Source organism: Nonomuraea sp. NPDC049655, from assembly GCF_044465465.1.
GTDB lineage: Bacteria > Actinomycetota > Actinomycetes > Streptosporangiales > Streptosporangiaceae > Nonomuraea.
Genome location: NZ_JBITLS010000012.1, coordinates 165,447 through 222,317, shown reverse-complemented (window position 1 = coordinate 222,317; position 56,871 = coordinate 165,447). Strand labels below are relative to the sequence as shown.

The 56,871-nt window shown below is 67.7% G+C and carries 52 protein-coding genes, 1 pseudogene and 2 CRISPR repeat arrays (2 of these 55 running past the window's edge); of the genes and pseudogenes, 36 read left to right on the top strand and 17 right to left on the bottom strand.

The genetic code is table 11. The features are described 5' to 3' along the window. On the bottom strand, positions 1-184 hold the beginning of the coding sequence (locus ACIBQ6_RS34900) for an ArsR/SmtB family transcription factor (protein WP_397217135.1). 200 nt of this gene lie to the left of the window's left edge; 184 of the gene's 384 nt are visible here — the first part of the coding sequence; it begins with the start codon at positions 182-184; its stop codon lies off the left edge, out of view. Between the two features lie 511 nt (positions 185-695). On the opposite strand from ACIBQ6_RS34900, the gene ACIBQ6_RS34895 reads away from it, so the two are divergent. Then, positions 696-1,220 carry a hypothetical protein gene (locus ACIBQ6_RS34895; protein ID WP_397217133.1) on the top strand — a complete coding sequence of 175 codons (525 nt, stop codon included), beginning with the start codon at positions 696-698 and terminating at the stop codon, positions 1,218-1,220. A gap of 404 nt (positions 1,221-1,624) precedes the next feature. On the opposite strand, the gene ACIBQ6_RS34890 is transcribed toward ACIBQ6_RS34895, so the two are convergent. Further along, positions 1,625-2,767, bottom strand: a complete 1,143-nt coding sequence (locus ACIBQ6_RS34890) for a hypothetical protein (protein ID WP_397217131.1) — start codon at positions 2,765-2,767, stop codon at positions 1,625-1,627. 500 nt (positions 2,768-3,267) lie between these two features. Between ACIBQ6_RS34890 and ACIBQ6_RS34885 the strand changes: the two genes are divergently transcribed. The 6 genes from ACIBQ6_RS34885 (at position 3,268) to ACIBQ6_RS34860 (ending at position 9,048) form a co-directional block, all read left to right on the top strand. Further along, the gene (locus tag ACIBQ6_RS34885) at positions 3,268-3,453 is read left to right on the top strand and encodes a hypothetical protein (protein WP_397217129.1); all 186 of its coding nucleotides are present in this window, start codon (positions 3,268-3,270) and stop codon (positions 3,451-3,453) included. Positions 3,454-4,210: 757 nt separating this feature from the next. Next, positions 4,211-4,996: an urease subunit gamma gene (locus ACIBQ6_RS34880; protein ID WP_397217127.1), complete on the top strand. Its 786-nt coding sequence runs from the start codon at positions 4,211-4,213 to the stop codon at positions 4,994-4,996. Further along, positions 4,996-6,771, top strand: a complete 1,776-nt coding sequence (locus tag ACIBQ6_RS34875; RefSeq protein ID WP_397217125.1) for an urease subunit alpha — start codon at positions 4,996-4,998, stop codon at positions 6,769-6,771. The genes ACIBQ6_RS34880 and ACIBQ6_RS34875 overlap by 1 nt, the downstream gene beginning before the upstream one ends. Positions 6,772-6,806: 35 nt before the next feature. After that, entirely contained in the window at positions 6,807-7,481 is a 675-nt protein-coding gene (locus tag ACIBQ6_RS34870) for an urease accessory protein UreF (RefSeq protein ID WP_397217123.1), read from the top strand. A 41-nt stretch (positions 7,482-7,522) separates the two neighbouring features. Next, entirely contained in the window at positions 7,523-8,200 is a 678-nt protein-coding gene (ureG, locus tag ACIBQ6_RS34865; protein WP_397161572.1) for an urease accessory protein UreG, read from the top strand. After that, complete coding sequence (locus ACIBQ6_RS34860) at positions 8,197-9,048, top strand: urease accessory protein UreD (protein WP_397217121.1); 852 nt, start codon at positions 8,197-8,199, stop codon at positions 9,046-9,048. Before ureG ends, ACIBQ6_RS34860 begins: the two co-directional genes overlap by 4 nt. A 352-nt stretch (positions 9,049-9,400) precedes the next feature. Here ACIBQ6_RS34860 and ACIBQ6_RS34855 read toward each other — a convergent pair whose 3' ends face one another. From ACIBQ6_RS34855 to ACIBQ6_RS34800, 12 genes and pseudogenes are all read right to left on the bottom strand, one after another. Further along, entirely contained in the window at positions 9,401-10,558 is a 1,158-nt protein-coding gene (locus ACIBQ6_RS34855) for a hypothetical protein (RefSeq protein WP_397217119.1), read from the bottom strand. 22 nt (positions 10,559-10,580) lie between these two features. Further along, entirely contained in the window at positions 10,581-11,036 is a 456-nt protein-coding gene (locus ACIBQ6_RS34850; RefSeq protein ID WP_358302871.1) for an NUDIX domain-containing protein, read from the bottom strand. Positions 11,037-11,047: 11 nt separating this feature from the next. Beyond that, positions 11,048-11,665 (bottom strand): hypothetical protein, encoded by a 618-nt coding sequence (locus ACIBQ6_RS34845; RefSeq protein WP_397217117.1) that lies wholly within the window; start codon positions 11,663-11,665, stop codon positions 11,048-11,050. Beyond that, positions 11,662-12,981 carry a condensation domain-containing protein gene (locus ACIBQ6_RS34840; RefSeq protein WP_397217115.1) on the bottom strand — a complete coding sequence of 440 codons (1,320 nt, stop codon included), beginning with the start codon at positions 12,979-12,981 and terminating at the stop codon, positions 11,662-11,664. Before ACIBQ6_RS34840 ends, ACIBQ6_RS34845 begins: the two co-directional genes overlap by 4 nt. After that, positions 12,971-14,014, bottom strand: a complete 1,044-nt coding sequence (locus ACIBQ6_RS34835) for a glycosyltransferase family 4 protein (protein ID WP_397217113.1) — start codon at positions 14,012-14,014, stop codon at positions 12,971-12,973. Before ACIBQ6_RS34835 ends, ACIBQ6_RS34840 begins: the two co-directional genes overlap by 11 nt. A gap of 17 nt (positions 14,015-14,031) precedes the next feature. Next, positions 14,032-14,823: an ABC-2 family transporter protein gene (locus ACIBQ6_RS34830; RefSeq protein WP_358302859.1), complete on the bottom strand. Its 792-nt coding sequence runs from the start codon at positions 14,821-14,823 to the stop codon at positions 14,032-14,034. 13 nt (positions 14,824-14,836) lie between these two features. After that, positions 14,837-15,595 carry an ABC-2 family transporter protein gene (locus ACIBQ6_RS34825; RefSeq protein WP_358302857.1) on the bottom strand — a complete coding sequence of 253 codons (759 nt, stop codon included), beginning with the start codon at positions 15,593-15,595 and terminating at the stop codon, positions 14,837-14,839. Between the two features lie 3 nt (positions 15,596-15,598). Beyond that, positions 15,599-16,573 (bottom strand): ATP-binding cassette domain-containing protein, encoded by a 975-nt coding sequence (locus tag ACIBQ6_RS34820; RefSeq protein ID WP_397217111.1) that lies wholly within the window; start codon positions 16,571-16,573, stop codon positions 15,599-15,601. After that, positions 16,561-17,670 carry an aminotransferase class I/II-fold pyridoxal phosphate-dependent enzyme gene (locus ACIBQ6_RS34815; RefSeq protein ID WP_397217109.1) on the bottom strand — a complete coding sequence of 370 codons (1,110 nt, stop codon included), beginning with the start codon at positions 17,668-17,670 and terminating at the stop codon, positions 16,561-16,563. The genes ACIBQ6_RS34820 and ACIBQ6_RS34815 overlap by 13 nt, the downstream gene beginning before the upstream one ends. Next, entirely contained in the window at positions 17,670-18,395 is a 726-nt protein-coding gene (locus ACIBQ6_RS34810; protein WP_397217107.1) for a glycosyltransferase family 25 protein, read from the bottom strand. Before ACIBQ6_RS34810 ends, ACIBQ6_RS34815 begins: the two co-directional genes overlap by 1 nt. After that, entirely contained in the window at positions 18,385-20,097 is a 1,713-nt protein-coding gene (locus ACIBQ6_RS34805) for an amino acid adenylation domain-containing protein (RefSeq protein ID WP_397217344.1), read from the bottom strand. The genes ACIBQ6_RS34810 and ACIBQ6_RS34805 overlap by 11 nt, the downstream gene beginning before the upstream one ends. Positions 20,098-20,103: 6 nt before the next feature. Beyond that, a pseudogene (locus tag ACIBQ6_RS34800) lies at positions 20,104-20,229 on the bottom strand (MbtH family NRPS accessory protein); the annotation flags it as partial. Positions 20,230-20,354: 125 nt separating this feature from the next. Here ACIBQ6_RS34800 and ACIBQ6_RS34795 point away from each other — a divergent pair. The 8 genes from ACIBQ6_RS34795 to ACIBQ6_RS34760 all read left to right on the top strand — a co-directional run bounded on the left by ACIBQ6_RS34795 (position 20,355) and on the right by ACIBQ6_RS34760 (position 27,821). Then, on the top strand, positions 20,355-20,948 hold the full coding sequence (locus tag ACIBQ6_RS34795; RefSeq protein ID WP_397217106.1) for a hypothetical protein: 594 nt from the start codon (positions 20,355-20,357) through the stop codon (positions 20,946-20,948). Continuing rightward, positions 20,905-22,137 carry an amidohydrolase family protein gene (locus tag ACIBQ6_RS34790; protein ID WP_397217105.1) on the top strand — a complete coding sequence of 411 codons (1,233 nt, stop codon included), beginning with the start codon at positions 20,905-20,907 and terminating at the stop codon, positions 22,135-22,137. The genes ACIBQ6_RS34795 and ACIBQ6_RS34790 overlap by 44 nt, the downstream gene beginning before the upstream one ends. Next, the gene (locus ACIBQ6_RS34785; protein WP_397217104.1) at positions 22,127-23,458 is read left to right on the top strand and encodes a condensation domain-containing protein; all 1,332 of its coding nucleotides are present in this window, start codon (positions 22,127-22,129) and stop codon (positions 23,456-23,458) included. The genes ACIBQ6_RS34790 and ACIBQ6_RS34785 overlap by 11 nt, the downstream gene beginning before the upstream one ends. Further along, positions 23,455-24,564, top strand: a complete 1,110-nt coding sequence (locus ACIBQ6_RS34780) for a hypothetical protein (protein WP_397217103.1) — start codon at positions 23,455-23,457, stop codon at positions 24,562-24,564. The genes ACIBQ6_RS34785 and ACIBQ6_RS34780 overlap by 4 nt, the downstream gene beginning before the upstream one ends. Further along, on the top strand, positions 24,554-25,432 hold the full coding sequence (locus ACIBQ6_RS34775; RefSeq protein WP_397217102.1) for an NAD(P)-dependent oxidoreductase: 879 nt from the start codon (positions 24,554-24,556) through the stop codon (positions 25,430-25,432). Before ACIBQ6_RS34780 ends, ACIBQ6_RS34775 begins: the two co-directional genes overlap by 11 nt. Further along, positions 25,429-26,427, top strand: a complete 999-nt coding sequence (gene galE, locus ACIBQ6_RS34770; protein WP_397217101.1) for a UDP-glucose 4-epimerase GalE — start codon at positions 25,429-25,431, stop codon at positions 26,425-26,427. The genes ACIBQ6_RS34775 and galE overlap by 4 nt, the downstream gene beginning before the upstream one ends. Beyond that, positions 26,424-26,753: a cupin domain-containing protein gene (locus tag ACIBQ6_RS34765; RefSeq protein ID WP_358302829.1), complete on the top strand. Its 330-nt coding sequence runs from the start codon at positions 26,424-26,426 to the stop codon at positions 26,751-26,753. Before galE ends, ACIBQ6_RS34765 begins: the two co-directional genes overlap by 4 nt. A gap of 690 nt (positions 26,754-27,443) precedes the next feature. Continuing rightward, positions 27,444-27,821, top strand: coding sequence for a hypothetical protein (locus ACIBQ6_RS34760; protein WP_397217100.1), 378 nt, complete (start codon positions 27,444-27,446; stop codon positions 27,819-27,821). 591 nt (positions 27,822-28,412) lie between these two features. Next, positions 28,413-30,763: direct repeats of the CRISPR family, unit length 37 nt; unit sequence GTGGCGGTGGTCCTCCGGGATCGCCGAGAGTCGCAAC. Between the two features lie 90 nt (positions 30,764-30,853). Here ACIBQ6_RS34760 and ACIBQ6_RS34755 read toward each other — a convergent pair. Both ACIBQ6_RS34755 and ACIBQ6_RS34750 read right to left on the bottom strand, forming a co-directional pair. After that, on the bottom strand, positions 30,854-31,753 hold the full coding sequence (locus tag ACIBQ6_RS34755) for a phosphotransferase family protein (RefSeq protein WP_397217099.1): 900 nt from the start codon (positions 31,751-31,753) through the stop codon (positions 30,854-30,856). Next, positions 31,750-33,102 carry a hypothetical protein gene (locus ACIBQ6_RS34750; RefSeq protein WP_397217098.1) on the bottom strand — a complete coding sequence of 451 codons (1,353 nt, stop codon included), beginning with the start codon at positions 33,100-33,102 and terminating at the stop codon, positions 31,750-31,752. Before ACIBQ6_RS34750 ends, ACIBQ6_RS34755 begins: the two co-directional genes overlap by 4 nt. 175 nt (positions 33,103-33,277) lie before the next feature. On the opposite strand from ACIBQ6_RS34750, the gene ACIBQ6_RS34745 reads away from it, so the two are divergent. From ACIBQ6_RS34745 to ACIBQ6_RS34715, 7 genes are all read left to right on the top strand, one after another. Further along, positions 33,278-33,616, top strand: coding sequence for a hypothetical protein (locus ACIBQ6_RS34745; protein ID WP_397217097.1), 339 nt, complete (start codon positions 33,278-33,280; stop codon positions 33,614-33,616). A gap of 37 nt (positions 33,617-33,653) precedes the next feature. After that, positions 33,654-33,995, top strand: a complete 342-nt coding sequence (locus ACIBQ6_RS34740) for a hypothetical protein (protein WP_397217096.1) — start codon at positions 33,654-33,656, stop codon at positions 33,993-33,995. Between the two features lie 11 nt (positions 33,996-34,006). Further along, entirely contained in the window at positions 34,007-34,594 is a 588-nt protein-coding gene (locus ACIBQ6_RS34735) for a nucleoside-diphosphate kinase (RefSeq protein ID WP_397217095.1), read from the top strand. A 596-nt stretch (positions 34,595-35,190) separates the two neighbouring features. Continuing rightward, on the top strand, positions 35,191-35,640 hold the full coding sequence (locus ACIBQ6_RS34730; protein WP_397217094.1) for a GntR family transcriptional regulator: 450 nt from the start codon (positions 35,191-35,193) through the stop codon (positions 35,638-35,640). A gap of 3 nt (positions 35,641-35,643) precedes the next feature. Continuing rightward, positions 35,644-36,558, top strand: a complete 915-nt coding sequence (locus ACIBQ6_RS34725) for a phosphotransferase enzyme family protein (protein WP_397217093.1) — start codon at positions 35,644-35,646, stop codon at positions 36,556-36,558. 173 nt (positions 36,559-36,731) lie between these two features. Beyond that, on the top strand, positions 36,732-38,189 hold the full coding sequence (locus ACIBQ6_RS34720) for a S1 family peptidase (RefSeq protein ID WP_397217092.1): 1,458 nt from the start codon (positions 36,732-36,734) through the stop codon (positions 38,187-38,189). Between the two features lie 77 nt (positions 38,190-38,266). Then, entirely contained in the window at positions 38,267-38,776 is a 510-nt protein-coding gene (locus tag ACIBQ6_RS34715; RefSeq protein WP_397217091.1) for a hypothetical protein, read from the top strand. Between the two features lie 93 nt (positions 38,777-38,869). Here ACIBQ6_RS34715 and ACIBQ6_RS34710 read toward each other — a convergent pair whose 3' ends face one another. After that, on the bottom strand, positions 38,870-40,255 hold the full coding sequence (locus tag ACIBQ6_RS34710; RefSeq protein WP_397217090.1) for a hypothetical protein: 1,386 nt from the start codon (positions 40,253-40,255) through the stop codon (positions 38,870-38,872). A 293-nt stretch (positions 40,256-40,548) separates the two neighbouring features. On the opposite strand from ACIBQ6_RS34710, the gene ACIBQ6_RS34705 reads away from it, so the two are divergent. The 14 genes from ACIBQ6_RS34705 to cas5c form a co-directional block, all read left to right on the top strand. After that, positions 40,549-40,716, top strand: coding sequence for a hypothetical protein (locus ACIBQ6_RS34705; RefSeq protein ID WP_397217089.1), 168 nt, complete (start codon positions 40,549-40,551; stop codon positions 40,714-40,716). Positions 40,717-40,805: 89 nt separating this feature from the next. Beyond that, positions 40,806-41,021 carry a hypothetical protein gene (locus ACIBQ6_RS34700; protein WP_397217088.1) on the top strand — a complete coding sequence of 72 codons (216 nt, stop codon included), beginning with the start codon at positions 40,806-40,808 and terminating at the stop codon, positions 41,019-41,021. Next, positions 41,018-41,317 (top strand): WhiB family transcriptional regulator, encoded by a 300-nt coding sequence (locus ACIBQ6_RS34695; RefSeq protein ID WP_397217087.1) that lies wholly within the window; start codon positions 41,018-41,020, stop codon positions 41,315-41,317. The genes ACIBQ6_RS34700 and ACIBQ6_RS34695 overlap by 4 nt, the downstream gene beginning before the upstream one ends. Positions 41,318-41,495: 178 nt before the next feature. Then, positions 41,496-41,660: a hypothetical protein gene (locus ACIBQ6_RS34690; RefSeq protein ID WP_397217086.1), complete on the top strand. Its 165-nt coding sequence runs from the start codon at positions 41,496-41,498 to the stop codon at positions 41,658-41,660. After that, positions 41,657-41,878 carry a hypothetical protein gene (locus ACIBQ6_RS34685; RefSeq protein ID WP_397217085.1) on the top strand — a complete coding sequence of 74 codons (222 nt, stop codon included), beginning with the start codon at positions 41,657-41,659 and terminating at the stop codon, positions 41,876-41,878. The genes ACIBQ6_RS34690 and ACIBQ6_RS34685 overlap by 4 nt, the downstream gene beginning before the upstream one ends. Beyond that, on the top strand, positions 41,875-42,975 hold the full coding sequence (locus tag ACIBQ6_RS34680) for a DUF2637 domain-containing protein (RefSeq protein WP_397217084.1): 1,101 nt from the start codon (positions 41,875-41,877) through the stop codon (positions 42,973-42,975). The genes ACIBQ6_RS34685 and ACIBQ6_RS34680 overlap by 4 nt, the downstream gene beginning before the upstream one ends. Then, positions 42,972-45,191 carry a cell division protein FtsK gene (locus tag ACIBQ6_RS34675; protein WP_397217083.1) on the top strand — a complete coding sequence of 740 codons (2,220 nt, stop codon included), beginning with the start codon at positions 42,972-42,974 and terminating at the stop codon, positions 45,189-45,191. Before ACIBQ6_RS34680 ends, ACIBQ6_RS34675 begins: the two co-directional genes overlap by 4 nt. Positions 45,192-45,333: 142 nt before the next feature. After that, positions 45,334-45,555, top strand: coding sequence for a hypothetical protein (locus tag ACIBQ6_RS34670; protein WP_397217082.1), 222 nt, complete (start codon positions 45,334-45,336; stop codon positions 45,553-45,555). A gap of 100 nt (positions 45,556-45,655) precedes the next feature. Then, positions 45,656-46,579, top strand: a complete 924-nt coding sequence (locus ACIBQ6_RS34665) for a bifunctional DNA primase/polymerase (protein WP_397217081.1) — start codon at positions 45,656-45,658, stop codon at positions 46,577-46,579. Beyond that, positions 46,576-47,913 carry a hypothetical protein gene (locus ACIBQ6_RS34660; protein WP_397217079.1) on the top strand — a complete coding sequence of 446 codons (1,338 nt, stop codon included), beginning with the start codon at positions 46,576-46,578 and terminating at the stop codon, positions 47,911-47,913. The genes ACIBQ6_RS34665 and ACIBQ6_RS34660 overlap by 4 nt, the downstream gene beginning before the upstream one ends. A gap of 209 nt (positions 47,914-48,122) precedes the next feature. Then, positions 48,123-48,320 carry a helix-turn-helix transcriptional regulator gene (locus ACIBQ6_RS34655; protein WP_397034421.1) on the top strand — a complete coding sequence of 66 codons (198 nt, stop codon included), beginning with the start codon at positions 48,123-48,125 and terminating at the stop codon, positions 48,318-48,320. Beyond that, positions 48,320-49,729: a tyrosine-type recombinase/integrase gene (locus ACIBQ6_RS34650; protein WP_397217077.1), complete on the top strand. Its 1,410-nt coding sequence runs from the start codon at positions 48,320-48,322 to the stop codon at positions 49,727-49,729. The genes ACIBQ6_RS34655 and ACIBQ6_RS34650 overlap by 1 nt, the downstream gene beginning before the upstream one ends. A gap of 378 nt (positions 49,730-50,107) precedes the next feature. Continuing rightward, positions 50,108-53,545: a CRISPR direct-repeat array (repeat unit 37 nt; unit sequence GTGGCGGTGGCCCTCACGGGCCGCCGAGAGTCGCAAC). A gap of 885 nt (positions 53,546-54,430) precedes the next feature. Next, entirely contained in the window at positions 54,431-56,635 is a 2,205-nt protein-coding gene (gene cas3, locus ACIBQ6_RS34645; RefSeq protein WP_397217075.1) for a CRISPR-associated helicase Cas3', read from the top strand. Continuing rightward, on the top strand, positions 56,632-56,871 hold the start of the coding sequence (cas5c, locus tag ACIBQ6_RS34640) for a type I-C CRISPR-associated protein Cas5c (RefSeq protein ID WP_397217073.1). Its footprint extends 456 nt past the window's final position; 240 of the gene's 696 nt are visible here — the first part of the coding sequence; the start codon lies at positions 56,632-56,634; its stop codon lies off the right edge, out of view. Before cas3 ends, cas5c begins: the two co-directional genes overlap by 4 nt.

The following is a 56,871-nucleotide window of genomic DNA, read 5'->3' as shown; positions in this document are numbered from 1 at the left end:
CCGCCAGGTCGCACACGCACAGCTCGCCGTCCAGCAGCGCGACCAGCAGCTTCAGCCGGTTGGGGTCAGACAGCAGGCCGAAGATGTCCGCCGTGTCGGCCAGGTCCTCGGCGGCGGGCATGCGCTCGCACACCGCGGACACCCGGTCGGCATCCACCACCTTGACGGCACAACCGTCCACCATCAACACATTCTCAGCTGAAGAACTGTTCATATGTGTATTCTGTCTCCTATGCGGCGAATGTCAACAACGCGTGAGCGGGGCAACAGCCGCATCCAGGGCAGCCCGTCGTTCAGCGCGGACAGGCCAGCTGGGCAGCAATTCGCCGAGCGGCTTCACCACTCACAATCGCCGGCCCGCTCGACGTCCCCAGCCTGGCCTGGACGAAGTCGGACAGGACCACATCGACGGTTGCGTCCGCGGGAGTGGTGTACGAGCCGGCCCTGTTGACAGCATCACCCCGGTCGGCTGAGCCCGGCCCTCCGACAGGGAAGGAGTGGCGGTTGGTGGCCGTCCGGTCGGGATGGTCCGCGGCCGGAGTGCAGCCGGTGCCGGTGCTGTCTGCAGATCAAGAACATCTGCGGGAGTCGTCCTGGACCGAGTGCGGCGGCTCGGCCACCATCAGAACATGACCGGAAGCGGATCAGCGGGGGCGGGCGGCGGGGGAGCGGGCTCGCGCCTGAACTGGACGGCAGTGAGCGCTCTGGCGGGTTCGATCGCAGCCGTGGTCGCGCTCTTCGCTTACCTGATGCCGCCCAAGGCCCCGTCCGGCACAGTGGATTCCAGTCCGTCCCCGACTTCATCCCCACCGGGTCAGGTCGTCACCCCGCACTCGCCATCGCCGGTGGACTCATCGCCTGAGTCCAGCACGTCCCAAACGCCGAGTCACACGCAAGCCGTCCAGGATCCCCCTCCGGCGCCGCTGAAGGTCCGGTCCGTCGGCTGCGAGGAGACGGCGGCGGCCCTGACCGCCTACCGCAGGGATGCCGGAACCAGCCGCAGCGGTCAGGCGGCCGCAGCTCAGCAGACGTACAGCGACTTGATGGGCGCAGCGCTCAACGCGCAGGGCGCGGTGGGGGCGAAGATCAGGCGGCTGGCCGCGGAGTTCCAGGAACTGAGCTTCCGCCTGACGGGCATGACCGGCGGTGACCCCAATCAGGTGATCGCGGACATCAATACGGACGTCGCGGAGTTCAACAGGTTGTGCGCCTCCGGTTGATCGCACGACAGGGGCCGCTCTACCGCAAAGGCACACAGACATGGAGGTTCAGCCCTCAAGAGCGACCGTTGGCACCTTGACGGAGGGCTCGGTCGCTTCCTGCAGGTCTGCAGGCATCGCTTGAGACCCACCGAGAGACCCAAGGCGGGGTTACGCGCGTATTCAGCGTGATCAATGGCTGCCGTTAGCCGGTAGCGGGCTGCCGGACGCTCTCGCATCACACGAGGCTTCTCACTGCAGCGAATCGGCTGCACGCGCAGGCAACCTTCTCCGTCGTACGGATGGAAAGGTCATTTTTCTTGATTTCGAGACGTTCGCCTTCGGCCCCCCGCAAGCGGGATCTCAGCACGGCGGTCGGAGGGTCCCCCGTGAAGGGTCGCAGGCCACCACCAGCGGAAGAGTGGTCAGTGAATGGCAGTGAGGTCGACGACCACGAATTTGTCGCCGCGGATGAAGAGGGCGATGTTGCTGCCGGCCGGGGCGCGGTAGCGGGTTCGGGTGTCGATGCCGCGGATCTCGGCGGACACGCCTGACCGCACGTCGTGGACGATCGCACGATCGGGCAGTTGGGCGGACAGGAACCGGTCCTGCTGGAGAGGCTGTGGCGCGACTCCCGTCACGTCCATCTCGTGCCGTGCTCGCCCGTCCCGGCCTTGGACCTGCGCCGCCGCGGATCGGCCGGGGTGTGTGACGCAGAGGGTGATGCCGCAGGCCACAGGGCTGCCTGGCTGCAAGGCGGTCCGGGCGCGCTTCTCGCCGGTCTCGATGTTCATGACGGACTGGAAGGGGGCTTCGTCGCCGCCGAACGTTCCAGGTGATCCGACCCAGGGCCAGTTCAGGATGTGCTGTCCCTGCGTGCCGTCTACGCGCTGAGGTTGCCCGCCGTTGACGTCGACGGTGAAGACGCCCTCGTTCCCGGCTGACCAGGCGAGGCGGTCAGGGGTGATGGCGATCCCGGTGACGAAGCCGGCCGATGAGGCGGGCGGCAGGGGAGCGGAGGTGACGAGCTGCGGCTTGCCGCCGGTCGTCGGGACGGTCCAGATGTCGGCGGTTCGCTTGTCGGCGGTGCCGCGTGCGGTCCACCAGGCGACCCGGCCTTGGCCTGCGGTGAAGCCGTCGGGGAAGAGGGTGGTGCCGGCGGGGAGGGTGATGTCGGCGAGTTTGGCCACCTCGCCGCTGTTCACGTCGTAGGTGTAGAGGCCGTTCGCCTTCTCGAAGCCGGCTTCGGCAGTCAGGAGAATCTTGGTGGTGTCCACCATCAGTCGCGGCCGGACTTTTCTCCCGTCGGATAATTTGGCCGGCACTTCGTGCACTGCTGCGGGCCACAGTTTCTCGATGGGCTCGGGTGCCGAGGCTCGTGCTGAGCTGACGGATGCGGTTCCGCTGCCGCCTGGGAAGGTTTCCGGCTTGGACAGAACCTGGGTTGTGACTGTGACGATTGCCGCAACGGCTACACCGCTCGCGACCGCTGCGGTAAGCGTGGTGCGGCCGGAACGCTTGGAACGACGGTTGGGTTGAACCTGCGCGTAGTCCGATGTATCGGCCATTTGGCGTCCTTGATGAGCGGCTGAGTTTACGAGGCGGGTGCAGACAGGATCGCTGCATGATGATTCGTACAAGAGTGCACGATCAGGGGCCCGGTCGAGAGGACGTGGGCAAATCCTCAGATGCTGGCGGGGGTCCATGCTTAGGCGAGTATTTGGGCGGACGCTTGGGTCGATAACGGCAAGGCGATGAGAAGCTCGCGAGGAGGGGGCCGCTGGGGGACGCTACCAGCGCTACCTGCATTTCCGCTAATGAGCAGAATGGCGTGGTGCGCTCACTCAGTTGCCGGAGTCCACCCGTCGAGCAGGAGTTGCGAGAGCGGTACGATCGCGATTCAAGTCGACGTGCAAGTGGAAGTAGCGCATGTTCAACGTGTACCTCCGCCTTGTCGCCGATGACGCTGACCCCGAATCGGTGACCCGGGCGCTCGGTGACGGCGGGGGGCGACCGGGGCGCGCACCCGTTGCGCGACCTTGCCCGCGGCCAGGGCTGGGAGACGACGTTGATCGTGGTGCAGGAGTTCCGCGACGCTGAGGAGCCCCGGGAGAAGGGCACCTCGATGACGCGGACACAATCCGCCGGCTGGCGGCGGCGCGGGCCGGCGTTGAAGTCGATCAATACCTCATGCTTCCGCCAGAGCGAGCTTGATCGCCACGCGGACATCGCTGCCGAGTGGCGGACGTGGTGAAGCCCTGAGCCAAGGTCACGGAACGCGTGACCACGACCCGGCGACATCGGCGCCCGGCAGAGCCGCGTCGGCGGCGGTCGGCACGCTGGTCGCGCGGGTTCGGGGATGGTGCGGCGGGTCGTGTGGCGGGTCGTGTGGCGGCGCAGGTAGAGGCGGTTGGCGTCGGCGGGGTATGTCTCGTCCGCTCGGCTTGTGCTCCTGATGACCTCACTCCTGGCCGGCGGGAAAATAGAAATCGACATCGCTGATACTTCGAGCCCGCGCATGGGCTGGCTGTCCCGCGCGAACTGACCGGCAGCCGGTGGCATTGTCGGTCCTGCCAAGCCCGATGCGACGGCATCGCTTTCCTTTCGCCGTCCGTGCCGGTCTCGTCGATCACTGCGTCGGCTCCACCCTGACGGTGGCGCTCGCTCGGGCGGGCTCGTGTTCGGTCGCGGTGCGAACGCGGTGTGGTGGCCGGGACGGAACTGGTCATGTCGGTCAGCAGGGCGAGGCGCCGGTGTGGCTTCGGCGCGAGGCACCCTTCCCCTCCAGGCCATATCGCGCAGAGTGTCGAATTGGTTACGCTCGGCACGCAACCGGGCGGTGACCATAGAACCCCTTCACGGCGCCTGTTTCGGGCGCATACGCGAAAGGGGCAACCACTCGGCGCAAGAGCGGACAGCGATATGGGCCCAGCATCGGCCATACCGGTCGATCCGCACCGTCGGCCCCGAAGGCAAGGGCCTGGGGGCAGAAGTGAAACCGAGGTGAGAGGGTGCACCTGACCCTGCATGAACAAGAACGGCTGATGATCCACGTGGCCGCGGACGTGGCCCACAAGCGCAGAGGGCGAGTGAAGCTCAACTACCCGGAGGCGGTTGCCATCCTGACCTCCTGGGTCCTCGAAGAGGCGCGCGCCGGCAGAACCGTCGCGGACCTCATGGCCAAGCAGCAGCCGCCGGTGCTCATGCCGCACGAAGTCATGCCAGGCGTCGCCGAGATGATCGCCGACCTCCAGATCGAGGCCACCTTCCCAGACGGCACCAAAATGGTCACCCTCCGCGAGCCGATCCCGTTGGCGACCACTCTGCCGTGCCCATCCGACCCGGACCCGTCGCCGTGCGGGGCTCTGCCGCAGCCGTGCCCACCCGACCCCGAGCCCCCGCCGTGCCCACCCGACCCCGAGCCCCCGCCGTGCCCACCCGACCCCGGGCCGTCGGCCCGCGTGGCCGGGCCAGGCAGGCAGGGCCCTCCCGGCGCGATCGACTTCTCCTCCCAGGGATGTGTGAGCTTCAACGACGGCCGCCCGATCACGACCGTACGGGTCACCAACACCGACGACCGTCACATCCAGGTCGGCTCCCACTACCACTTCTACGAGGTCAACTCCCGCCTCGACATCCACCCCGACCGTGACGCCGCCTACGGCAAACGGCTGAACATCCCCGCCGGCGGCTCGGTGCGCTTCGCCCCCAACATGCCCCAGGACGTGGAGCTGGTGCCCATCGAGGGCCGGCGCCATGTCGCGGGCCTGAACGGCAAGGTCGGAGGCAACCTCTGATGTCCGAGCCCCTCACGCGCGAACAGTACGCCGACCGGTTCGGCCCGACGACGGGGGATTGTGTCCGCCTGGCCGACACCGATCTGTGGATCGAGATCACCGAGGACTGGGCCGGCGGTCCTGGCCGCAGCGGCAACGAGATCCTCTTCGGCGGTGGCAAGGTGGTCCGGGAGTCGATGGGGCAGTCACTCGCGCCACGCGACAGCGCGACCCCCGGTGCCCCGAAACCGCCCGACACCGTCATTACCGGTGCTCTCATCCTGGACCACTGGGGCGTGATCAAGGCCGACGTCGCCATTCGCGACGGCCGCATCGCCGCGCTGGGCAAGGCCTACAACGACGAGACCATGGATCGGCTGCACGACGGGCATCCCGTCGCGAGCGACTTCCTGGTCGGCCCCGAGACCGAGGTCATCTCGGGCAACGGCAAGATCCTCACTGCGGGCGGCGTTGACACCCACGTGCACTTCATCTGCCCGGAGCAGATCCGGGAGGCGCTCGCCTCCGGCGTCACCACGCTGATCGGCGGCGGGACCGGCCCCGCCGACGGCACGACCGCCACCACCGTCACGCCCGGCGCCTGGCACCTCGACCGGATGTTCAAGGCGCTGGACGCCTTCCCGGTCAACATCGGGCTGCTCGGCAAGGGCAGCACGATGTCCACCGAGTCCCTTCACAACCAGGTCAAGGCCGGCATCCTCGGCTTCAAGATCCACGAAGACTGGGGTGCCACCCCGGCGGTCCTGCGACGCTGCCTGGAGGTGTGCCGGGCGACCGGCGTACAGCTGGCCCTGCACGCCGACACCCTGAACGAGGCAGGCACCGTAGAGGACACCATCGCGGCCATCGGCGATCAACCGCTCCACGTCTTCCACATCGAGGGCGCCGGCGGCGGCCACGCCCCCGACATGATCAGAATGGCGGGACTGCCCAACGTGCTGCCCGCCTCCACGAACCCCACCCGCCCCTACACGCACAACACGGTCCCCGAGCACCTGGACATGGTGCTGATCGCCCACCACCTCAACCCGCAGGTGCCCGAGGACCGGGCCTTCGCCGAGTCGCGCATCCGGCCCGCCACGATGGCCGCCGAAGACCTCCTGCACGACCTGGGCGCCATTTCGATCATGTCGTCCGACGCCCAGGCGATGGGACGCATCGGAGAGATGATCACGAGAACCTGGCAGACCGCGCACGTGATGAAGCAGCGGCGCGGACCGCTGGACGGCGACCGGGGCGGCGCCGACGAGACCGACAACCACCGCGCCCGCCGCTACGTCGCCAAATACACCATCAACCCGGCCGTCGCGCACGGCATCGACCACGAGATCGGCTCGGTCGAGGTGGGCAAGCTGGCCGACCTGGTGCTGTGGGAGCCGAAGTTCTTCGGCGTCAAGCCGCACCGGGTGATCAAGGGCGGCCAGATCGCGTACGCACAGGTCGGCGACGCCAACGGCGCCATCACCACCCCACAGCCGATCCTGCCCCGCCCGATGTGGGGCGCGACGGGCCGAGCCCCCGGCGCCAACTCCGTCAACTTCGTCAGCGAACAGGCGATCGCGGCCGGCCTGCCCGGCCGGGTCGAGGTGGACAAGTCGTTCACGCCCATCCGCAACACCCGCGGGGTGTTCAAGCAGGACATGCGCCGAAACGACGCCACCCCCGTCATCGACGTCGACCCCAACGGCTATGAGGTACGGATCGACGGCCGGCGCATCGACTACCACGAGCCCCCCACCGAACTGCCGATGGCGCAGCTCTACTTCCTGTTCTGACCCGTCATCTCACTCAAGGAAGGTGAGTCACGCCGATGAGCCGTGCCACGCTGCTCGTCCTGGCCGACGGCCGGTTCCCGGCCGGCGGGCACGCTCATTCCGGCGGCGCCGAGGCGGCCGTCGCCGCCGGACGCGTGCGTGACGCGGCCGACCTGGAGACGTTCTGCCGAGGCAGGCTGCACACCAGCGGGCTGACCGCGGCCGGGCTCGCGGCCGCGGCCGCCGCCGGGTTGGACCCGCTGCTGCTGGAGGAGGCCGCCGACGCCCGCACGCCTTCTCCGGCCCTGCGGCAGGTAGCGCGCACGCTCGGACGGCAACTGCTGCGCGCCGCCCGAGCCGTCTGGCCCTGCGCCGAGCTCGACGCCCTGGCCGCTGCCCGTCCGCGCGGCGCCCATCAGCCCGTGGTGCTCGGAGTGGCCGCCCGCGCCGCAGGGCTGAGCCCGTACGACGCCGCCTGCGCGGCGGCCTATGAGAGCGTCAGCGGCCCGGCCGCCGCGACCGTCCGCCTGCTGAGCCTGGACCCCTTCGACGCCACGGCTGTCCTGGCCCGGCTCGCCGCCGACCTCGACCACGTCGCGCGGCGGGCCGCCGAGGCGGCGGGCCGCGTCCACGCCGACGGTGTCGCGGCGCTGCCGGCCGCCTCGGCGCCGCTGCTCGACATCACCGCCGAACAGCACGTGACCCGCTCGGCCCGCCTGTTCGCCTCCTGACCTACCTGTACGAACGCCTGTCGTCCGACCACGGGAGCGCCATGCACCTCCACCATGACCACGACGTCTCCGCAGGCCAGGGCCATGACCCCGGCGGCCGCCACGGCGCGCTGCGCATCGGCCTGGGCGGCCCGGTGGGCTCCGGCAAGACCGCGACCGTCGCCGCCCTGTGCCGCGCACTGCGCCAGGAACTGTCCATCGCTGTCGTCACCAACGACATCTACACCCGCGAGGACGCCGAGTTCCTGCTGCGTGAGGCCGTACTGCCCGCCGAGCGCATCAAGGCGGTCCAGACCGGCGCCTGCCCGCACACCGCCATCCGTGACGACATCTCTGCCAACCTCCAAGCCGTCGAGGACCTCGAAGAACTGCTCGGCCCGCTCGACCTGATCCTCATCGAGTCGGGCGGCGACAACCTCACCGCGACCTTCTCCAAGGGCCTGGTCGACGCGCAGATCTTCGTCATCGACGTCGCCGGCGGTGACGACATCCCCCGCAAGGGCGGGCCCGGCCTGACCACCTCCGACCTGCTCGTCATCAACAAGACCGACCTCGCACCGTACGTCGGCGCCGACCTGGAGGCCATGGCACGCGACGCCAGGACGCAGCGCGGCGAGCTGCCTGTGGCCTTCACCGCCCTGAAGACCGAAGACGGCGTCCGGCCCGTGGTGGACTGGGTCCTGCATCGCCTGGCGGCCCGCGTCCCGGGCCCCGCATGACCCTCGCGTCCCACGCCGCGCCGGGCGCTCCGGGCGTGCGAGGTGTGGCGGGCGTGCCGGGCGTGCGAGGTGTGGCGGCCGTGCCGGCTGTGCCGGGCGTGCGCGCCACCGCCCGCGTCACGGCGACCCGCGCCGGGAAGGGCACCGTACTGTCCGCCCTGGCCGGTGACGGCCCGTTCCACCTGCGCCGCCTTCACTCGCACGGTGACCAGGCACGGGTGTGCGTGCTCGGCGCCATGAACGCCCCTCTCGGCGGCGACCGGCTGCGCGTCGAGGGTACCGCCGAACCCGGCGCCCACCTTCACGTCACCACCGCCTCAGCCGCGATCGCCCTGCGCGGCCCCACCCCCGAGCCCGCCACCTACGACGTGCACCTGAGCGTGGCCGACGGTGCCAGCCTGCACTGGCTGCCCCAGCCGCTGATCTCCGCCGCCGGCAGCAACCTGCTCCAGACCTGCACCATCGACCTGGCCGCCACCGCGCGCCTCGTCCTGCGCGAGGAACAGGTCCTCGGGCGCTTCGGCGAGCCTCCGGGCCGGCTGGCCATCCGCCTCATCGTCCACCGCGATGGACACCTCCTGCTGGACCAGCAGACCGCCTACGGCCCGGGCGCCCCCGGCTGGGACGGTCCGGCGGTCCTGGCCAGTCACCGCGCCGCCGGCCAGATCCTCATCGTCGACCCCGACCTGGAACGCCGACCGCCCCAGGTCCGGCTGTTCGGCGACGACCCCGCAGCGGGTCAAGCCGTACTGACCCCGCTGGCCGGCCCCGCCGGCCTGATCACCGCCCTGGCCCCGGACAGCCTGCACCTGCGCCGCCTCCTGGACGCGGCCCACCCCACCGAGTGACCACCCCACGATCTCGCCGCCGCCTTCCCCCGAGCGACCGCGATCCACGACAGCCCTACAGCGCCGAAGCCCCTGACCATTGTTTCCACTGGTCAAGAACGCTTCGCTGCTGGTCGATCTGGCGCCTCCAGCCTGGCCCGAAACCGGTCGCCGCGTACGCGGTGCTGGACGCCGGTGGTGCCCTCGGTGCAGGTGGAGGCCGCTGTCTTCTCGTCGAGCTTTGTGGCGGTACACCCGGTCGTCGTGGTGGCCGAGGAAGACATGGGGGTGCTGATCAGGAAAGCGGTCACCACGATGAGGCTGGATGTGACGGTCGCTATTCTGCGCATTCTCTTCTCCTGGATGATGATTCTTATAAGACTCTCCCGGCCCCCCGCCAGGTCAGCGAATGCCAGGAGCAGATGGAGGCGGCTACGTCTGCCAGAGAATGGCGGTGGCCGATGAGGTGTGATTCCGCATCAGCCGCACCGTTGACGCAGATCAGGGGCACGTGTTCGCGGGTGTGCCTTCCATGGCCGATGGCGGGGTCGTTGCCGTGGTCGGCAGTGAGGACCAGGTGGTCACCTGGGCGAAGGGTGGCGAGGATCGGCCCTAGGTAGTGGTCAACCGTGCGTAGGACCTCGCCTGCGAGGTCCGGATCCTGGCCGTGGCCTGCGAGGTCGAGTTGGAAGATGTTGCAGATGAGTAAGCCGTTGACTCGTTCTCGTGCTACGTCCGCCAGTTGCTCCAGCGCCGTCGATGTGTCGGTTGCCCGGATGACGGTGGCCCCCGGGGCCGCGATCAGGTCAGCCGCCTTGCCGAGGAGCACCACCTCGTGGCCTGACCGCACCATCTCGGTAGCCAGGGTCGCCTCGGCGAGGTTCCCGGTGAGGTGCGTCGAGCGGTAATGCTCGTTGTGGATGCCGAGGGCTGAGATGCTCGTGCCGACCAGGACGAGGCCATCTTCGGCTTGCCGCACATCGATGGACGCCCGGATGGCCTCGCCGGTCAGCGGTCGGCCGGACATCACGATCACGCGCGGGTTGCTGACCGCCGAGCGGACCATGCGGCCGACCGTGAGGAGCCTGCCGGGGCTGGTCTCGCCGGCCGCGGCCAGGACGTTGACGTTGCTGCCGGGGTTGCTCTCGACGTTGTCGAAGATGTGGATCGACCGGTCCACGATCAGGTAGCCGTCCCGCACCTCGACTTCGTGGTGCGGCGCGCACGCTGCCACGATGGCCGGCATCTGTGCGGCGACTGTGGCAGGGCGGGCGTTCGGGTGGCAGCCGAGCAGTTCCAGGTGCCCGAGTGCGGTGTCGGCGCCTGGGTAGTGCGGGGTGATCCAGCCGGTTGACAGCGGTAGGCCGCGATACTCCGTCGGGCCGTAGCCCAGCTTGGGTAAGCCGAGCGCGTCCAGTGTGTCGACCCGGGGGCCGGTTTCACGCAGTACGCTCCGCAGGGTGTTCGCGTCGGGATCCAGGGACCAGCCGTCAGCGCTGTCCACGGTTCCGACGCCGAGGCCGTCGACCACCAGCAGGATGGTCTGTGGCGCCTCAGCGGAACACATTGCGGCGGCCCTCCCGCAGGTCGTCGACCACGTCCTGGTGCTGTGAATTGAACATCGGGGGCAATTCTCCGAGCGGCACCCAGCGGACTTCCAGGCTCTCGATGTTGTCCGCCTGGGCGACGCCGCCGGCCGGGCTCGCGACGAAGGCGGCGGTCACGACCTGGGCCCGATCCCCGCTGGGGTACTCGTCGAAGTATTTGGAGTAGACGCCGAGCAATTCGCCGATCTCGATGTCGATCCCGGTCTCCTCTTTGGTCTCCCGTGCTGCGGTCTCCATGAGGGACTCCCCCAGGTCCATGAATCCGCCGGGCAAGCCCCATCGCCCGTCCGGCCGCTTCTGCAGCAGCAGTCGCCCTTCGTCGAGAACGCAGGCGACCGCACAGGTGAGGATGACCGGGTCGGTCCCCACTCGCGCGCGCAGCCATGTGAGGTAACTGTCCATTTGAACGCCTTTCAGAAGGTCGACATCCGGCGCGCCAGTCGTTCTGGCCCGTTCATGGCAAGGAAGAGCCGATGTATCCCCGGCGCCAGGAACTCCTCCCACGACCGTCCCTTGGCCACCTCGCGCAGGATGTCGGTGGTGTGGGTGACGAATGGGGGACGCACCTCGTGTACGGGCCGCGCCAGCAGTTCTCCGAAGGTGGCGTTCCTGGCCTGGTCGAAGTCGCCGCAGGCCGGAGTCGGCGCCGGAAAGACCAGGTCGTACTCATCGGCGGGGAACGCGCAGTTGAAGGCAGCATGGTGCAGTTCGGGGCGAGGGATCACCCGCGTCCGCACCCGGTCGGCGAGCGAACTCGCGCGGATGGCCGCCTGCCAGATGCTCGCGCGTTCCTCGGCGGAGAAGGGATTGCGGGCCGGCGCCCAGTTCTTCGTGCACATCTGGTAGAACTCCTCATGCGTCGCCCACTTCTCCGCGTGCGACAGATGGAGCTCGGCATGCACCGGACTCTCGAGGTGTTCGAGGATCCCCACCGTCACCGCCGGCCACCGTTGGAGAATCGTCTCCAGCGTCGCGAGGTGCGCCCGGGTGAGCAGGGTGTACCGGCCGAAGGTCACGGCGCGGCTGGTCAAGACTCGCTCCCTGCGAGGGTTCTGGCCAGTTCAGCGCAGGTGGCGTCGGGGGAGCGCGCGAGTAGCCCGACGGCGGCGACGAAGGCGCTGAGAAAGGCGTGCGCCTCGGCCTCTGGCCACACCTCAGCCTCCCACTGCATGTACACGTGTGGGATGGGCGCGTTGCCGTTGGCCCATAAGCCCACGCCCGGACGCAGTGCGGGCGTGCAGGCCTCGTCGACGCGGGCCAGCTCTGCCCCGTTGAGCGGCAGTGGATCCTCCTCCCACCAGTCCGAGTCGAAGTAGAGCCACGGGCGCCGGCCCGCGACCTTGTCTCGCTCCGGCTGGAGGTGCTGGACCAGCAATGGCAGCGGGATGAGGTGGTCAAGCGTGTCGAAGACCGTTTGCTGGGTGGCTCGCAGCAGGCCCTCGGCACTCGCCGCGGGGTCGATCCGGCTGCGGAAGACCGCGAGGTTGGAGAACCAGCCAACCGCCCTGCCCCGATCGTCGGACGGGAGGGAGACGGGACCCACGACTCCGACCACTGACTGCCGGCCGACAGCGAAGACAGCGAGCTTGAGGCAGGCAAGCATCCCGGTGTGAAGGCTGACACCGTTCCTGGCACACAGGGCGCGCAGCTCCCCAACGCCGGGCAGGTCCATCCGCGCGCCGGCGAGCTCGGCGGGTATGGACGATGGCTCCGCCATGCCGGCCAGTCGGACCTCGGGGATCGCCTCCAACGGATCCAGGCGGGTGCGCCAGAACGCGAGGTGAGCCTCCAGCAGAGGTCCATCCAAGGCGGCCCGCTCCTGCTCCGCCCAGGTGGCGAAGCCAGGCACGAGATCATGGAAGGGTTCGTCGCCCGCCAGGCGGGCGTTGTAGGCGGTGGCGAGGTCGGCCAAGACCCGGTCGAAGGACTGCCCGTCGCAGATGAGGTGCTCCACCGTGACGATCAGCCGCCATGCGCCGGGCGTCCGCCGTACGAGGGTGACTCTGAGCTTGTAGTCGTGCTCCAGGTCGAAGAGCGCGTTGGTGGCCTGCCTGGTGAGGTCTTCGAGGCAACCGGACTCGGCGATCAGCAGGAGGTCCGCGCGGGGCTCGACGGGCAGGAGCAGCCCGTACGGTTCAGCTCCGTAGGAGGCCGTGCGAAAGGCCGTCCGCAAGGCTTCATGCCGGGCGATGACATCGCGGATCGCCTGCCGCATGGCGGTTTCGGACAGTTCGCCCTCGCCGTCGAAGACGGCGGAGATGTGGTGCGGTTCCCTGGAGGAGAACATCGCATCCCGTTTCAGCCGCCGGACCTGGTTGTAGGAGAGCGGTACGCGCTCAGCTCCCATGCGAGGACTCCAGTCGTCGGTAAAGCTGTTCGTGTCGATCGACCATCAGTGACAGGGAGAACCTGGACTCCGCATCGCGGCGGCAGTCCAGGGCCGAGATCTCATCGGCCCGGTCGATGAAGACGGCCATTTGCGCCGGATCGTCGGCCAGGTATCCGTTGACGCCGTGCTTGACGATCTCGGCGGTCGCGCCGCGTCTGAGCGCGACCACGGGAGTGCCGCAGGCGAGGGATTCGATCGCGGTGAGCCCGAAAGGCTCTTCCCAGTTGGTGGGCACAATGGTGCACGCGGCGTGCTTGTAGAGTTCGACCTTCTCCGCGAAGCCGACCTCGCCCACAAGTTCGACGTCGGGCCCGAGCAGGGGCGTGACGACGTCTTCGAAGTAGGCGCGCTCTGCCTCCGATTCGACGGCCTTCGTGGCGACCACCAGCTTCCGGCCCGCCTTGCGTGTCGCCTCGATCGCGAGGTGGAGTCCCTTGGCGGCGTCCATCCGGCCGATGTAGAACGTGTAGTCGTCCTTCTCCTCGGAGAAGGAGAAGCGATCCAGCGGGAGTCCGTGATGGATCATGTCGGCGTACCGCAGCTCGGGGCTCACAAGCTGCTGCGCCCGGCTGATGGCCACGAGGTTGATTCGCCGGTGGATGGCAGTGTAGATCGGGCGATACCACCGCGAGGCGGGTGGCCCGTGCACGGTGTGGACCACTGGGCGGATCGTGTTGGCGTAGGCGCCGATCGCAGGGCCGAGGGGATCGCTGTGGTCGTGGACGACGTCGAACTCCTCGATGTCCTGGTACGCCGTCAGGACGTGCATGAGCTCGAAGAGGCCGTTCTGCGCCGCGTTGTCCCATCCGGGCGCCCGGTCGTGGTAACTGCGCAGCTTCGCTGTAGTGATCGAGTCACCGGAGGCGTAGAGGGTCACGTCGTGCCCCCTCGCCACCAGTTCCTCCACGAGCAGGCTCACCAGCGATTCGACCGCGCCGTAGGCGACAGGCGGGGTTCTGAGCCAGACGGGTGAGATCATCGCGATCTTCATGAGGTCCTTTCCACGGGTCATCCACCGTTGCTGCGGTAGCGCCTGAGCTGCAGATTCCAGAATCTGATCGCCGCGCAGAACAGCGCGGCCCCGACTGCGGGCGCGAGGTGGCCGAGCCAGGAGGGGATGGGCAGTGCGTTCGGCTTGTCGAGCAGCACGACGCCAGGCACGAAGGAGATGAAGGCGATCGGGACGGCGCTCATGAAAAGGATCTTGCCGAAGGCGTCGAAGTGGCTTACGGGATAGCCGCCGACCGTTGTGATCATCTGGTCGAGGCTGGTCCGCAGTTGCCGGGAGTTGACCTCGGAGAAGGCCAGGGACGCCAGCACGATCTGGATGGAGGATTCCACCAGCGCGCCTCCCACGACGGCGGCGATCAGGAAGAGCAGCGACCCCGCCGACCAGTCAATCTTCGTCTGCCCGCTCGCCCAGGCGAGTACGGCGACGCCGAGCCCGAGCTCGGCCAGGGAATCGATGCTCACCTGGGAGGTCGCCACCTGGACCAGCGGGCTGGCGGGTCGCCGCAGGTAGCTGTCGAAGCTGCCACTGCGCACCAGTTGCTCCAGGTTGGAGACGGCTCCGAGGAAAGGGATCCACAGGCCGTGCGCGGCCAGCCGCAGCCCGAACAGGAAGGACAGCTCCTCGAACCTCCATCCCTCGACCACGTTGAGCCGGGCGCCGAGTATCCAGATCAGCGCGAAGGAAGCAGCGTTGTAGAGCACACCCGAGACAAGGGCCAGGAGGAAATTCCCCCGATACTGCATGCCGCTGCGCAGGGCGGCACCCGCCAGCGTCCACCAGATGTTCAACGACCGTCGCATCTCAGCCGCCCTGGCTCACGACTCTGTGCTGGGCCCTGCGCCAGACGACTGCGATGGCCGCGGCCAGGACAGCACACCAAATGGCCTGTACGCCGATCGCGCGTACGGCCGGCCAGCCGTCGAGCATTCCCGCATAGACCGCGGCTGGGGTGTAACCGACGGCTCCGAACGGGAGTAGTTCGACGACCTCCCGCAGACCCGCCGGAAACAGTGGCAGTGGGATGAACGTCCCGGCAAGCAGGGCGTTCACCAGGCTGAAGGTCCAGACGACGCCGCTCGTCTGGTGCAGCCAGAAGCCGGCGACGCCGAGCAGCCCGTACATGCCCACGCTTACCGCGTAGGACAGGAGTGCGCCTGCCGCGAAGAGGACGCCGGCTGTCGGAGAGGCGGGAGCCCGCAGGCCGGCCAGGAGGACCGTGAGCGGGATCATCCCGATCAGGGCAGTGGCCCGCGCCGCCGTGGAGCCCATCTGGTGGCTGAGGACCTGCGCGGGGAAGCCCACCGGCCGCATGAGCTCTGTCGTGATCGTCCCCTCCCGGATGCGGTCGGTGATGTACCAGGGGATCGTCGACTGATTGAGCCACATGAGCATGTTGACGACGCAGAGGTAGGTGAATATCCGGCTGTCGTCGACGGCTCCGGACCAGATCTCGATCAGCACGTAGATCTGCAGCAGCGGCAGGAGGGAGCGGGCCCAGATGTCGAGCCGGTGCTGAGAATGGGATCGCGCCCAGGCGCCGGCGAGCGTCCATGTCTTCATCGGTCACCCGTCCGCGCGGCTGTAGAAGCGGGCGAGCACGTCTTCGAGTTCGGTGTCGGTGATCGTGATGTCGGCGATCTTGTAATGCCGGTTGATCTCGTCGATCAGGTCCGAGGTGGCCACCGTCGTGGGATCGAATCTGACCTCCACCACAGGTCCGTCCTGGCGGACGCCCACTTCTGCGCGCCGCAGAGTGACAGCGGACTCGTCGGCCAGGCGTACCGTGAGGATTCGGTGCGGCGCATAGCGGGTCTTCAGTTCATGCAGGTCGCCGTCGTAGGCGACGACGCCCTCGTCGAGGAGGACGACCCGCTCGGCCAGGTTCTCGATGTCGTCGATGTCGTGCGAGGTCAGGATCACCGTCACCTTCTTGGTCCGGTTGATCTCGGCGACGAAGGCGCGGATCTGGCGCTTGGCCACGATGTCGAGGCCCACGGTCGGCTCGTCGAGGAAGAGGATCGACGGCTCGTGGATCAGCGCGGCGGCGAACTCGCCCCGCATGCGCTGCCCGAGAGAGAGCGAGCGCACCGGCGTCCGCAGGAACGAGTCCATGTCGAGCAGTTCCACGAGCCGCGCGAGATTGTCGGCGTAGACCTCGGTGGGGATCTCGTACAGCCGTTTAATGATCTTGAAGGAGTCGATGAGCGGCAGGTCCCACCACAGGGCCGAGCGCTGCCCGAAGACCGCGCCGATTCGCGGCACGTACGCCCTGCGGTGTCGCCAGGGAGTCAGTCCCGCCACCTCGACCATGCCCGACGTGGGAGTCAGCACACCAGTGAGGGCCTTCATGATGGTGGACTTGCCGGCGCCGTTCCCGCCGAGCAGCGCAAGCAGCTCCCCCTCGTGCACGGAGAAGGAGACGTCGTCGACCGCGCGGGTTACGGTGTACTCCCTGTTCAGCAGGCGCTTGAGGAAACCCTCCTGTCGTTTTGGCCGTCTGAACTCCTTGACGAGGCTGTCGACCGTCACGAATGCCATGGGGAAAGCCCTTCGATGAGCCGGGTGAGAGCGAGCTGGAGCGTGTCCGGCGTGCTGGCGAACGTCATCCGCGCGAAGGCGGCGGGAGCGCCGAACTCGGCACCCGGCAGGAGTGCGACCCGGCAGGCGTCCTGAACAACCTCGGCTGCGTCGCCCTCCAGCCGCAGGGCCGAGAAGTCCAGCCAGGCGAAGTAAGTGGCCGCGGGCTCCAGGAAACGCACTGCGGGCAGGTTCTCTCTGAACTGCCGCGACACCATGCGCCTATTGCCGCCGAGCACGTCGAGGGTTGTTCGCAGCCAGGGGCTGTCCTCGCGGTAGGCGCACGACAGGGCCGTCTGGGCCAGCGCGCTGGGACTCGGCAGCCGTCCCGCCAACTCGGCCCAGAGTCGTGGGATGAGGCTCTCGCCCAGGGAGAAGGCGAAGGCGCCGCCCAGTCCGGAGAGGTTGTGTGACTTGGTGGCGCCGGACAGTGTGATGAGGCGGTCGTGGGAGACGCCTTCGACGGAGCTCAGCGGGACGAAGGCCCCGTCGTGGGATAGCCGGGAGTGCAGTTCGTTGGCGACGATCAGCAGGTCGTGCTCGGCCGCCACCGCGACGAGGTCGCGTAATTGCTCGCGGGAGAACTGATGCCCGGTCGGATTGTGCGGATTGCAGATGAGCACCGCCTTGGTGCGTGGTCCTATCCGGCTCCGTAACTTCTCAGGGTCGAAGCCCTCTGAAGGGTGCAACTCCACTGGTACGGCACGCCCGCCCGCTGCGGTGACCGAGTCGGGAAGGTGGTGGTAGGAGGGTGCGAAGTAGAGCACCTCGTCACCCGCCTCCAGCACCCGATCGAAGATCACATACATCGCGGCTGCGGTGCTGGCGAAGATTCGGATCCGCTCTACCGGCACGTCGACCCGATGGGTTCGGCGGTAGTAGTCGCCGATGTCCTGGGCGACACCGCTGGTTGAATAGGGCTGCGGGTAGACCAGCGGATGCCGCAACCGTTCTTGTAACGCGGTCACGATCGCCGGGTCGGGTGCGAAGTCCATGTCGGCGATGGTCAGAGGGATGACGCCCGGTGCGGCCGTGCTCCATCTGCGTGAGAAGTCCACTAGCGCTCCGCAGCCGAGGACGCCTCGGTGTCGCTGTCGGAGAGGTCCGCGGACAGGTCTTCGAGCAGCGGGGGGGCGAAGGCCAAGGCATCGATGGCCTTGGGGAATCGGGCTCTGACGTCGGCTCGCGGGTGGTCCATGTACATCGCCGGCAGGAACTCGTCCACCGGGATGACGGCCTTCTCCACGTGAGCGTCGACGAGCGCGCTCGCCGCCTGCCGGTCGAGGAGGTAGCCCCACGTGCAGTAGCTGAAGCCTGGCCGGACGAATCCCGGCCAGGCGGCGCGGTCGGCCTCCATGGGGCAGCGGGCCAGATAGGTCAGGCCGATCCGCTCGTGCTGGGAGATCGCCTCGATGCCCGCCAGAAGCCGGGAGAGGAATCCGTCCACGAGGATCGCGTCGTCTTCGAGGATCAGGAAGACGGAGGCGTCGGACGCCAGCCCGCGTTCCCAGCAGGCCAGGTGGCTGAGCGTGCAGCCGACCTCGCCGTACTTGAGCGTACGGTTCCACCAGGGGTTGTGGGATTCGATCTGCCAAGGGAACAGTTCGACACCCAGCGCTTCGAGGCGTCCGCGATCGAGGTCGGCCCCGTCGAACGGGCCGTCCCAGTCGGAGGTGAACTCGGCCGCCAGTTCGGCCGGGAGCTGCCTGGTCATCCGCTCGCGGCGGTCGGGCCTGCGCTTGAGGTTGACCACGTAGGTGCCGAGCCGTTCCTCAGCCGACATGCTCTCCGCCTTCCTCCACATAGGCGGCGAGATCGCGGACCGTGCGGTTGTCGAAGATCGCGCGCATCGAGACGTGCCGCCCAGCGAGCGGGGTGAGCCAGACCGCCAGCTTTGTGGCGACGAGGGAGTGCCCGCCGAGGGCGAAGAAGTCGTCCAGCACGCCGACTCGCTCCAGGCCCAGGAGCTCCGCCCAGATGGCGGCGATCTTCTCCTCCATGGGCGTGGCAGGAAGGGCGCTGTCCAGAGGAGCGGACGGGTCGGGGAGCGCGTCCCGGTCGATCTTGCCGGACAGGGTGAGCGGCATCTCCGCCAGGAAGCTCACCGCGCTGGGCACCATGTGGCTCGGCAGTGTCGCTCCGACGTGCACCTTCAGCTCCTCGCCGGTCACCTCGCCGGCGGTGACCACGTAGGCGACCAGCGCGTCATGCCGTGCCACCACGATCGCGCGCCTGACCGCGGGATGCTCCAGCAGCCGGATCTCCACCTCGCCCGGCTCGACTCGGAAGCCTCTGACCTTGATCTGGCCATCCACGCGACCGACGAACTCCAACGCGCCGTCCTCGCGGGTCCTGGCCAGGTCGCCGGTGCGGTACATGTACGTGCCGGGCGGTCCGTACGGGTCGGGCACGAAGCGCTGCGCGGTGAGCCCGGGGTTGTTGAGATAGCCGTGCGCCAGCCCTGCTCCGGCGATGCAGAGCTCGCCTTCTGCGCCGGTCGGGACCTTCGCCAGCGTCTCATCGAGCACGTAGACCCGGGTGTCGGTGAGCGGGAACCCGATCGGCGGTCTGCCTCCTGCCTCGGCCGGGCTCAGCGTGGCGGCCGTGGCGATGATCGTCGCCTCGGTGGGGCCGTAGGTGTTGATCAGCTCGACGTCCCGGCCGACGCTGTCGTACCACGTGGTCAGGGCGGCGCCACGGAGCGGGTCGGCGCCGAGGATGACCAGCCTCAGGCGCTCTGGCCAGGAGACGCCGATCAAGCCCTGCCAATAGGAAGTGGGCAGGTCCAGCACCGTCAGGTCGATCCCGGCGGCGAGCAGATCAGGCAGGTCCTGCCCCTGGGGCGGCAGGACGAGCGTGGCGCCCGAGGTGAGGCAGGGGAAGATCTCTTCGGCGTGCGCGTCGAAGCTGACCGAGGCGTGCTGGTACATCCGGTCGCCCGGGCGCGGGGCGAACCGCTCGCGCATCCAGGTGATCCGGGAGACCAGCGAGCGGTGTTCCACGGCGACGCCCTTCGGCCGGCCGGTGGAGCCTGAGGTGTAGATGACGTACGCGAAGGCGGCCGGGTCGGGCAGGGGGAGCTGCTCGGGCGGGGAACCGGCGGAGCGGCGGATGTCATCGGCGGTGAGCAGGATGCGCGCGCCCGAGTCGGTCCGCATGTAGCTTCTGCGCTCGGCCGGGTAGCCGGGATCGATCGGCACGTACGCGCCGCCGGCCTTGAGCACGCCCAGGATGGCGACGACCAGTTCCAGCGAGCGGTCGATCTCAAGTGCCACCGGGATGTCCGGCCCCACTCCGCGCGCCTTGAGCGTCACGGCCAGACTGTCGGCGCGGGCACTCAGCTCCGCGTAGGAGACCTCCTCGTCACCGATGGAGACGGCGATCAGGTCAGGCGTCGACCCTACCTGGTCTTCGAAGAGTGAGATGACGGTCTCTCCGGGGGCGGATTGCGGAGTGGGACGCGTCATCGTCCAGAGGGCGTCCACGTGAGCCAGGCACTCCTCAGCCGGGCCGGTCACGCCTGACGGACGCCAGCCTGGGGGTGGGGCCGTATTGGCCGCCCATAAGGCGTGACGCCCCTCGTCATTGCGGACGACGACGAACTGGCCTACAGCCATCGGATTCCCTTCCGTGCCCACCTCACGCAGAGGCGAATACTGAATTCCACATAATGTGTACAGCATTACAGCGTGATATGGTACCGCCCGTTTGATCTTGGTAGTCCCACGAATGGAGTGCCAGCGTGGCATTGTCTGACGTAGCTTTACCCCACGCCGTGGAACGGCCGATCGCCACGTTGGGGCCGGCGGGCACCGACTCCGAGCGCGAAGCCCGGCGGCACTTTTCGCAGGTCGTCCTACAGCCGTCCTTTCCCCACGCCATGGATTACGCGCTCGCGAACGAGACCCTGGCGCTCATCCCCGCGGGATACGTGGATCGCGAGGGCGGCGGCATGGGAGACACCTGGGTCGACCTGCACTTCCGCTACGAGCCGCAGCTACGGCTCGCGCATGTGTGGCACGGGAAGATTCGCCCGTTGTGCATCGCCGTCAACCGCGAGCGTGCCACCGAGGCCGGACCGCACGTCGTGGCTTTACATTCGGCCACCTGGAGATTCGCCCGCGAACACCTGCCCGCCCACGCGACCCGGTTCGTCCGCTCCAAGCCAGAGGCTGTCCAATTGGCCGGCGAAGGCACTGTGCACGCCTGCGTGGGCTCTGTCGATGTGGTCGAGCGATTCCCCAGCCTGCGAATCGTCCGCGTGTTCCAGCCCACCATGGTCTGGTGCCTCTATGCACCCGCTGATCTGGGGGAGCGCGATGCCGTACAGAGCTGACTTCGGTGCCCGTTACGCCCTCGCGGCCGCCCGGACGATTGTCGGCGCAGGGGGGCAGGTCCTCCCTGACAGCGCCGTCATCGTGAACGAGGGGATGATCGAATGGGTGGGGCCGCGCGATGGGCTCCCGCTGCTCCCCGTGGTGGACCTTCCCGGCGGGACCCTGATGCCCGGATTCGTGGACGCACACGTCCACCTCGCCCTCGACGCCGGTAGTCACCCCATCGGCACGATGGAGGAACGGTCAGGAGCCGAGCTTGCCGCCCTCATGGTGCGCAACGCGGGCACACTGCTGATGAGCGGGGTGACCACCGCTCGGGACCTGGGCGCTCCAGCGAGCCTGGCCACCGAGGTGAAGAAGCTGCTGGCCACGGGCAAGGCGCCGGGGCCTCGCCTCGCCGTCGCCGGTCGGCCGTTGACCAGTCCGGGAGGGCACTGCGCAGTGATGGGCGCCACCTGCACGAGTGCTGCGGACCTCTCCCGTGCCATCCAGGCCATGGCCGCCGAGGGCGTCGACTGGATCAAGATCATGGTAACCGGCGGCTTCATGACCGTCGGCTCCGATCCCAACCGGCCCCAGTTCACCGCCGACCTGGTGGCCCACGCCGTCACCGAGGCCGGGCGGCTCGGCCTCCCCGTGGCAGCGCACGCCCACTCTCCGGAGGGGATCGAGATCGCGGCGGCGGCCGGCGTCCGGACGGTGGAGCACTGCACCTGGTTCGAACAGGGCGCGCTCCGCTTCGTCGAGGCGAGCGCCGCGCTGCTGGCAGGGAACGGCGCCGCGGTGTGCCCGACCCTCAGCCCCAACTCCTGCCGCGAAGACGGCAAGGTCCCGTGGAGCGCGCGGAAGGCGCACCTCACCGCGATGCGCGCGCTCGGCGTGGCGCTGATCACCGGGACCGACGCCGGCATACGGAACACGCCATTCGACTCCTACGCGGCGAGCCTGCTTCCTCTCCTGGACCTCGGGATGAGCCCGCTCGACATCATCGAGACGGCCACCTCGGTCACGGCCGAGGCCATCGGCCTCGGCGCCACCGTCGGCACGATCGAGCCGGGCAAAGCCGCCGATCTTGTGCTCGTTGCCGGTAACCCCCTGGGCGACCTTACCCGCCTCGCCGCGATCGTCCTGGTCGTCGCGCGCGGCCGCGCCTATCCCTTGATCGAGGAGGGACCTCATGGCGTCTGACCGGATCGTGTTGTCGTACAACCAGATCCGGCGTCTCGAACGGGACGCCACCGTGTTCGCGGGGCGCGAGCGGGAGGCACACCATGTCGCTACTGCCTTCGATTTCGAAGGGCCCGTCTCGGCCTTGGCATTGCGGCGTGCCGTACAGGGGGTGATCCGACGGCACTCCGCGCTGCGGACGACCTTCCATCGTGAGGTGGACGGCGAGCCGTATGGGCGGGTGCTGCCCGCCGAGGCGCCGGACGAGGTGCTGCGGGAGATACAGCTCGCCGACAGTGCCCTCGGGCTCGACGAGCTGACGAAGGCCGAGATGGACAGGCTCTTCGACTTGGAGGGCGACTACAAGCTGCGCGGGCTGCTGGTGTGGTCGGGGGAGACGAGCGCCCGCTTCGTCCTGACTGCTGAGCACCTCGTGTGCGACGGGCAGTCCTTCGACCGCGTCCTGGCGGAGATCTCCGCCGCCTATAACACCGGCCGGCCGGCCGGTGAGTCCGCTCCTGACTTCTTCACCTGGGCAGAACGCGAACGGATGGATCTGGCCGGAGCCGGGTTGGAGGCGCGGCTGGCATTCTGGCGTAGGCGGCTGGACCCGCTGGAGGCCGTGCCTGAGATCAGGCTCGCCGGGATGCGCGAGCCCGCCCGCGGCCGCGAACGGGCGGCGTGCCTGACACTCCCTGTAACCCCCGAAGTCGTCGACGACCTGCGCCGCTGTTGCGCGGCCAACGCGGCCAGCCTGCATATCGGCGTGCTCACTGCCCTGCAGCTGGCGGTGTTCGCCACCACCGGCCGGACCGTGGTGGGTGTAGTGGGCCCGGTGTCCCTGCCGACCCAAGAGGCGGACAGCGCCATCGGCTGGTTCTCCAACCTGGGTGTCTTCCGGACCCGGATCGACTCGGGGAGCACCTCCCGGGATCTCCTCGCCGCCGCCCGTGACACCGTCTTCGACACGATCGATCACCTCATCCCGCTACCGCTGCTCGTTGCGCACTTGCAGCCGGGGCGCGAGGCGGGGTTGCGCTGGCGTCCGTGGCTTTACCTCGACACGAACTGGTGGGCGGAAGACCCGCTCCCGTTGGACGGCCTGGAGGTCTCGCGAGTCGACGACACCTTCGTCCCGTCGCTCCGGCCAGGCGTGGGGGTATGGGCAAATGTGAACGGACCCGCCCCGCACCTGTTCATGCAGTGGGAAGACGAGGCATGGACAGAGGACGGCGCCGCCGCGTTCCTCCAGGCCTTCGCGGACTGCCTGCGGCTGATCGCCCGCTTGCCCCTCGCGACCTGCGCCGAGATCACAGCACTCGTCATGGAGGGGAGAAAGTGAGCACCGACTGGTTCGCCCACTCATGTTTCGTGCCCGCGACAGCCAGACGGACGGTGAGCCGGGAACTGGATCACTACCGTGCCGAGGCCCGGCAGCTCCTGCTGGACATCCCGGGATCCCCACGCAACCTGTACATCTCCGGGTCGCTGGCCCGCCGGGAGCCCGCGGTGACCGGTGGCGGCGCCTGCACGCTTGGCTCGGACGTCGACCTCGTCCTGGTCACCGAGAGCCGGGCTGAGGGGTTGCTCATCGAGGCCAAGCTGAAGGACGCGCTGCAAGCGGGCTTTCCCCTGATCGACACCTCGGTCTTCACTGTCCAACTCGACCGGCTTCCGTCGGTGCGCGGCATGTTCGGCCATGACCTGCTCGCTGCGCTCGCCGACCCGATCGTCGAGCAGCTGGCTGTCCCCGCCATAGGCGGGCGATCGGCACCGCCGCAGGAGATGTTCGAGGTATTCGTCCACGCGATGAGCAACGCCTTCTTCGCCGGGCTCCTGCAGAACGACTCCCGCGACATCGCTACCAAGCTCGCCCTCGAAGGGCTCAGGTGCGCGCTCTCGCCGGCTCTGACCGGCCCGGTAGCCTACGGCGACATCCGTCGACACGGCGAACTGCTCTCGCCAATCGTGGACCGGGATACGATCGACGCGCTGATCAAAGCCAGGGAACTCGGGCTCAAGCCGGATCTGCCGGGCGGACACCGTCGACTCGTTGCGTGCGCGGCGGCCTATTTCCTCGGACCTTCAGCCAGACTGGACACGGCCGGGCTGCTCGGAGCGATCGAGGCACGGATCGACGAGTTCGACGGGCTGATGAACAGCTACCAGATGTCCATGCCACTCGCGCATGTGATCGCGGAGACCGGCGACGCAACAGCCATCAGTCTGCTGTCCCGGATCTGGCAGCGCGCGAGCAGGAGGGACATCGCCGAGGAAGAGGCGTCGCTGCGGGCCGCGGATCGCCTCGCCAGCCTGTCGGCACAGGCCCCGGCCAGGATCACGGAAGATCTCTTCACTCTCAGGCGCGACTACTACCGGCTGCTGAGCGCGCACAACTTCGGCGTGCGCCACTGCGCAGACTATGTGGTGATCCGCCATGCGGGCTGAACCGACCGTGGCCATCCTCGGCGCGGGCGTCATGGCGAGCAGCACGATCCACCACCTGCACCTGACCGGTTTCGAGCTCCGGCTGTTCAACCGCACCCCCGCCCGGCTCGACGCGGTGGCCCCATCGAGCGCGATGCGGGCGGAGACCCCACGCGAGGCCGCGCACGGCGCTGACATGATCATCTCCATGGTGGCCGACGACGAAGCCAGCGCCGCCGTATGGCTTGGCGAGGACGGCGCGCTGACCGGCGCCCGCCCCAGCGCGGTCGTGGTGGAATGCTCCACCCTTTCACCGGCATGGGTGAGGCAGTGGGCGGAGGCCGCGCGGGAACAGGACCTGCGCCCCCTCGACGCGCCGGTGACCGGCAGCCGCCCGCGTGCGGCCGAAGGCACCCTGGTCATGTTCGCCAGCGGATCGCGAACCGCGCTGCGCGAGGCCGAGCCCATGTTGAGGGCGATGACGGAGCAGATCTACGACTTCGGCGAGAACATCGGCACGGCCACCGCCTTCAAGCTTGTCAACAACATGCTGGCCGGTTCGATGCTGGTGGCCTTCGCCGAGGCATTCACCCTGGCCGGCCGGCTGGGTCTCGACCTCGGCCAGGTCCTGGAGATCCAGGCGAGGTACGGCTGGGCGACCGGCATCGCCGGCGGCAAGGGCAGGAACATGCTGCTCGACACCCACGACGACGTCGAGTGCAAGCTGGAGCTATTGGCCAAGGACCTGTCGTATGCGCTGGCTACGACCGAACTAGACCTTCCCGTGAGCGCTGCGGCGAGTCTGCAGCTCGCCCTGGCCTCGGCCGATGGAAACGGCGGACATGACATGTCGGCAATCATTCACTCATACAGAAAGAAGCACCCATGAAAGTCCTCATCTCCGGCGGCGCCGGATTCATTGGAAGTACGGTGGCCTCCGCCTGCCTCGATGCGGGCATCGTCCCGGTGCTCATTGACAACCTGATTACCGGCCGCAGGGAGTTCACGACCGGCCGGATCTTCTACGAAGGTGACATAGCCGACGATCGGCTGGTCGACACGATCTTCGCGGAGCACCCGGACATCGAGGTCGTGATCCACTGTGCCGCCTTGATCGTGGTCCCTGACTCGGTCAGCGACCCGAGGGGCTATTACGAGGCCAACGTCGTCAAGACCCTGCGCTTCGTCGGCAGCCTCATCCGCAACGGCTGCCAGAAGCTGATATTCAGCTCTTCAGCGTCGATCTACCAGCCGGATGCCGACTTCACCGTCGACGAGAACTCCGGCATCGACCCGCAGAGCCCGTATGCCCGCACCAAGTCCGTCTGCGAGGCCATGCTCGCGGAGATCGCCGCCGCAGAACCGCTGAAGGTGCTGTCCCTGCGCTACTTCAACCCGATCGGCGCCGACCCCGAAATGCGGACGGGCCTCCAGATCCGCAATCCCTCCCACGCCCTGGGCAAGATGATCCAGGCATGGGAGGCGGGCGAGCCGTTCACCATCACCGGCACCGACTTCCCGACGCGTGACGGCTCCGGCATTCGCGACTATATCCACGTCTGGGACCTCGCCGGCGCGCACATCGCCGCCGTGTCGAGATTCGACGCGCTCCTCCGCGAGCCGTCGCTGGTGATCAATGTGGGCACCGGGACCGGCACCACCGTCCGCGAACTGCTGGACGCCTTCAACCAGGTAGCGCCGACGCCGCTGGCCGGGATCGAAACCGATCGGAGACCCGGGGACGTCGTAGGAGCCTTCACCCGCAGCGAGCGCGCCCGCGACCTCCTCGAATGGAAGCCGCGCTACAGCCTGGCCGAAGGGATCGCGCACTCCCTGGCATGGGCGAAGATCCGCAACGAGCGGCTCTTCTCGGAGAGCAGGTGACCGTGTACCCCGCATGGATCCACGACCTGCCCGAGGTTGACGTCAGCTTCCCCGGCGCGAAGGCGACCACCGTCCGTGGCGACGTCGGCCAGGTCGTCTTCTGGACCTTCGCCGACGGCGGCACTGTTCCACCACACCAGCATGGCCCGCAACTCGGCGTCGTCCTGAGCGGCCGGGTGGAGTTGAAGGTTGAGGGAGAACTGCGTGTCTGGACGGCTGGCCAGTTCTTCGACATAGGCGACCAGCAGGAACACGAGGCGTACGTCGCTCCGGGCACCTGCGTGATCGAGGTTTTCCACGAGAGTGACAGACACCCGGTGAAGTAGCGATCCCCCGCACGGTAGGCGTTGTCGTGATACTCCCCGGGCCTCGGAGCGTCTACCGGACGGGTCAAGCCGATGGCGTCATGGACCTTTTCGTGTTTCATGCGAGCACCCGAGGGAGATTTGGCCACGTGCCTCCCAGAAAGGCTCCGAGACTGAGATGAGCTCATGTCGGGCGGCGGCGGGTGGACTGCCGTCGTCGTCGGCTCGTCTGCCTTCTGCGGACCAGGTGCTGATTCGACGGTTCCGGGCGTTCACCGGGGGTGGGGCTGCTGCGTACGAGGCTCGTCGTGGATGCGTCAGCGGGCGGTTCGTAAGGCCCTGGATCGCTGATGTGAAATTCGGGAATCGGCTGCGGGCGTGACGAAGGGCGTCCATGGGCGGTGTGTGAAGACAGACTTGGACACTCTTCTGATCGCGCTCTATCGCTATCTGGACGATCACGTGATGCCTTCGCGGGGACGGCCTCGCGGGCGGGGCCGTCCGCCGGTGCTGACCCCCGGCCGAGGCGTTGGTCGTGGCAGTGGCTCAAGTGCTGCCGCGATGTGATGACGAACACCGCTGGATGCGGATGGCGGCCCTCTCGGATCGGGCATCTGTTTCCCAGACTGTCGTCCCAGTCGCAGTACAACCGGCAACTGCGTGCACTGGGACCGGCCATGTCGGCGGCGGCGTTGCGTCTGGCACGCCAGGGTGGCCGGCTTCAGCCTGGCCCACCCCAAAGAGCTCGATGAACGCAAGCAGGCCCTGTATCTGCTGCACGTTCACCAGATAGCCGGTGGGCCGTGCCCGATTGTGTGCGACAAGGGATTCGCCGGAGCCGGCATCGAGAAGGCCGCCGCCGATCTGGGCCGCCACTTGATCCGGCGGACCCGCGAAGACGAGCCTGCACGCGCCCTGCCGGTTCCCGCCTGGCTGCGTCAGGGCATCAAGGCGATCATCCGGACCCTGAAGAACCAGCTCGGCCCCGAACGCCACAACACCCGCCCCCAGACGGCCCTTGGGGACGCTTCAGTGCGTATTTGGCACGATCACCCGTGGGGCCTTCGTCCAGGTGCCCGGACGACGTAGCGAGTACCGGAGGCCCGGTAGCGGAGAATGAGGGCCTGAACTGGGGAAACGCCATCGAAATCATCCCGCGCATGCCCCTGATCGCGGCCTTACGGCTGCACGCGGGCACCGCCAGCTGTCTATCGAGGTCTACAGAATAAACGACCTGCGGCTAAGGAACTGCAGGTCAGGGGCGTGAAATACCGATCTAGGTGAGTGTCCCGGCAGGATTCGAACCTGCGGCACCCGCTTTAGGAGTCCGATGGACAAGGAAACCCCATCATGCCCTCTGCCTGCATCTTTGTAGATGGGGTCAGAGGGTGCGCCCTTCGGTGGGAAGATATTGGGAAACGATCACGGCTGCTGATGTGGTCGCCTCGCGGTGTTGGGCTCCCCTCCTTGGGGTTGCGCTCTGACCGTGGCGTAGCGTCGGCTGTCGGTTGCGTTGGCCATACTGCTTTCAGGCATTCCTGCCACGCGCTTCGGAACCTGTAGTGCTCATGCGACACGCCAGGTGCTCCGAAGGAGGATTGATGCTGTATGTCGCTTGATAGGTGAATTCATGTGTCTAGACCTTGCGGCGCTGTCAGACGTATGACCTGATCAGATGCCGTGGCGGTGGTCCTCCGGGATCGCCGAGAGTCGCAACTTGGAGGGGGTCTTGCCCAGGCGACCGATCACCAGTGGCGGTGGTCCTCCGGGATCGCCGAGAGTCGCAACGGCGAGCACGGTGGGCAGGTCGTCGGGTTTGACCAGGTGGCGGTGGTCCTCCGGGATCGCCGAGAGTCGCAACCACTGGTCGTTGGAGGTGGTCCAGAAGGCCGCGAGTGGCGGTGGTCCTCCGGGATCGCCGAGAGTCGCAACCTCCTGAGATTGCGGATGGCGAGGACATCGAGGTCCGTGGCGGTGGTCCTCCGGGATCGCCGAGAGTCGCAACCTCTGAGGCCGTCCCGGCTATGGGCCCCGGCGACGAAGTGGCGGTGGTCCTCCGGGATCGCCGAGAGTCGCAACTTTCCCAACGCGGCGTCGCCCCGAGCAAGGCGGTGGCGGTGGTCCTCCGGGATCGCCGAGAGTCGCAACGCCGACTCGGTCCTGTTCATCGCCCGGCGCTCGCTGGAGGTGGCGGTGGTCCTCCGGGATCGCCGAGAGTCGCAACTGGATGGCCACCCTCCAGAAGCCCACGGAGCGGGGGATGTGGCGGTGGTCCTCCGGGATCGCCGAGAGTCGCAACCCAGAGCCACGCGGCCACGAGGGGCGCGGCCAGGCGGTGGCGGTGGTCCTCCGGGATCGCCGAGAGTCGCAACCCTGATCTGAGCGTCACCACGCCGGACGCGCGCGGTGGCGGTGGTCCTCCGGGATCGCCGAGAGTCGCAACAGCATCCGAACGGCCGCGTCGATCCCGGCCGCGATGTGGCGGTGGTCCTCCGGGATCGCCGAGAGTCGCAACCTGCCGGTGGCCACGCCGGTGTATCGGGTGGGCGTGGCGGTGGTCCTCCGGATCGCCGAGAGTCGCAACTGTATGAGATCGCCGCACAATACGGCACGGGCGGCTGTGGCGGTGGTCCTCCGGGATCGCCGAGAGTCGCAACACCTCATCGAGAGCGGATGGCGTCAGGCCGAGCTCGTGGCGGTGGTCCTCCGGGATCGCCGAGAGTCGCAACTCCATCGTCGGCAAGCTGTTGTGGTGGCTGATCCGTGTGGCGGTGGTCCTCCGGGATCGCCGAGAGTCGCAACACGCAACGGAGCGCAGAGGCACGCAGGAGCATATGGTGGCGGTGGTCCTCCGGGATCGCCGAGAGTCGCAAACTCGACGGCATGCTGCCACTCGACCTGTGGGCCGGGTGGCGGTGGTCCTCCGGGATCGCCGAGAGTCGCAACTTCAGCGTCGACGGCGGAACGATCGCGTACGGGACGTGGCGGTGGTCCTCCGGGATCGCCGAGAGTCGCAACTGAATGCTGACCTCCTCCCGGCCGATGCTGCGGGCGTGGCGGTGGTCCTCCGGGATCGCCGAGAGTCGCAACGGCCGGGTCCATCTCTGGCCACACGTCTTGGAGGGTGGCGGTGGTCCTCCGGGATCGCCGAGAGTCGCAACGACTTGCGCAGCGCGAGCCCGAACTCCGGCCAGCGGTGGCGGTGGTCCTCCGGGATCGCCGAGAGTCGCAACGATCGCCTTGTCGAGCAGCAGCCAGCCGCCGTTCAGTGGCGGTGGTCCTCCGGGATCGCCGAGAGTCGCAACGTTGCAGGGGTACTCGGTGCCCTTGCGGGTGATCCAGGTGGCGGTGGTCCTCCGGGATCGCCGAGAGTCGCAACCAACCGGAGGCGCGGGCGCAGATGCCGGTCGAGGGTGGCGGTGGTCCTCCGGGATCGCCGAGAGTCGCAACTCGAACTCGACCGAGGGCGACGCCTGGATGGGCAGTGGCGGTGGTCCTCCGGGATCGCCGAGAGTCGCAACCAGTAGTTCCGGCCGGGGTCAATCTCGGCGTCGGGGGTGGCGGTGGTCCTCCGGGATCGCCGAGAGTCGCAACATGCCGTTCGAACGCCGCTGCGAGATCCGCGACGGTCGTGGCGGTGGTCCTCTGGGACCGCCGAGAGTCGCAACGCGCGGTGGAGCCAGGAAAACGCCGCAGCGATCAAGGTGTTGGTGGTCGTCCGGGACCGCTGAGAGTCGCAACTGCCACAACGAAGGCGAGATCCTGCCCCGGCTCACGTGGCGGTGGCCCTCCGGGACCGTCGAGAGTCGCAACCTGCATGCAGCGCCACTGTCAGCGCGGGTTCATCCGGTGGCGGTGGTCCTCTGGGACCGCCGAGAGTCGCAACGAGGCGGAGGAGCTGGACTCCACGACGTTCGGGAGTGGCGGTGGTCCTCCGGAACCGCCCGAGAGTCGCAACCCGACGTCGAAAACTACCCGGCGGCCTACGTCTACAGTGGCGGCGGTCCTCTGGGACCGCCGAGAGTCGAAACTTCAAGTAGTTGTTCGGCGGCACCCTGGAGGAGGTGGCGGTGACGCTCCGGGGGCACCAAGCGCCGACGTGAGAAACCAGAAGTCGGTCACTACGGAACTGCTGTCCAGGTCCACGGCCTTGGGCCGTGCTCGCCACGCAGGCAGGCCAGTCTAAGCAGCACCTCGTCATGCCACTGGGGATTCTCACCGGCCACTTGGGCGGCCATGCAGGTCATGCGGAACTCGCGGATGTCCCTGAGCGCTTCGAACCCTGGCCACGGGGTGACGTCGTGCTCGTACGTCCCGACGAAGGTGTTGTAGTCGTTGGCGGTGATGCCGGCCAGTGTGAAGGCTTTCACTGCTGTGGAGGTCAGGTCCCACTCGGGCGGGCCGATCGAGCAGCGTTCCAGGTCGAGCAACACCGCTTCGCCGTCGTCGGTAGTCACCACGTTGCCGGTCCATGCGTCGCCGTGCACGACCGTCTCGGGCAGGCCCTTGGGTAGCTCTTCGTAACGTGTCTTCAACTCGGCCAGGTGGGTGCGCATCCATGTCCGGTCCGCCTCGGTGAGGGTGGAGGCGCGGTCGATTCGCTCGGAGAGTCGTACGAACGGATCTAAGCGGCCGATGTCGAAGGCGGTTGGTGGTGGGAGATCATGGAGATGGCGTAGCGCGGTTGCGACCGTGAGCGCCGTGCCGGGGCGGTGGGGTGGGAGTTCTTGCCACCACGTGACTGCTCGGCCGTCGACCTCGATCGGTTGGTCGATGTCCGGCCGTGTCTGGACGGCAGGTACGTGGTTGGCTTCGAGCCAGCGTGCCACTGCTACTTCGCGTTTTGCGGCGGCGAGTTGGCCAGGGCGGGAGACGCGGGCGACGATGCCGCCGGGGAGTCGGAAGAGGGCGTTCTCGCCGAGTCGCATCAGCTCGGCACCGGACGGGTCGAGGCTGGCGCGGCGGCTGGCTGCATCTAGGACGGTCCAGGCGGCTGCCTCGGCGCTGCTGGTCTGGGTCATGTCTGGACGGCCTCGCGGATGCGGTGGCGGAGCAGGGCCACGGGTGTCCGGTTCTTGTGGGGGAGAGAGAACTTGGCGAGTTCCTTCATGTCGTCCTGGGCGCGGCGGGAGCGCACGGTGCCAGCGTCGGTGACGGCTCGGCCTCCGATGGAGGCTGCCTCCTCGGGATCTCCGGTCGCCATGGTGAGGGAAGCCAGTTTGATCCCGCTGATGGCGCGGGAGCGGACGTAGGCCGGGGTGTGGCCGGCCACTGCGTTTGCCAGCCTCGTCGACGCCTCGCCCAGGTACCTGTTGTCGATCGCGTCGCCGGCCGGCTTGCCGGTTGGTGTCCTGTCGAGGATGACCAGGTCGAACAGGGCGTGGCCAGTGTCGCCAGAGTGCTGGGCGGCGTCGTAGTACCGCATCCAGGGTTGCTCTTCGCCGGGGCGGATGTGGTCGTACTCCGTGTCCGCATCTGCGACCGCCTTCAATGCTTCCTGTGTCCGGCCGAGCTTGGCGAAGGCGCGCGCCTGGGCGCCGCGCAGCATGGCCCGTTCGGCCGGGGTCAGGCGGTCGGCTCGTACCATTGCGAACTCGACCAGGGTCAGCCCGTTGTCGGCGTCGCCGCACCAAATGGACTGGCGGGCCATGGAGGAAAGCACCTTGGCTCGGAGGTGCCAGTCGTTCGCCTGCTCGGCGCAGGTGAGGGCGAGGGCGAACATTCTGCGGGCGTCTTCGTGGGCGTAGGCGTCGAAGGCCATGAACGCGGCGGCGTGGGCCAGCCAGCCGACTGCGGCGTACAGGGGAGCGTGCAGCTTGGACGGGCAGCGGGACTGCTTCAGGAGGCCGACCGCGAAGCGCAGCTGCCCGACGACGGCCTCGCGCACCAGGCCGCCGCCGTAGGTGTGGTCCCAGGTGGTGAAGACGTGGGCGACGTTGCGGAGTTCGGCGATGTCAGATGGCTGGATGACGGACGGTGCCGCGATGGCCTGGGCAGGCAGAGCCAGTTCGGCGAGGGGGATGGCGGCGGCTGCCCCGAGCGCAGTGCGAATGAAGCCTTTGCGATCCACATCTGTCACGGTAACGACCGAGTTGGCACGTCGGGATCTGTTGAAGCCCAGGTCCCTGTCACGTTCGGCGCCGAGAATGGCACGGAACGCTTCCCGATAGTGAGCGTTGGGCCAGCGCACTTCGCCGCGTTCCAACTTGCCGACGTACTCCTGAGTCAGGCCGCCGTGTCGGTGGTGGTTCTCGAACAACCAGGCGTTGACCAGGTCTGCCAGCTCCTGGCGCGAGGCGTGCTCGCCGGGGTCGGCAGGGGATGGCAATCGCTCTCGCGCCTGCTGCAACTGCAGATTCGGGTCTGACATTGGCTGCCTCCCTCTGTGCGCATCGTCGCATAGTGGTGCGTCCGCGGCCTCGCCTAGCTGACCGAGATCTGACCGCGGTCTGACTCTTGACTGCCTGCCTCGCTGGTGTTCCCGCCTGAGTCGTACGAATCCAAGGTGGAAGAGAACCGTCACCGTACGTGAGGAGCAGAACACGATGCAGGCCCTCAACGCGGCCCTCCGCCCCGTCCTCCATCAGCCGGCCGAGGCGTCCGTGTTACCGAGGCGTTCGGCGCTGCTCGCTCTTCTCGTGTCGAGCGATGCCGGCCGGACATGGCAGCTGAGCGGCACGCTCGATCTGCCCACCGACCGGTACGACGCCGTCGCGCGACTCTTCCTCATGACCGCGATGAGTACGTCGGCCAACGAGGGCGTCACCCAAGTGGTCTGGCAGGCACAGGTGTGGGCCGTCGACGAGGGCGAAGCGCCCTCTGCGGACACGCCGCCGGTCGTCTCGCTGCGCAGCGACGGCCGACTCCCGCAGATGGGCCTCTAACATCAGCTTCCGTCCCCATGACATCCGCTGAGGTTTCATGAACACCGACCCTCCATCCTTCGCGAGCGACCTGTCGTTCGTCCCGGACGAACTCGGATGGGCGTGGGCCGCCCACCTGCAACACCACGCGGGTGGCCAATGGCTCGTACGTTGGGAGTCCGGCAGCCAGCGGTTCACCGCCGCATATCTCGGCGAAACGGCGGAGGACGGTGGCTACCGGAAGGCCCTTACCCCTCAAGGGCTATGGGAGCGCATCCTCGCGTTCGACGCGCTACATCCTCTTCTGGACCTGGGCAGTGACCATGCCGATGACGCTGGCGCTTGGCAGCCGCGCATCGGCTCAATGCGGCATACCGATTCCCCGTGGAGGGCCGGATGATGCGGCCATTCGTGACCCGCCTGGACGACGGCAACCCAGCGTGGCCTGCGTCGGTCGCAGGTGGCGGCACGGCAGCGCCTACCTTCGATGAGCCGCCAGGCGGTTGGGGCCGCTGGACGATCGTGATGTGCAAGCCAGATGCGACGGATCGCGGGCTCGTCAGTCCGATCCTCCAATGGATCGCCGGCACTGTGACCATCGTCCAGACCCGAGAAGTGGTCGTCACCGCCCGGCAGATCCTCGCGCACTACGCCGACATGCTGGAGCTGCGGCATCGCTTTCCGTTCGACGTACGTGCCGACCTCGTCGATCACTACGTCGGCTCCGCCGTGACGGTGGCACTCGCCTGCGGGGAGACGAACGACACCGCCCAGCAGGTACGGGACCTGCTCGGTCACTACGACCCGTCTCGCGCTCCGTCCATCACGATCCGCGGCTTCTACGGCGACGACAGCGCTGAGAAGGCCGCTGCCGAGGGGCGGCTCATCCGCAACCTCGTCCACTCCAGCGACAATCCCGCCGATGCCGCGGCCGACTTCAAGATCTGGTTCGGCGAGCCGTACCGGGACATCCTGCAGCAGGAGGCGCACCCCCGATGAGCCAACCCGCCGCCAGCCCCGCGAAACTCCCCGTGGTGCCCGCTGCCCAGGAACTGGAAGACGTCTCGGGGCGTCCTGACCAGATGCTCGGCCGGAGAGCTGGAGCTATGGATGCCGCGCAATGAAGTCACGAAGACCGGGAGGGCCTCTGGCGGCGTCCCGATTCGGCCTCCGGTTCTGGACAAGGATGCGTGGCCATGTCCGGGGTTCGCCCCGCACCCACCACTCCTCGCCCACGGCAGTACATCGTTCCTCGACTGGACGACAGACAAGCCGGCGCAGTCCCGAACGCTCGACTACACATGCGCATGCCAGCAGATCGTCTACGAGTTAGTGGCGTGCGGGGGCAGCTATCGAATCCGCCGAACGGAGCGGACGGCACCTCCTCGCGTGACGTACGCCGGCCCATGGCGTCGTCAGGCGGCGGGTCGCATCTGGGCGCAGCTCCTCTCAGGCGAGGTGAGCTTATGTCCCTGAAGGCCTCTGTGAAGAGACACGCGAACCCGCTCAGGCCCTGTCGTCCTAGCCTTGAGTCTTGTTGCTGCTCGCAAGGGAGCCCCATGACGCAAGGCAAAGCTCAGCCCACGTACGCCACCATGGCCGACGATCTCCGTCGCCGGATCACCATGGGGGAGTACCCGCCAGGCGGGATGATCCCGTCGGAGACGGCCTTGATGGCCGAGTTCGGCGTGGCTCGCGGCACTGTCCGCCAGGCGCTCGCCGAGCTGGAGCGCGAGGGCCTGGTCGTCAGCCAGATGGGACGAGGCCGCAAGGTGCAAGGCCAGGCCGCGCCGGATGTACAGCCGAGCACCCGCTACGAAGACGTGGCGAACCAGCTCCGCGCGGCCATCAGGGCCGGCGAGTTCGCGCCGGACGTCCGTCTGCCTGGCGAACCTGTCCTGGCGGCAAGGTTCGGCACGGCACGCATCACGGTACGCAAGGCCCTGGAACTGCTTCAGCAGGAGGGCCTGATCATCGTCATCCCCAGCAAGGGCCGGTTCGTGGCCACCAAGCCACCACCTTCAGACAGGAACAGCGAGGGCTAGTTCATGACGGAGTCCAACACCGCACGAGGCTTCTCACTGCAAGACGCACAAATGGCGCTGATGGCGGCCTGCCATGACGTCGGACTGAACAGCCGGGACGCGGTTCCTCTGCGAGTGGGGGAGAACATCCTGTTCCGCCTCGCATCCGCTCCGGTGGTGGTGAGAATCGCTCGCAGTGTGGATCTCCTGAGTGACGTCCGGAAGGAGGTCGCGATCGCGCGCTGGCTGGAAGCGGTCGACTTCCCGAGCGTGAAGCTCCTCCCTGACTGTCCCCAGGCACTCATCCAAGAGGGCCGCGTGGTGACGTTCTGGCAGCACGTGGACAGTGATGGCCCCTCTCCGGGCTTCGGGGACTTGGCAGCGATGCTGAGAGAGCTCCACGCCCTACCCAAACCGGTGGGCCTGGTCTTGCCCTTGTTCGACCCGTTGGGTCGCGTAGAGGACCGCTTGAACTGCGCCCCGAGCGTTTCAGAATGGGACATCGAGTTCCTGCGTCGGCGCATCAAGGAGCTCTACGCCGAATACAACGCTCTGGAGTTCGCGCTGCCCGCCGGCCACATCCACGGCGACGCTCACAAGGGCAACCTGCTACGCCGTACAGACGGGAACGTGATCATTCTCGACTTCGAGAGGTTCGCTTTCGGCCCCCGCGAATGGGACCTCAGTACAGCCATCGGGGTTCCTTTCCAGGGCTTCCGCTGGCTCAGCCCTGAGGAGTACACGCAGGCTGTGGACGCCTATGGCTTCGATATAGCAGAGTGGCCTGGGCTGCACACACTCCGTCGAATTCGCGAGATCACCATGACCACTTGGCTCATGCAGAATGTGGACCACGGCCCAGACATCAGAGCCGAGTTCGACCGTCGTATGGCTTCGCTCGTGCACGATGACTTGCCTCGTGACTGGCGCCCCTTCTAGCGGGAGATCATGAGATGGTAGATTGAATCCCGTTCGGTCCTAGACGAAACTTGCTGGATATCTACTTGTGCAGAACAAAACTATCGCGTGCTGTATAGCGAATAGCGGTATGCATCTGGAAAGCCTCGCACCGGTTATTGTGTGCAGCGAGATCATCATGAACGATCCTAATCATGCGATCCTCTCACTTAGGTGACTTACGCCGCTCCCGACTCGCTCTCACCGCAGCCGCCGGCCTCCTGATTCTCACCGGCCTCGACGCCACTCCAGCTCAGGCCGCACCCGAACCTGCTACAACGGTCGTGTTCACCGTCGATCAGCAGCCGAAGGTCCAGCGCCCCACGCTGGAGCGGCTCAAGCGGCAGGCGAGGGCCAAGGGCATCACTCTGGAACAGGCGATTCAGTCCTACGCTGATCAGAAGCAGAAGACTGACCTTGCTGCAACGGCGAATCGGCCGGATGGACCGGTGACCTACCCGAACGTCAAGATCGATGACCTGACCGTCGTCGAGATCATGACGAGCCTGAAGGGGCAGGCGGAGTCCGAAGGGATCTCCCTCAGCGAAGCCATCGACCGGGATGGAGCATGGCCGAGCAGTAAGAAGGCGATCCTTCAACTGCGGCGAACCTACGCCACTGAGTGGTCCGGCGTCGAGCGGTCCGACGACGGGCGAAGCGTTTGGATCGGCTTCAAATCAGCGATTCCGGCGGAGGTCGCGACCAAGGTCAGGTCCTTGCCGATGCAGGTGGAGCTGCAAGGTCAGCTCGGCTATTCGGAGATCGAGCTGCGTCAAGCCAAGGAGCGCGTCCACCGGAGTCTGAGGAGTGATCCATCGCTCAAGGACATTGCAAGCTTCTACGACGCCAGGACGGGCACCGTGCACTCCCTGGTGGTGCCCTCGGACACGGCACGGACGTCACTCAAAGCCGACGTTCTCCGCGCGATCGCCACTTCAGCAGTGGCCAACCCTGCCATCAAGGTCAACATTGAGCAGGCTGCCGGCCCGATGGCGACCCCATACGACAATTACATCCGGGGCGGAGGCACGCTAGGAAGCTGCACTTCCGGCTTCAACCTGGTCAGGCTCAGCGACTACAACAACAGACGGCACGGCACCGCAGGGCACTGCGCATCCACAGAGGTCAGGACCTACTGCAACCAGTCCGGCGACGGCGGGAACTGCGACACCACGCGCCTCTACAGCTTCTACCAGAGCACCTACGGCGACCTGGCCGCCTATGCCCCCAGCACGCTGACACTGACACGAACCTTCTACTGCGCCGGAGGCTGCAAGGCGTACGTCGAAGATGAGGACCCAGGCCCAGTGGTCGGAGACTCGGTGTGCAAGTTCGGTTCCCTCACTGGCCGCACGTGCGGCAAGGTTCGCCGGTTGGGTTATGCGACAGGGGTGTACAGCGACATGACCGTCACCGACATCCCCGCAACGTCAAACTCCTGCTGGCACGGCGACAGCGGCAGCCCGTTCTGGTTCGGGGATGCAAATGCCTACGGCATTCTCTACGGCAGGGGCTACATCAACTCCACCACCACAGGTTGCGCTTTGACTCACGTGGAGAATCTGCCTCTCGCCCTCAATTTCCACGTTTGGACACTTGCCAACAGCCAGTAGTCCTACGATGGCCAGGTCGGTCGGACGGCCTGGCCATCGCCCCGATTGTCCTCGCCGCCTTGGCAACGGAGGTCACCATGAAGCACTCAATGGTCGCTACTTTCGTTGTCGTCGTCGCAGCCACGTCGGCATGCACGTCCGACTCTCTTCTCGCACAGAAATCCCCCGTCGTCAGCACCACACTGGAGCGGCAATGTTCTACTCAGTTGTGTCGTTGGACGGTCGGCACTGATCCCGCGATCCTCGTTCAGGAGGGCAACGGAAGCCAGTTGATGCCTCTGAAGGCACGGCTGGAATGGATCGATGGAGAATCCTGCCTGGTTATGGTTGCAAAAGATGAGCGGCGCACACGGACAGTGATTCCCATGTGGCCGAAAAGCGCTGTGCCCATTCGTGCCGGCGGAAGACGCGGCGTCACGCTACCAGGAGTAGGGCGTTTTCTAGATGGAGACGCTCTCAAGGGTGGCGGCACCTGGATCTTGCCGAACTTCACGCCGTCTTACCGCTTCGCCGGTCCACCGCCAGCCCGATGCGGCAAGCACGATGGATACTTCATGATCGACGCGATGGGGTTGACACACGCGTAGCGGCGTCACAATTAGCGCCTGAGTGCATCTCACCGTTGCGACTTTGGACGTCGGCGTACCCCCGAGCGCTGGCTCTGCCTGCAGTTCGTGGGGTCATCTTGCTGCTACGGCTTCTGAACGTGCCCGTGTCAGCGACGCCTCGGTGTAGGTCCTGAAATCCCGTACCAGCGGATCATTCTGGAAGCGGGCGAGCTGGCCTATGAACTCCCGGACATAGCGGCGGGTGCGGGCTGACCGGAGGTCGGCCACCGTGGCTACAACCTCTCGAGCCACGGCGATGCCCTGCTCCAGATCGCCCCCTGCCACGTGACTCGTGGCGAGAATGGTTCGCACGAACGACAGGCTTCGCACGTAGAGGCTCTCCGAGAGCTTCACGCTTTCCAGCACTTGGTCTCTTGCTCGATGGTGCTGTCCCAGGTCTCGGAAGCAGTGTGCGAACTCGGCCGCCAGTTCGGCCTCGTCGAAGTATCTGAGCCAGACCGGGTCGTCCTCGGGATTCCGGCGCTCGAACCATCGCTCGGCTTCACCCAGCGCACGACTGCAGCCGACCTGGTCGCCTTGGGAGGCGAGCGCGCGAGCCTCCATCGCGTTGAACAGGGCCATGGCCGTCGGAGTGGACGCGCCTTCGGCGCCCATGCGGGCGGATCTGGCGAGGTTCGCCGCCATGCCGTAGTGGCCCAGGTAGTTGGCCTGGTGGCTCATCCCGGCCAGGATGCGGCCGCCGAGCATTCGATCGCCAGCCTCGCGGGCCAGCATGAGAGCCTTGGTCATGTACTGCTGGGCCAAGCCGTGCAGCCCTGTGTCGTAGGCCATCCAGGCGGCCAGGCGCAGCATGGCCGCCGTCTCCGAGAGGAACTGCCGGCCGAGCGTCGTGTCCGGGCGTACGTGCTTGAGCAGTGGCTCGATCTCCATGGCGATGTACTGGACGACCGTGGAGCGGGCATGTCCGCCGCCGAACCGATAGTCGAGCTTGGCGAACAGGGCGGTCGTCTCTCGGACGGCTTCGACGCAGCCCGCGGTGATCAGGCGGCCTTCGGCGCACGACCGTACTGAGCCTTCAGGTGTCACCAGCCACGTGACCATGGAGTCGTTCCAGGTGTTGGGGGACACCTCGCTCTCCACCACGCGGGGGTTCGACGACAGATCTCCTGAGATCAGGACCGCCACATCGTCAGCGAAGCCGCCGGCCTGCTGCTGGGAGGGGACGACGAAGGGCGTCGCCTCGGCGTACATCATGCCGATGTCGCGGACGCTGACTCGCTCGCCCAGCTTGCGGCCGAGGGCCTCGGCGATGAAGTGCGGGGTGAGTCCGCGGGGGTGCATTCCGTCCAGCCAGCGTTTCACCGACACGTGATCGCAGCGGATGTCGGCGCCGTGAGTCGCGGCCACGTCCTGCACCCGTCGCGCCAGGGCCTTATTCGAGCATGCGGCTCTCGCCATGACCGCCGCGAGCTGGTGATTCGGCTCTCGGAGCTTCATGGCACTCCCGTCGCGCAACGGCTTCACAACCCTGGGTGATCACGATGTCGCAGACAGTTTGCACCCCCTCCGGGTCGTAGTGCACCCCCCTTCGCTCAATTGCACCGTCTTTTGAACGCTGCCGTACCCCCTGACCTGCGCGGTTTTCTGGTGCCACGAACACGGCGGGTCCCGAAAGGACCTTGACGGACCTGCCAAGCCTGTTCTATACCTGTACAGGACAGCTTTTCTCATGAGAGGGGCTGCCACCAGGAGAAACAGGCTTCGCGACGACCAGAAGGGACCATCGCCCGATGCCTGCTCTCCGACCCCGCCGTTTCCTGCCCACGGTGCTGATGATCATCGCGGCCTTCTTCGTGGTCACTCAGCCCCACAAGGCCGCGGTCGCCGTCAACACCACCGTGGACGCCGTACAGAAGATCGCCCAAGCCCTGACCGTCTTCAGCGACGGACTCGGCTGAACCACACCAAACGGAAGAAGCCGGGGCGCGGCCCAAAGTCGCCAAACCCGATCCGCGCCCCGGCACCCCTTAGAAGAGGTGTCTCAACTATGACCCACGGGTCCAACAACACACAGCCCACGTCCGACCTCGACCTGCCCATGCGGGCCGTCACCTGGTCAGCCATCCAATGGACCTGCCTCGTCTGCGGTGGCGCCGAGGAGATCGACCCGGCCGAGGAGGCGCCCACTCCGCCGATCTGCCCGTCCTGCCACCAGCTCGCCGTCGCCGAGGCCCTCGCCACCCTGCTGGGGGTCCGCCGATGAACGAGGTGACCACCAGCCGGGGCGACGAGCAGCTGTCCGACCTTCGCGACGTTCTGGTGAACGCCGACCCGGCCTGCGAGAGCGACGACGCCGAGCTCTTCACCGGCCCTGACCTGTTCGAGCCCGAGCCGGACGACGTCCGGGAGGCCCGCGAGGCGAAGGCCAAGGCGTTGTGCGCCGAGTGCCCGGCCCGCGCGGCCTGCCTGGCGTACGCGCTGGCCGTGGTTCCCGAGGCCGGCGTCTGGGCCGGCCTGACCATCGAGGAGCTCCGCGACCTGCGGGAGGTGGCCGCCTGATGGCTCGCTTCCAATGCGCCGACTGCGGCCGGCGCTCCCGTAGCCCGTTCGGGTGCCGTGGCTGCGGCGTCCGTCGTCAGGTCGAGGTCTGTACGGCTCACGGCACGCGATGCCTGCCCGGCTGCCGTATGTGCCGCATCCTCGCCCGCTCACAGTCCGGCATTTGAAGGGAGGTCACATGAACGCCATTCGCCTGTCGCCATGGCTGGGCACGTGCTGCCCGCGCTGCAGGGCCCAGCTCGACGGCGGCCCCGTCCAGTTCTACTGCGCGGCCTGCCGCCACTCGGTGTTCGCCGCCGACCTCGACCACGAGGTTCACGTCCCGCTCGGGAGAACCGCATGATCACTGTTCTGCTCTATCTGGTGGTGTTCGCCGCCGGGTTCCTGGCCTGCGAGCTGGTACGCATCGCCCAGGAACGGTTCCGCGTCCACCAGGTCGTACGCTTCAGCGTCCACTCCGCCGGATCGCCCGACAAGGTGCTCCGCGTGTGGTCCAGCCGCCGCGCCAACTGGTGCAACCGGCCCGGCTGCCTGCGCTGCTGGGGACGGCGGAGCCGATGACCGCCGCTGTCTACGGACCTCGTCCGCTGAGCGAGGGCGAACAGACCGCCGTCTCGGTCACTGCCGCCGCGGTGGCGAGCCTGGGCCTGCTCGGCTTCGTCATCAGCTTCGCCACGGTGGCCAGGGCCGCCGAACCGTCCTTCGGCTGGTTCGCCTGGATCGTTCCACTCGGGATCGACCTCGGCATCGCGGTCTTCTCGGCGCTCGACATCGTCCTGGCCAGGCTCGGCATGCGCCTTCGCCTGCTCCGGCTCGTGCCATGGGCGCTGACCGCCGCCACGGTCTATCTCAACGTGGCCGCTGAGGACACCCTGTTCGGGATCATCGCCCACGCGATGCTTCCCGGCCTGTGGGTGGTGGCGGTGGAGGTCGGCGCGTACGCCATCCGCAAGCGTGCCGACCTGACCAGGCCCGACCACATGGAGTCCATCCGGCTCTCCCGGTGGGTGCTGGCCTTCCCATCCACGTTCGCCCTGTGGCGCCGGATGGTGCTGTGGGAGATCCGTTCCTATCCGAACGCCCTCGGCCGCGAGCGCGACCGCATCCTCGCCCGCACCGACCTTCAGGACCGGTACGGCCGGCTGTGGCGCTTCAAGGCCACCCGCCGCGAACGAGCGCTCTACCGGCTCGGCGAGCTGACTCCTGACCGGATCCGACTCGCACCCGTGCCCGAGCGTCCCGCCCTGCCACCGAAGCCCAAGCACAAGGCAACCAAGAAGGCCGCCCGACGACCCCGTGCCGACGTGGACGACCTGATGCCGCTCGGCCGGAAGATCGCCGCCGACCACGAGGCGCGCAAGGTCCAGCTCACCCGCGACCGGCTTCGGGACGCCATCCGGCAGACCGGTCAGTCAGTCTCCACCGACCGTGCCGGGGCACTCCTGGTCCGCCTGCGGACAGAACCACCGGACCGCACGCCGACCGCTGTCGCTGAGGCGGTCGGACCGCACGGCCCGACCGCGGACGACCGACCGGACGAAGCGCGGTCCGACCGCGCACCGTCGCAGAAGCAGGGCGCGGCCTCCACTCCGCCAAGAACAGCGGCCGCGCCCCACCACCCCGCTACCGCCAAGGCACACGAGGTGTACTCATCATGACCCACACACCGCACGAGCCCGACCGCCGTCCGGAGCACGGTCGTGAACTGCACGGCTTCGAGTGGCCCGACCGCGATGAGGACGAGAACGGCGAGGCCGAGGTCGTCCCTCTCGACTCCCGCCGGCGTGCCCGCCAGACCGAGGACGCCGAGCCGGACGACGAGGTCCTGGACCACGAGTCCATCGACATCGCCGACCGCGTCATCGGCCCGCCGGTCGACCCGCCCGACGAGGACGCGGTACCGCCTGCGGCGCGGACCGCCCAGCGTCGCGCGCCCATCATCCCGGCCTGGCTCCGTACCTGGCAGTCCATCCGAGCGATGATCGTCTGGCAGGCTCGCGACACCGCGTACGTCCTGGGCTACCACGCCGTTCGCTCGCCGAAGTACCTGCTCAAGGCGCTCTGGTACGCGGTGCCCGGCGTCTTCAAGTCCATCGGCCGGCTGCTGCACTGGGCAACGGCGGAGGAAGGCAACTGGGCCCTGCGCCAGTACGCCGCTGACCGCAACGACCCCGAGATGTGGCTCAAGCTCGACAAGCAGCGCCAACGCCAGTCCCGCTGGCGCTGGTCGGTCGTGCTGGCGCTGACCATCACGGCCCTGGCCGGCCTGCTGGTCTTCCTGGCGGCGGACCTGCCTGGCTGGGCACGCCTTGGCACGCTGGTTCTGGCCGTCCCGCTGCTGGCACGAGCCGGCCGTCCCGCCGACAGCCCGATCACGGACCGTGTGAGCGACGGTCCGCGCTACCGCAAGCTCACCGCCGAGCTGGTACGCCGCGCGCTGCTCCACTGCGGCATCTCCGGCATCACCCAGGCCGTCAACAAGGATCCGAACGCGATCAGCTTCCCGCAGGAGATCCACCGCGACGGCCCCGGACACCTGGCCATCATCGACCTGCCCTTCGGGGTGGAAGCAGCCGAGGTGGTGGCCCGCCGAGGCCGCCTCGCCTCGGCCATGCGCCTCCCCATGGACCAGGTCTGGCCCGAACCGGCCGCCGGCCACCCCGGCCGCCTCGCCCTGTGGGTCGGCTACGAGCCCTCCTCGCAGATGAAGCAGCCGCCCTGGCCGCTGCTGCGCGACGGCCAGGTGGACGTGTTCAAGCCGTTCCCGTTCGCCACGACACCACGGATGGAGACCGTCAACGCCGAGCTGGTGTTCCGCAACTGGCTCGTCGGCGGACAGCCCGGCTCCGGCAAGACGTTCGGGCTCAGGCTCGCGGTCCTGGCCGCCGCCCTCGACCCGCGCGCCGAGCTGCGCATCTACGAACTGAAGGGAGTGGGGGACTTCAAGGTCCTGGAACCCGTCTGCACCGAGTACGGCAACGGCTTCGACGACGAGACGATCGCCCGCTGCGCCGCGATGTTCGCCTGGCTCTACAAGGAGTGCGAACGCCGCTCCAAGCGCATCGCCCACTACCACGCCCTCGGCAAGGCGCCCGAGAACAAGGTCACACCCGAACTGGCCTCACTCAAGGGCTCGGGCCTGCACCCACTGATCGTGACCGTGGACGAGATCCAAGAGCTGTTCCTGCACCCGCAGTACGGCAAGGAAGCCGGCGAGATCTGCGAGAAGGTCATCAAACTCGGCCGCGCCCTGGGCGTGATCCTGCTCCTGGGCACCCAGATCCCCGACAAGGACAGCCTGCCGACCGGCATCACCCGCAATGTCAACACCCGCTACTGCATGAGCGTCGCCGACCAGACCGCGAACGACATGATCCTCGGCACCTCGATGTACAAGCAGGGCTACCGCGCCACGGTGTTCCAGCCGGTGATGGAGGCCGGTTGGGGCATCCTCGCCGGCCTCGGCAAGCCCGCCGCCCGCCGCTCCTACTACCTCGACACCACCGACGCCGACAAGGTCATCGTCCGCGCCAAGCGGCTCCGCGGCCTGGCCGGCACCCTGCCCGAACCCGGCACCCAGGCCCGCGAGGACGCACCCGTCTTCGACGTCCTGGCCGACCTGGCTGAGGTCTGGCCCGCCGGGGAAACAGCGGCCTGGAACGAAGCCCTGTGCACCCGCCTGACCGAACTCCGTCCCGACGTCTACACCGGCTGGAAGTCCGAACAGCTCACCAGCGCGCTCAAGCCGCACGGCCTGCGGGTCGGTGACATCGGCCGCCGCATCGACGGCAAGCCCGTCACACGGCGCGGCATCCGCCTCGACGATCTCACCGAGGCCATCGCCGAGCGTAACCGTCAGAAGCGCTCCGGCTGACCCGTCACGGGGCTGCTAGCGCTAGTAGCCGACCCTGCTAGCGCTAGCACCCCCGCTAGCACCAGAAATGCGTTCTGGCCAGGCCGTTAGCACGCTAGCGGCCCTCCTCGACCACGCCCGAAAACCGGCCCAGGAGGCTGTCGTGTACCTCGCCCTGCTCGTCGCTATCACAACGATCATCAGCACGCTTTGTTACGCCGCGAAGTGCTACATGAGCCCGTTCGGCCGCTGCCGCAAGTGCCAGGGCAAAGGCCGCTTCCCGCAGCGTCGGGGCATCCGCTACTGCCGCCGTTGCGACGCCACCGGCCTTCGCCTACGTCTCGGCCGCCACGTCTGGAACTACGTCCGCCACCTGCACCACTGACGGGAGCGGCCCCGGCGCACAGCCACCAAGCACGACGCCGGGGCCCATGCCCCAACCGATCATCGGCCCCGCGGGGCCGACTCAAGGAGCAACCACCAGCATGACACCTCATCCGCCCCGCCAGACGCGGTCCTACGCCCTGGCCGCCGCCGCCCGAGGCTGGCACGTCTTCCCACTCACACCGGGGGACAAGGTGCCGCTCAAGGGCTGGAAGTGGAAGGAACACCACACGATCGACGCCGACACCATCAGCCGCTTCTGGACCGGCACCTCGTACAACATCGGCATCGCCACCGGCCCGTCGAACCTCGTCGTCATCGACCTGGACACCCCGAAGAACGGCGAGCAGCCACCACCACCCTGGAACCGACCCGGCGTCAACGACGGGGCGGACGTCCTGGCCCTGCTGTGCGAGCAGGTCGGCCAACCGCTACCCCTGGAGACCTTCCAGGTCCGGACCCGGCGCGGCGGCACCCACCTGTACTTCACCGCACCCGAAGAGCTGACACTCGCCAACACCTCCGGCGCCAAGGGCCAAGGACTGGGCTGGCTGATCGACACCCGCGCCTGCGGCGGTTACGTCGTCGCTCCGGGCAGCTACGTCGACCTCCCGGACGGCACCGGAACCTACGACACCATCCACACCGCCGAGCCCGCGCCGCTGCCGTCCTGGCTGGCAGAGCGGCTGGCGCGCACCGACCACGAGCACCAGCCGGTCCACGTCTCGGTCCATGACGTCCTGGCCGCCCTCGGCAACCAGTCCACGGGCTACGCGATGACCGCACTCCACAACGAGCTGCAGCGCGTCCTCGACGCCGGGCCGGGAACGCGCAACCACACCCTGAACGCCGCCGCGTTCGCCCTCGGCCAGCTCGTCGCCACGGGCCTGCTGCCGCACCGTCTGACCGAGGACGCCCTGCACACCGCCGCCCAGGCCATCGGCCTGTCCCCCCGAGAGGCCGCCGCCACCATCCGCTCCGGCCTGACCGCCGGAGCACGCCAGCCACGCCGGGGGATCGCATGACCAACCCACTCGACGCCACCACCATCCTGGAGAACCTCGACGCCCATGCCACCATCACCCGCCTGCACCGCGACCAGTCCGGCGACCCGCCCCTCGGCCTGCCGGTCCCGCCGCCGGCCGCCGACCCTGCCATGTTCTACGGCCTCGCAGGGGAACTGGTGAAGGCCGCCGACCCGTCCACCGAGGCCGACCCGGTCGGCGTCCTGGTCTCCGCGCTGTCCGCCTGCGGTGCGGTCATCGGCCCCGGACCGTACGTCCAGATCGGCAACACCCGCCACCCGCTCCTGATCTGGCCGCTGCTGTTCGGCCGCACCGGCTCCGGCCGCAAGGGGCAGGCCACCGACACGGCCGAAATCTTCCTGCACCACGCCGGCATTGGCTACGGCGACCTCTGCGTCACCGGCCTGTCCTCCGGCGAAGGACTGATCGAGCGCATCCGCGACCCCGACAGCCCGGACGACCCCGGCGGCACCATGGACAAGCGCCTGTCGGTCACCGAGCCGGAGTTCTCCACCGTCATGGCCCGCGCCAAGCGCGAGGGCTCCACGCTCGGCACGATGCTCCGCCAGGCATGGGACGGCCGCACCCTCGCCGTACTGACCCGCAACGCCTACCGAGCCTCGAACCCGCACATCGCGATCATCGGCCACATCACGCCCAAAGAGTTCCGCATGCGTCTGGCCGAGGCGGACATGGCCGGCGGCTCCTACAACCGCTTCCTGCCCATCTACGTCGAGCGCTCCAAGCGCCTGCCCATCCCGGAAGGCGTCGCGCCTGACCTGCTGGCCAGCCTCAGCGGCGAGCTGCACGACGCCGTCAAGGCCGCCCGCCAGATCAAGCGCATCGCCCTGGACGAGGACGCCCGCGCCTACTGGTCCGCTGAGCTGTACGAGGAGTTCACCGCCGCCGACGACGAAGACCACGCCTGGACCGAGTTCACCCGCCGCTCGGCCCCGTACTGCCTGCGCATCGCCGCCCTGTACGCCGCCCTCGACGCTCGCGCCCACATCACCACCACGGACCTGGGAGCCGCCGCCGCCCTGGTCCGCTACTCGATCGCCTCAGCCGTGTTCGTCCTGGACAAGCAGATGCGCGACCCGAAGATCGACCGCATCCGCCGCGCCCTTGACCAGGCCGCCGGCACCGGCCTGACCCGCTCGGAGATCAGCGCCTTGTTCTCCCGCAACGTGCCCAAGCAGACCCTCGACGAGCTCCTGACCAGCCTGACGGCCACCGGCCAGTACGAGACCTTCACCACGCCCACGGGTGGCCGCCCGTCCGTCCGCTACCGCCGCACCAGCCCCGACGAACAAAGAAGAAACAAGACCTCATGACCTACGCAGCAGAGCACGCCGCAGCGACAACGCCTTCACAGAAGGACAGCCCTTTCTTCGTCTGCCACGAACGAAGCCGATCACCACCATCCCGGCTCCACCACGCGCCGACCTGTTCTTTCTTCTTCCTTCGTCCTGATCGACTCCCGGCCCACAGCCACCAAGCACGGGGCCGAACACCCAACCACCTGATCCGCAAGGAGCCGCACTTGGCCACCGGCACCACCCAGCGAGGCATGCTCACCCTCGCCGACCTCTGCACCGAACTCCAGATCTCCCGCTCGACCTTCTACGACTGGCGAGCCAAGGGCCGCGCCCCGCGCTGCCTCAAGCTGCCCAACGGCGACCTTCGCATCCGCCGTGCCGACCTGGACCGCTGGCTCGCCACGATGGAGGACGCCGCCTGATGAAGGACATCACCTACAACGTCCGCGTCTACGCCATCGAGACCCGCAAGAACGCAGCCGGCAAGGTCACCTCCTACCGCGTGGCCTGGCAGACCACCACGAAGACCTGGAAGCGCTCGTTCAAGCTCGCTGCCCAGGCCGACACCTTCCGCGGTGCCCTGCTCACCGCCGCCCGCAGCGGCGAAGGCTTCAGCACCCTCACCGGCGAACCCGTCTCCTGGGGACGCACCGACCGACCCGAGATGAGCTGGTACGACTTCGCCTGCAAGTTCGCCGACATGAAATGGAAGAACGCCGCCGCCAAGTACCGCCAGGACATCGCCCGCGCCCTCACCGCCGCCACACCCGCCATGTACACCACCACCCGAGGCAAGCCAGACGGCCGCGCCCTGCGCTCAGCCATGCACCGCTGGGGCTTCAACACCAAGCAACGCCAGCAGGCGCCCGACGAGGCCGCGGACGCGCTGCGCTGGCTCGCCGACAACACCAAGCCCATCTCCGCACTCATCGACGACGCCGGCCTCGTCCGCGACCTCCTGGAGTCCGCAACGTCCCTGCTGGACGGCACCCGCGCCGCTCCCAGCACCGTCCGCAAGCACCGCATGCTGCTGTCCAACGCCCTCGACTACGCCGTAGAACTCAAGCTCCTACCCGCCAACCCGCTCAAAACCCTGAAGTGGAAGCCGCCGGCCAACGCCTACGAGGTCGACCGGCGCAGCGTCGTCAACCACAGCCAGGCCAAGGCGCTCCTCGCGGCCGTGGCCGCCCAGCGGCCAAGCGGCGAACGCCTGGTGGCCTTCTTTGCCCTGTACTACGCCGCCCTGCGCCCAGAAGAGGCCGTCAACCTACGCCGAGACAACATCACTCTCCCGCCTCAGATCACGGATCCAGAGACTGGAGAGCTGGCGGAGTTGGCCAACGCCTGGGGTGAGCTACACCTCCTCAAGGCAGCGCCCTACGCCGGCCGAGACTGGACAGATAGAGGCACGGCCCGAGAGGAACGCCCACTCAAGCACCGCGCCCAAGGCCAGACCCGGACGGTGCCCGTACCGCCTCCCTTGGTCCGTATCCTGCGAGCCCACCTCGCATCCTTCGACATGGGAGCAGGCGGACGCCTCTTCTATGGGGTCAAGTCCACGGATCTTCCGTTCATCACCTATCGCCGGGCGTGGAGGGCCGCACGCAAGGCAGCCTTGACGGACACGGAATTCGTCTCACCCTTGGCTGTCCGGCCCTACGATCTCCGCCACGCCTGCGTATCCACATGGCTCAACGCAGGCGTCCCAGCACCACAGGTTGCCGAGTGGGCAGGGCACAGCGTAGATGTCCTGCTGCGCATCTACGCCAAGTGCATCGTCGGCCAGGAAGAGGCCGCCAAGCAGAGAATCTCAGACGCCCTCAAAGCATAGGAAAAGCTTCGGGGCGTCCGATTCACGGATCGGACTCCCCAAAGCCGCTCCTGTTCCTAAGATCCATCTAGGCGCACTTCAATGCAGGTCATCTCTCAATGTGCTCGTGCAGTCCCCCATGCTGCTCGGAGTGCTATCGCTGGATGAGGATGACGGGAAACCGTTGAAGAGCGTGGCCTACTACCGGCGAACATGTGCTGATTGTCAGTTGTTGATCCTAGTCTCGTTGGGAGCGGCTTTGTCAGCGCTTCGGAACCTGCAGTGCTCATACGACACGCTGGGTGTTCCGAAGGAGATTTGGGCCCATATGGTGCTTGTTAAGTGAATTTCTGGAAGAACTGTTCTGGGCTTGAGATGCGTATGACCTGATCAGATACCGTGGCGGTGGCCCTCACGGGCCGCCGAGAGTCGCAACTCGACGGGCAGACCGGCCGGGCCAAGCACCTGGAGGTGGCGGTGGCCCTCACGGGCCGCCGAGAGTCGCAACCCGAGGAGGACAACGAGGGCCTGGCCGCCGCGCTGTGGCGGTGGCCCTCACGGGCCGCCGAGAGTCGCAACCTCGGGGTTGCGGGAGCGCACGCTCGAACGCGTCAGGGTGGCGGTGGCCCTCACGGGCCGCCGAGAGTCGCAACGCTTTGCCTGCACATTCCCGAACCCTTACGGCCTAGGTGGCGGTGGCCCTCACGGGCCGCCGAGAGTCGCAACGTCAGCACAGGGGTCTACACAATCGGCGGGTGGGGTGGCGGTGGCCCTCACGGGCCGCCGAGAGTCGCAACACCTTCACCGGCCGCACCAAGGCCGGCGGCAACTGGGGTGTGGCGGTGGCCCTCACGGGCCGCCGAGAGTCGCAACCTGATCAAGTCCCCGGCCTACCGCCAGCCGCTCCCCGGTGGCGGTGGCCCTCACGGGCCGCCGAGAGTCGCAACCCGATAGTCGGGGTCGTCCCAGGCGTCGCCGTGCTCGTGGCGGTGGCCCTCACGGGCCGCCGAGAGTCGCAACTGGATCTCCAGCCCCAAGCGCGCCCAACTCGCCCGCAAGGTGGCGGTGGCCCTCACGGGCCGCCGAGAGTCGCAACCTCTGCTGCCCGCTGATGTGCGGCCTGTTATGGCGTGGCGGTGGCCCTCACGGGCCGCCGAGAGTCGCAACTTCCTGGGCGGGCACTGGCGCACCCCCGAGAACGGGTGGCGGTGGCCCTCACGGGCCGCCGAGAGTCGCAACCTGTTCACCCTGGACGAGTCGCCGCTGGCCAGCCGGTGGCGGTGGCCCTCACGGGCCGCCGAGAGTCGCAACAGCGGGTCGTCTCCGAGCTCCTTCTTCGCGGCGGTGGCGGTGGCCCTCACGGGCCGCCGAGAGTCGCAACACGAAGCACGGCAGCTTCCAGGCCAAGGAGTACCAGGTGGCGGTGGCCCTCACGGGCCGCCGAGAGTCGCAACGGTACGGCCGGAGCCACGCCGGGGGTGACGACAGGTGGCGGTGGCCCTCACGGGCCGCCGAGAGTCGCAACCAGAAGGGCGTCGACTGGGTCAAGGGGATCGTCCAGTGTGGCGGTGGCCCTCACGGGCCGCCGAGAGTCGCAACGGCTCGCCCCAGCCCAACGCGGACCGCATGCGGTCGTGGCGGTGGCCCTCACGGGCCGCCGAGAGTCGCAACAGCCTCATCCCGGGCGTGAACACGATCACGCTGGGTGGCGGTGGCCCTCACGGGCCGCCGAGAGTCGCAACGCCCAGACCGGCCGGGCACACCTGACCGCCCGGCAGTGGCGGTGGCCCTCACGGGCCGCCGAGAGTCGCAACCTGCGCCAGCAGCTCGCGAAGCTGCTGGAGGAGAGGGTGGCGGTGGCCCTCACGGGCCGCCGAGAGTCGCAACGGCAAGCAGGCGTGCGTCCTGTGCGACCAGCCGGCCGTGGCGGTGGCCCTCACGGGCCGCCGAGAGTCGCAACCGCCACACCTGGGTCAACAGGCAGCAGGAGGCCATGTGGCGGTGGCCCTCACGGGCCGCCGAGAGTCGCAACTGGTCTGCATGCCTCTGGCAGGGCGTCGGGATGGCGTGGCGGTGGCCCTCACGGGCCGCCGAGAGTCGCAACTCCTCGGGGGGTGGCCCGCCCGGCGCGCAGGCCGGGGTGGCGGTGGCCCTCACGGGCCGCCGAGAGTCGCAACGACGTCAACACGGCCATGCCGACTGCGATCATCGGTGGCGGTGGCCTTCACGGGCCGCCGAGAGTCGCAACTATTTCCGGTTGGCCGGCCATTTGGGTATGACCGGTGGCGGTGGCCCTCACGGGCCGCCGAGAGTCGCAACGCGACGGGCCGGTCCCGGCCGGTCCGCCGCGAGCCGTGGCGGTGGCCCTCACGGGCCGCCGAGAGTCGCAACGGCAACACGCCGACACCACGGCTGGAACTGCGATGCGTGGCGGTGGCCCTCACGGGCCGCCGAGAGTCGCAACCTCCTGGAGGACCCGAACGTGGAGCCCCTGGGCCCGGTGGCGGTGGCCCTCACGGGCCGCCGAGAGTCGCAACAGCGTGTACGTGGTGACTGGGGCTGGTCTGGGGAGTGGCGGTGGCCCTCACGGGCCGCCGAGAGTCGCAACAGGACTGAAGGCGAACTCGTTGACGCGCTGACGAGTGGCGGTGGCCCTCACGGGCCGCCGAGAGTCGCAACCAGTCCCAGCTCTTGCTGTGGACGTCCGTAACACCGTGGCGGTGGCCCTCACGGGCCGCCGAGAGTCGCAACGAGCTGTCGGTCAGTAGGCGTGCGCTTGGGCTTGGGTGGCGGTGGCCCTCACGGGTCGCCGAGAGTCGCAACGCATGACTGTTCGCATCACTGCCTTCTCGGTTGGGTGGCGGTGGCCCTCACGGGCGCCGAGAGTCGCAACATGCCGCTCTCCTCTCGTAGCGGTAGCTGCCGGGTGGCGGTGGCCCTCACGGGCCGCCGAGGGTCGCAACGTTGAGTGCATGCCAGCAGGCGACCGTCCAGACGGGGGTGGCGGTGGCCCTCACGGGCCGCCGAGAGTCGCAACCTGGGTCTTCCGAGCGCTACTGGCGTCTGTTAAAAGGGTGGCGGTGGCCCTCACGGGCCGCCGAGAGTCGCAACGAACAGGATCAGGTCCGAGCTGCGGGCGATGATGGTGGCGGTGGCCCTCACGGGCCACCGAGAGTCGCAACGGGCTGGCCGCGACCGCGATCGGGATCCTGGTCAAGGTGGCGGTGGCCCTCACGGGGCGCCGAGAGTCGCAACGCCTCGGCCGAGGACGACGAGGAAGTGGTCATCTCCGTGGCGGTGGCCCTCACGGGCCGCCGAGAGTCGCAACACCGGGGCAGCGTGGCGGCCGAAAGCCTGGTGGGTGGGTGGCGGTGGCCCTCACGGGCCGCCGAGAGTCGCAACTCGTCGTACTCCCGCTCGATCACCGACTTGCGCTGCGTGGCGGTGGCCCTCACGGACCGCCGAGAGTCGCAACGATTCATATGAGCTCCTGATTCTCACCTTTCCGGGGTGGCGGTGGCCCTCACGGGCTACCGAGAGTCGCAACGCTTTGCCATGCCCGGCACGGTCGGCACGGCTCGGGTGTGGCGGTGGCCCTCACGGGCCGCCGAGAGCCGCAACAGGTCCCTCAGGCAGGGTGATGAACGGCTTGTCGGCGTGGCGGTGGCCCTCACGAGGCGCCGAGAGTCGCAACACCGCGACCGAGCACGACGAGTCCGCATGCAGGATGACGGTGGCCCTCACGGACCACCGAGAGTCGCAACACCCTCACCGCGCAGCGCGTCGGCGCCGGCAAGCTCGGGGCGGTAGCCTTCACGGGCCGCCGACAGTCGCAACTGCGCTGGCTATGACGCCAACAACTGCGGCCTGTCCCAGGGTGGTAGTGGCCCTCGCTGGCCATAGAGGCTCTGTACCAGACTGGCCCCGGAGATGTCGCTCAGAGACAAGATCCATGGTCAGCATGTGAGAGACCACTCAGAGTCGCCACAGACATTTGGCCTTGGCGGTCCTGCCGGTCGCGTAGGTGCGGCCTTGGAGGTTATGGCGATGAGTCTCAGCCATCAGTGGATGCCTGAGACTCACGCGTGCATGAAGTCGCTCGTCCTTCGAGCCGGTCCCACAGCTGTGGCGCAAACATCCTCTTTGGCGGTTTGGAGGCTATTTGGTTATGAGGTAGAAACTAAGTGCAACGATCCCCAGCGAGGGTGTTGTAACTGCCAATATCAGGCAGAGGCGGATGGTCCGGGCCGAACTGTCCAAGGTTGTCCGGATCATCCGCATTAACTCTTCGTCAAGGCGTTTGGGCCTTTTCTTCATGCCTCTCCTCAAATGAGACGTTCTTGAGGCGGTTCGCCTGCGTTGGCCGACGTAATCTTCTCCCGTGAAAGCTCTGCAGCTTAACGTGCAGCCCTGATACCGTCTAGTGGTCACACTCTGCTGCTACAGCTACAGCTTCCCTTCACTTTCCAAAATGCTCATCGAAGCGTTAGCGTGGTCCTGCTTCGCAAGAGGCATTGGCGGCCTGGGGATTTGGGCCGAGTGTCGAAAAGATGATCATTTCTGGAGTAGGGACAGAGATGCTGTCGAGCCCCCGGGTCCGCTCATGAGTGGCCCGGGGGCGGCACTGTCTAACATTCGACAGTCATGTCCCTGATTTCTGCGAAAACTGTCGGTGAGGCGCCCTACAGTTCGGGGTCGTTGGTTTCTCCGCAAGGGAGCGGGATGACCGGGAATCTGTTAGCGCACAGCGCCCGCGACGGCGACGGTGTTCGTCATGAGCTGCGTGATCACCTTCGAGGAACCGCGCGCAGGGCGGGCCAGTCAGCTGCTGTCTTCGATGCTGGGCCATTGGCAGCACGCTGCGCGCTGGTGCACGACGTGGGAAAGGGATCGTGCGCGTGGCAGCAGGGGCTGCTCGCGGCTGAAGTTCACGGCGGCCGAGTCGGGGTGCCGCACAAGCATGCGGGTGCGTGGCTGCTGGAACGTCAGCGTTTGGGGATCATGGCCGCAGTGGTGTTCGGCCATCATGGAGGACTGCCCAGCGCCGTCCGGCTGGCCAATGAGTTGCGGTGGGCGGATACCGACCCGATGGTGGCCGAGGCCATCAAGCGTGTGGCGGAAGTGGTCCCCGAGATCCATGCGTCGGGCCCGCCGGCGTTGCCTTCATGGCTTACCAATGGGGACAAGATCGACCCCTACGACATGGATCTGCTGGTCCGGATGGTCTTCAGTACGGTGGTGGACGCGGACTACCTCGATACCGAAGAGCACTTCGCTGCGGCCTCGCGACTACCGCATCCCGTGTCGGCGGCCGAGCTGGTCAACAGGTTCGAGAAGGGGCGCAAGCGCCTGCTCAGCGACCCTGACCTCAAGGCTTCTCCGATCGACGGGCTGCGCGACGAGGTGTATCAGCAGGCGCTGATCGCTGCCGAAGGGCCGCAGGGCATCTATCGTTTGCCCGGTCCGACAGGGTCAGGCAAGACGATGGCGGTAGGGGGATTCGCCACCCGCCATGCCCAAAAACACGGACTGAGCCGTGTGATCGTTGCGGTGCCGTTCATGTCGATCACCGAACAGAACGCGGACGTTTACCGCCGGTTGCTCGACGACAGCCAGGGACTGCCCTTGGTACTGGAGCACCACAGCGGCATCGATCTGGACGACGGCCAAGCCCAGAGGCGCTGGCAGCGTCTGGCAGCAGAGAACTGGGATGCGCCGTTCGTGGTCACCACCACGATCCGGCTGTTCGAGTCCTTGTTCAGCAACAAACCGGCGGCGATGCGCCGGGTGCACCGGCTGGCCGGCTCGGTGATCGTGCTGGACGAGGTACAGGCACTGCCGGATCGGCTGCTGATCCCCATCGTTTCGGCGCTGCGGTCGCTGACCGAGCGGTTCAAAGCAACGGTGCTGTTGGCCTCGGCCACCCAGCCACCGTTTGAGGCGCTGAGCCCGTTGCGGGACGTGGAGATCACGGATGTCATCCCCGAGCCGAAGCCGTTGTACCGTGCGCTGAACCGGGTGAGATACGAGTGGCGGCTGGATCCGCGGCCGACAATGGCGGACATCGCCGAGGAGGCCGCGGCGCAACAGCAGACGCTGGCGATCGTGAACACCACCCGGGACGCTCAGCGTCTGCACAGCCTGATCGAAGCTCACCGTCCTGTCCTGCACCTGTCCACGCGCATGGCGGCTGAGCACCGGCGGAACACGCTGAACGAGATCAAGCGCCTCTTGAAGCACCGGCAGCCGGTTGCGGTGGTCAGCACGCAGCTCGTGGAGGCCGGAGTGGACGTGGACTTCCCTTACGGGTTCCGGGCGTTCGCGCCTGCCGACTCCCTGCAACAGGCGGCAGGGCGGGTGAATCGCAGTGGTCATCTGCCGTACGGCACGGTGGTCGTTTTCGATCCCGCCGACGGAAACGAAGGCGTGCAGGCCCTGTACGGAGCGGCGCTGGAAGCTACCCGTGACCGATTCGGCCCCCACTGCCCACCCGATGATTTGGATGCGTTGGACTCGTATTACCGAGCTCGCTTCGACTTCCACAACGTGGAGCAAGCCGGTCTGGAGATCCAGCGGGAACGGCGGGCAAACGATTTCCCCCGTGTGGCCGAGCTGTTCCGCATGATCGACGAATGGACCGTTCCGGTCGTCACTCACTATGGCGAAGACGAGCAGGACGTCGAAGAAGGCCGCGGGAAGGTGGACGGCATCTTGGCGCATCTGCGTGCCGGCTTCCCCGGAGCGGGGGCGCAGCTGCGAAGCCTGCGCCCTTATCTGGCCACGCTTCCACGCGGAGCTGCACGCCGGGCGGTGGAGGAGGGGCTGGCTGAGCCAGTCGTCGGAGACCTCATCGAATGGCGCGGCGATTACCACCCGCAGCGCGGCATCGAGCTGACTTCCCCCGATCCGAAGGAGCTGGTGTTTTGACCACGTCCGAGGCCCGTCATCCGCTGCCACCGCTGGTGGTCGAGGTTGAGGGCCCGTATGCCTGCTTCACGCGCCCGGAGTTCAAGACCGAGCGAGTCAGCTATCCCGTCATGACGCCCTCGGCGGCCAGCGGGGTTCTTAAGGCCATCTTCTGGAAACCGGAATTCGACTATCGGATCGAGCAGATCGATGTGCTCAAGCCGATCTCGTGGATGTCCATCCGCCGCAACGAGGTC

What these genes read in the sequence shown, in the direction of transcription:
- ACIBQ6_RS34890 (WP_397217131.1), bottom strand. Translation starts at nt 2,767, where the DNA reads ATGGCCGATACATCGGACTACGCGCAGGTTCAACCCAACCGTCGTTCC.
- ACIBQ6_RS34875 (WP_397217125.1), top strand. Translation starts at nt 4,996, where the DNA reads ATGTCCGAGCCCCTCACGCGCGAACAGTACGCCGACCGGTTCGGCCCG.
- ACIBQ6_RS34870 (WP_397217123.1), top strand. Translation starts at nt 6,807, where the DNA reads ATGAGCCGTGCCACGCTGCTCGTCCTGGCCGACGGCCGGTTCCCGGCC.
- ureG (WP_397161572.1), top strand. Translation starts at nt 7,523, where the DNA reads ATGCACCTCCACCATGACCACGACGTCTCCGCAGGCCAGGGCCATGAC.
- ACIBQ6_RS34860 (WP_397217121.1), top strand. Translation starts at nt 8,197, where the DNA reads ATGACCCTCGCGTCCCACGCCGCGCCGGGCGCTCCGGGCGTGCGAGGT.
- ACIBQ6_RS34850 (WP_358302871.1), bottom strand. Translation starts at nt 11,036, where the DNA reads ATGGACAGTTACCTCACATGGCTGCGCGCGCGAGTGGGGACCGACCCG.
- ACIBQ6_RS34840 (WP_397217115.1), bottom strand. Translation starts at nt 12,981, where the DNA reads ATGGGAGCTGAGCGCGTACCGCTCTCCTACAACCAGGTCCGGCGGCTG.
- ACIBQ6_RS34835 (WP_397217113.1), bottom strand. Translation starts at nt 14,014, where the DNA reads ATGAAGATCGCGATGATCTCACCCGTCTGGCTCAGAACCCCGCCTGTC.
- ACIBQ6_RS34825 (WP_358302857.1), bottom strand. Translation starts at nt 15,595, where the DNA reads ATGAAGACATGGACGCTCGCCGGCGCCTGGGCGCGATCCCATTCTCAG.
- ACIBQ6_RS34820 (WP_397217111.1), bottom strand. Translation starts at nt 16,573, where the DNA reads ATGGCATTCGTGACGGTCGACAGCCTCGTCAAGGAGTTCAGACGGCCA.
- ACIBQ6_RS34810 (WP_397217107.1), bottom strand. Translation starts at nt 18,395, where the DNA reads ATGTCGGCTGAGGAACGGCTCGGCACCTACGTGGTCAACCTCAAGCGC.
- ACIBQ6_RS34790 (WP_397217105.1), top strand. Translation starts at nt 20,905, where the DNA reads ATGCACCCGCTGATCTGGGGGAGCGCGATGCCGTACAGAGCTGACTTC.
- ACIBQ6_RS34785 (WP_397217104.1), top strand. Translation starts at nt 22,127, where the DNA reads ATGGCGTCTGACCGGATCGTGTTGTCGTACAACCAGATCCGGCGTCTC.
- ACIBQ6_RS34775 (WP_397217102.1), top strand. Translation starts at nt 24,554, where the DNA reads ATGCGGGCTGAACCGACCGTGGCCATCCTCGGCGCGGGCGTCATGGCG.
- galE (WP_397217101.1), top strand. Translation starts at nt 25,429, where the DNA reads ATGAAAGTCCTCATCTCCGGCGGCGCCGGATTCATTGGAAGTACGGTG.
- ACIBQ6_RS34755 (WP_397217099.1), bottom strand. Translation starts at nt 31,753, where the DNA reads ATGACCCAGACCAGCAGCGCCGAGGCAGCCGCCTGGACCGTCCTAGAT.
- ACIBQ6_RS34750 (WP_397217098.1), bottom strand. Translation starts at nt 33,102, where the DNA reads ATGTCAGACCCGAATCTGCAGTTGCAGCAGGCGCGAGAGCGATTGCCA.
- ACIBQ6_RS34745 (WP_397217097.1), top strand. Translation starts at nt 33,278, where the DNA reads ATGCAGGCCCTCAACGCGGCCCTCCGCCCCGTCCTCCATCAGCCGGCC.
- ACIBQ6_RS34740 (WP_397217096.1), top strand. Translation starts at nt 33,654, where the DNA reads ATGAACACCGACCCTCCATCCTTCGCGAGCGACCTGTCGTTCGTCCCG.
- ACIBQ6_RS34730 (WP_397217094.1), top strand. Translation starts at nt 35,191, where the DNA reads ATGGCCGACGATCTCCGTCGCCGGATCACCATGGGGGAGTACCCGCCA.
- ACIBQ6_RS34725 (WP_397217093.1), top strand. Translation starts at nt 35,644, where the DNA reads ATGACGGAGTCCAACACCGCACGAGGCTTCTCACTGCAAGACGCACAA.
- ACIBQ6_RS34720 (WP_397217092.1), top strand. Translation starts at nt 36,732, where the DNA reads ATGCGATCCTCTCACTTAGGTGACTTACGCCGCTCCCGACTCGCTCTC.
- ACIBQ6_RS34715 (WP_397217091.1), top strand. Translation starts at nt 38,267, where the DNA reads ATGAAGCACTCAATGGTCGCTACTTTCGTTGTCGTCGTCGCAGCCACG.
- ACIBQ6_RS34710 (WP_397217090.1), bottom strand. Translation starts at nt 40,255, where the DNA reads ATGAAGCTCCGAGAGCCGAATCACCAGCTCGCGGCGGTCATGGCGAGA.
- ACIBQ6_RS34705 (WP_397217089.1), top strand. Translation starts at nt 40,549, where the DNA reads ATGCCTGCTCTCCGACCCCGCCGTTTCCTGCCCACGGTGCTGATGATC.
- ACIBQ6_RS34700 (WP_397217088.1), top strand. Translation starts at nt 40,806, where the DNA reads ATGACCCACGGGTCCAACAACACACAGCCCACGTCCGACCTCGACCTG.
- ACIBQ6_RS34695 (WP_397217087.1), top strand. Translation starts at nt 41,018, where the DNA reads ATGAACGAGGTGACCACCAGCCGGGGCGACGAGCAGCTGTCCGACCTT.
- ACIBQ6_RS34690 (WP_397217086.1), top strand. Translation starts at nt 41,496, where the DNA reads ATGAACGCCATTCGCCTGTCGCCATGGCTGGGCACGTGCTGCCCGCGC.
- ACIBQ6_RS34685 (WP_397217085.1), top strand. Translation starts at nt 41,657, where the DNA reads ATGATCACTGTTCTGCTCTATCTGGTGGTGTTCGCCGCCGGGTTCCTG.
- ACIBQ6_RS34680 (WP_397217084.1), top strand. Translation starts at nt 41,875, where the DNA reads ATGACCGCCGCTGTCTACGGACCTCGTCCGCTGAGCGAGGGCGAACAG.
- ACIBQ6_RS34675 (WP_397217083.1), top strand. Translation starts at nt 42,972, where the DNA reads ATGACCCACACACCGCACGAGCCCGACCGCCGTCCGGAGCACGGTCGT.
- ACIBQ6_RS34665 (WP_397217081.1), top strand. Translation starts at nt 45,656, where the DNA reads ATGACACCTCATCCGCCCCGCCAGACGCGGTCCTACGCCCTGGCCGCC.
- ACIBQ6_RS34660 (WP_397217079.1), top strand. Translation starts at nt 46,576, where the DNA reads ATGACCAACCCACTCGACGCCACCACCATCCTGGAGAACCTCGACGCC.
- ACIBQ6_RS34650 (WP_397217077.1), top strand. Translation starts at nt 48,320, where the DNA reads ATGAAGGACATCACCTACAACGTCCGCGTCTACGCCATCGAGACCCGC.
- cas3 (WP_397217075.1), top strand. Translation starts at nt 54,431, where the DNA reads ATGACCGGGAATCTGTTAGCGCACAGCGCCCGCGACGGCGACGGTGTT.